Origin of the sequence: Pseudomonas flexibilis (assembly GCF_000806415.1) — a bacterium.
Lineage (GTDB): Bacteria > Pseudomonadota > Gammaproteobacteria > Pseudomonadales > Pseudomonadaceae > Serpens > Serpens flexibilis.
In genome coordinates, this window is sequence record NZ_JTAK01000002.1 from 109,674 (window position 1) to 166,946 (window position 57,273).

Genomic DNA, 57,273 nt, shown 5'->3' on the forward strand with positions numbered 1-57,273 from the left:
CGCCCCCTGGCGCGAGTGGGACCTGACCTCCCGCGAAACCCTGATGGCCTACGCCCAGAAGGCCAACATCCCGGTCGATTTCGCCAAGGCCGGCAAGAAGTCCCCGTACTCCATGGACGCCAACCTGCTGCACATCTCCTATGAGGGCGGTGTGCTGGAAGACACCTGGACCGAGCACGAGGAAGACATGTGGCGCTGGTCCGTCTCCCCGGAGAAGGCTCCCGATGTGCCCACCTACATCGAGCTGACCTACCGCAAGGGCGACATCGTGGCCATCGACGGCGTCGAGATGACCCCGGCCCAGGTGCTGACCAAGCTGAACGCCATCGGCGGCGCCAACGGCATCGGTCGTCTGGACATCGTGGAAAACCGCTACGTGGGCATGAAGTCCCGCGGCTGCTACGAGACCCCCGGCGGCACCATCATGCTCAAGGCTCACCGCGCCATCGAGTCGATCACCCTGGACCGCGAAGTCGCTCACCTGAAGGATGAGCTGATGCCCAAGTACGCCAGCCTGATCTACAACGGCTACTGGTGGAGCCCCGAGCGCCAGATGCTGCAGACCATGATCGACGCCTCCCAGGAACACGTGAACGGCGTGGTGCGCCTGAAGCTGTACAAGGGCAACGTCATCGTCACCGGCCGCAAGTCCGATGACAGTCTGTTCGACACCCGCATCTCCACCTTCGAGGACGATGCCGGCGCCTACGACCAGGCCGATGCCGGTGGCTTCATCAAGCTGAACGCCCTGCGCATGCGTATTGCCGCCAACAAGGGCCGCTCGCCGCTGTAACGCGACGCGTGACCTGACCGCCGCCCCCGTCGCAGCCTGCGCGGGGGCGGTTTCGTTTCGGGACCGCGCACCGGGCGGCTGTTAAACTAGCCGGCATTCCAGAGCCCTTGCGTTTTCACGGGGGCCGATTCACCTGTCAGGAGAACATCCCATGAGACTGCTGCACACCATGCTGCGCGTCGGCGATATGGACAAGTCCATCGTCTTCTACACCGAAGTGCTGGGCATGACCCTGCTGCGCCGCAAGGACTATCCGGAAGGCCAGTTCACCCTGGCGTTCGTCGGCTACGGCAACGAGGCCGAGAACAGCGTCATCGAGCTGACCTACAACTGGGGCGTGGACAAGTACGAGCTGGGCACCGGCTACGGCCACATCGCCCTGGAAGTCGAAGACGTCTACAAGGCCTGCGAGGACATTCGCGCCCGTGGCGGCAAGATCACCCGCGAGCCGGGTCCGATGAAGCACGGCTCCAGCATTCTGGCCTTCGTGGAAGACCCGGACGGCTACAAGATCGAGCTGCTGTCGCCCGAGCGCAAGGACTGAGCCGCCCGCCGGCGCCGTCACCCCATTCGCTGTAAAGAGGAATACCCGTGTTTGCCGATTTCGCCCTGCACGAACGCCTGCTCAAGGCTGTCGCCGAGCTTAACTTCACCGAGCCGACCCCCGTGCAGCGCGAGGCCATCCCGCCGGCGCTGGCTGGCAAGGACCTGCGCGTCATCGCCCAGACCGGCAGCGGCAAGACCGCCGCCTTCGCGCTGCCGCTGCTCAATCGCCTGATCGGCGACGCCGAGCCGCGCGTGCGCGTGCGGGCGCTGATCCTGCTGCCGACCCGCGAGCTGGCCCAGCAGACGCTGAAGGAGATGGAGAAGTTCTCCCGCTACACCTTCATCAAGTCGATGCTGATCACCGGCGGCGAGGGCTTCAAGGAACAGGCGGCGGCGCTGCGCAAGACGCCGGACATCCTGATTGGCACGCCGGGCCGGCTGATCGAGCACCTGGATGCCGGCAACCTGCGCCTGGACGAGGTGGAGGTGCTGGTGCTGGACGAGGCCGACCGCATGCTGGACATGGGTTTCGCCGAAGCCATGGAGCGACTGACCGGCGAGTGCGCCAATCGCCAGCAGACCCTGCTGTTCTCCGCCACCACCGGCGGCGCGGTCATGCGCGAGGTGATCGGCAAGGTGCTCAGGGAGCCTCTGCACCTGATGCTCAACCGGGTCAGCGAGCTGAACGAGAACACCCGCCAGCAGATCATCTGCGCCGACGACGTGGCCCACAAGGAGCGCCTGCTGCACTGGCTGCTGGCCAACGAGACCTACCAGAAGGCGATCATCTTCACCAACACCCGCGCCCAGGCCGACCGCATCTATGGTCGCCTGGTGGCTGAAGGGGTGAAGGCCTTCATCCTGCACGGCGACAAGGAACACGCCGAACGCAAGCAGGCCATCGAGCGCCTCAAGCAGGGCGGCAACAAGGTGCTGGTGGCCACCGACGTGGCGGCCCGCGGCCTGGACGTGGAAGGCCTGGACCTGGTGATCAACTTCGACATGCCGCGCTCCGGTGACGAGTACGTGCACCGCATCGGCCGTACCGGCCGCGCCGGTGCCGAGGGGCTGGCCATCTCGCTGATCTGCCACTTCGACTGGAACCTTATGTCCAGCGTCGAGCGCTACCTTAAGCAGAGCTTCGAGCGCCGCGTGATCAAGGAACTGAAGGGCAGCTACCAGGGCCCGAAGAACGTCAAGGCGTCCGGCAAGGCCGCCGGCACCAAGAAGAAAAAGACCGACAAGGATGGCAAGGGCGCCAAGAAGACGGCGGCGAAGAAACCGGCCAAACCGGCCGCCAAGCGCAAGCCGGCGGCGCCGTCGGGGTTGGTCAGTGCGGACGGCATGGCGCCGTTGAAGCGCCGTACGACCGAGGGCTGAGGGAGGCTCTCCCTCTCCCCTGGCCCCTCTCCCCTCGCGGGGGAGGGCCAGGGGAGAGGGGTGAAAGCGCTCACGCCCAAACAAAAAAAGGGCCGCTTTCGCGACCCTTTTTTCATCTGTCTGGTAGGCACAATTGGACTCGAACCAACGACCCCCACCATGTCAAGGTGGTGCTCTAACCAACTGAGCTATGTGCCTTCGAGGCCGCGCATTCTACGCAAATGGCGCGGCTTGTCAAAGGCAGATTCGCATCAGGCGCTACTCCACCTTGTCGGTGGCTTTTTCCACCTCCTCCATGCGCTGTTCATAGCGGGCGCATTCGTCCTGCAGGCCCTGGTCGGTGCGCGCCAGGCTGTCTTCGCGGCGCTTGAGCTCCATGTCCTTCAGCTCCTCGTGAATCTGCTGCGCCTTTTGCGGATCGCCGCCGGTGGATTCGTGGATTTCCTGCGCCAGCTCGCCGGCCCGTTCGCGGGTGTCCCGCGGGGTACAGTCGCGCTCCTGGGCCCAGGTCGGCCCGCTCAGTCCCAGCAGGATGGCGGCGGCCAGTGCGGTGAGGTGTTTCATGGCAGTTCCTCCGTACTTCGAGATGGTGCCTTCGCAGTGGAGTGCCCCGCAGCCCAGTCGTTCGTGACGGGTGACGGGCGTTTCTAGGCACTGCGCAGGAAGTGCACGCTGAACAGCTGCTCCGCATCCATCCACAACGCCTGCCCCTGGAAGCCGGCGCGCTCGGCCAGGCGCAGGAAGCCCTCGGGGCTGTACTTGTAGGAATTCTCGGTGTGCAGGCTCTCGCCCGGTGCGAAGCTGAAGGTGTGGCCCTCGATGCGCACCTGCTGCGCCAGCGGGCTGACCAGGTGCATCTCGATACGCGATTCGACCGGGTTGAAGAACGCCCGGTGGCGGAAGCGGCGCGGCTGGATATCGCTGTCCAGTTCGCGGCGGATGCGTTCCAGCAGGTTGAGGTTGAACGCGGCGGTGACGCCGGCACGGTCGTTGTAGGCGGCCTCCAGGCGGTCACGGTCCTTGAGCAGGTCCACGCCGATCAGCAAGCCACTGCCGTCCGGCAGCAGCCGGCGCAGGTGACGCAGGAAGTCCAGTGCCTGGGCGGGTTCGAAGTTGCCGATGCTGGAGCCGGGAAAGAACGCCAGCGGCTTCGCCCGCTTGAAGGCCTGGGGCAGGCGCAGCGGGCGGCAGAAATCGGCGCAGGCGGCATGCACTTCCAGCCAGGGGTAGTCGGCAGCCAGCCGGCGGGTGCTGTCGATGAGGAATTCGCGGCTGATATCGATGCCCAGGTAGCGGCTCGGCTGCAGGGTTTCCAGCAGCAGGCGCACCTTGCGGCTGGCGCCGCTGCCCAGCTCCAGCAGCGGCGCTTCCGGACCGGCCAGGCGGGCGATCTCGTCGCAGGCCTCGGCGAGAATGGCCTCCTCGGTGCGGGTCGGGTAGTACTCGGGCTGCTCGCAGATCTGCTCGAACAGCCGCGAGCCCACGGCATCGTAGAAGTGCTTGGGCGAGGTTTGCTTGGGGGTGGCGGCAAAGCCGGCGAGGATTTCATCGCACAGGCTGGCGCTGCGCGGGTGATGGTCGTGGTAACGCACCGTGGCGGTTGCTGTCATGCGGTTTCGTCCCGGGCCAGGCGCAGGCCGCTGAAGGCCCAGCGCATGTGTGGATAGAAGAAGTTGCGGTAGCTGGCGCGCAGGTGATCCGGCGGGGTGACGCAACAGCCGCCGCGCAACACCTGCTGGCCGCACATGAACTTGCCGTTGTATTCGCCGAGGCTGCCGCCCAGGGGCTGGAAGCCGGGGTAGGGCAGGAAGGCGCTGGCCGTCCATTCCCAGACATCGCCGAACAGCTGCGCCGGCTGGGTGCCAGGCACGCCGGGCGAGGGTTGCGGGCGCAGCAGGCCGGCGTCGAGGAAATGCCCGCTCACCGGCAGCGTCTGGGCCACGGCTTCCCACTCCGCCTCGCTGGGCAGGCGCGCGTCGGCCCAGCGTGCGTAGGCATCGGCTTCGAAGAAGCTCAGGTGGCAGACCGGCGCGGACAGGTTCAGTGGCTGCAGGCCAGTCAGGGTGAACTCTCGCCAGCCGCGCTCCTCGTCGTGTCGCCAGTACAGCGGCGCCTGCCAGTTCGCCTGGCGCAGCGTCGCCCAGCCGTCGGAGAGCCACAGCTCGCTGCGGCTGTAGCCACCGTCCAGCAGGAAGGCCAGGTAATCGGCGTTGCTCACCGGGCGGCTGGCCAGGCGAAAGGGTTCCAGCCAGACCTTGTGACGCGGTCGTTCGCAGTCGAAGGCGAAGCCGTCGCCGGCGTGGCCTATCTCCACCAGCCCGCCGGCATGGCTGTGCCAGCGCAGCGGCGCGGGCGGTTGCTCGGAGACGGCCGGCAAGTCATCCCGGTAGGCCGGCGCTAGCGGATTGAGCGAGAAGTTGTAGAGCAGGTCCATCAGCAGCAGTTCCTGGTGCTGCTGCTCGTGCTGCAGGCCCAGCTCCAGCCGCTGACACAGGGTTTCCAGCTTGCCGGGCGGCGGATGGTCGAGCAGGTCCTCCATCGCCAGGTTGACTACCCGGCGCCAGTTGAGCACCTCGGCGACCGTGGGCCTCGACAGCAGCCCGCGCTGCGGGCGCGGGAACGGCTGGCCGTGGGTCAGGTAATAGGAATTGAACAGCAGGTCGTAACGCGGGTCCGGCGTGCGGTAGCCGGGCTGATAGGGCAGCAGCAGGAAGGTTTCGAAGAACCAGGTGGTGTGCGCCAGGTGCCATTTCGGCGGGCTGGCGTCAGGCATGCCCTGGATGCCGTAGTCCTCGATGGCCAGTGGCGCGCACAGCGCCTCGCTGGTGGCGCGCACTTGGCGAAAGCGCTCACGCAGGCGTTGCAGCGCCACGTCGGGATCGTTCTGTGTGTGAAGCGCCTGAGCCGGCATGGTCTCTCCGTTAACCCTGAACCCAGGGAAAACGACCGGGGAATGGCCGGCAAAGTTCGCCCGGGCTGGCTGACCGGGCACGGCTTTGGTGGGAGCGAATTTATTCGCGAGCTTCTGGTATCAGCCACGGAAAGGCTCGCGAATGAATTCGCTCGCGCAGTCGGCGCCCGTCGGCTTGCGTGTTGCCCGGCGCGGGCCCAGCATAGGGCCCCTGTTTTTTCGCTGTTCCCAAGGATTCCTTCCCATGTCCATCGACGCTACGGTCGCGCCCGTCAAGCGCGCCGAGCAGGCGCGCGGCGACGTTGCCGTGATCCGCGACCTGCTGCCCTACCTGAAACCCTACCTCGGCCGCATCCTGCTGGCGCTGGGCCTGGTGTTCGCCGCCAAGCTGCTCAACCTGCTGGTGCCGTTCGTTCTCAAGTACATCGTCGATGACCTCAACGTCGAGCCCAGCTTGCTGCTGCTGCCGGTCGGCCTGCTGCTCGCCTACGGCGCCTCGCGTATCGGCGTCACGCTGTTCACCGAGCTGCGCCAGGTGGTGTTCGCTCGGGTGATGGCACGCACTTCGCGGCAGGTCACCCTGCAAGTGTTCCGTCATCTGCACGCGCTCTCCCTGAAGTTCCACCTGGGCCGGCGCACCGGCGGCGTGGCGCGCGATGTGGAGCGCGGCGGCTCGGCGATCGCCGACCTGCTGGACTGGACGCTGTATTCGATCATCCCGATCCTGCTGGAAGTGCTGCTGGTCACCGTGGTGCTGGTCTGGGTCTACGACTGGCGCTTCGCAGCCATCACCCTGGCCACGCTGGTGGCCTATGCGGTGTGGACCTTCTCGGTGACCGAGTGGCGCACCCGCTACTACCGCGCCTCGGTGGAGGCCGACACCCGGGCCAACGAGCGCGCGGTGGACTCGCTGCTCAACTATGAGACGGTCAAGTACTTCAACAACGAGGCCCACGAGGCGGCGCGCTACGACGAGAACCTGCGCACCCTGGAGGAAACCAAGGTCAAGGCCATCACCAGCCTGGCGGTGCTCAACCTGGGCCAGGCGGCCATTGTCTCCATAGGCGTCACCGCCATGATGTGGCTGGCCGCCGCCGGCGTGGTGGCCGGCAACATGACGGTGGGTGACCTGGTGCTGGTCAACGCCTACCTGCTGCAGCTGTCGGCGCCGCTGTTCCTGCTCGGCATGATGTACCGCGAGGTGAAACAGGCGCTGACCAACATGGAGCGCCTGTTCGGCCTGCTCGACGAGCGCCAGGACGTGCAGGACGCCCCGGATGCAGTCGCCCTGGACAGCCGCCGCCCGACGGTGCGCTTCGAAAGCGTGCGCTTCGGCTACGATCCGCGCCGCGAGATCCTGCATGGCGTGGACTTCGAGATCCCCGCCGGCGGCACCGTGGCGGTGGTTGGTCACTCGGGCTCGGGCAAATCCACCCTGGCGCGCCTGCTGTACCGCTTCTACGACGTGGGCGAGGGGCGCATCACCATCGACGGCCATGACCTGCGCCAGCTGACCCAGGCCTCGCTGCGCGGCGCCATCGGCATCGTTCCCCAGGATACCGTGCTGTTCAACGACAGCATCTACTACAACATCCGCTACGGCCGCCCCGAGGCGACGCGCGAGGAGGTGGAGGCCGCCGCCCGCGCCGCGCACATCCACCGCTTCATTGAAAGCCTGCCGGATGGCTACGACACCCAGGTGGGCGAGCGGGGTCTCAAGCTCTCCGGCGGCGAGAAGCAGCGGGTGGCCATCGCCCGGGCGATCCTCAAGAACCCCAGCATCCTGATCTTCGACGAGGCGACCTCGGCGCTGGATTCCAAGTCAGAGCGCGCCATCCAGGCCGAGCTGGATCGTATCCAGGTGGGGCGCACCACGCTGGTGATCGCCCACCGGCTGTCCACGGTGATGAATGCCGACCAGATCCTGGTGATGGATGCCGGCCAGGTGGTCGAGCGCGGCAGCCACGCCGAACTGCTGGCCCGCGACGGTCACTACGCGCAGATGTGGCGCCTGCAGCAGAGCGAGAAGGCGAAGGAGGCGGGTAATTAACAGGCCGTCGAAAACGTAGGCGAGGCCGGCAAGACGAGGCAGAAACAGCCGAGGACGCGCAGTTTAGGTGTTCTAAATGAGCAGGCCGAGGCTGTTTCTAACGAAGGATTGCCAACGCAGGTAGTCTGCAACCGCTAGAGGCCGGTGCTTACCCAGGACAGGGTCACCGCCAGCGCCAGGCTGAGCGCGCCGAAGCGGGTGAAGAAGCCGTCCACGCGGTGGCGGGCGGCGAGCATCAGGGCTTCCTGGAAATTGCCCTGGACCAGGCGCAACTTGAACTGCGACCGACGCCGCTGGGTCGCCAGCAGCAGCCAGGAACCGGCCAGCGCCATGAGCAGGGCCAGGGCATTGAGAATCTGCGCCGGATAGGTGAGGGGAACGCTCCAAAGAGCCTGCAGCGACATCGTTCACTCCCGCTTCAGGTAAACCCGAAGGTTGTAAAAAGCGGGGGATTTTAATCAGGCGCAGCGGTGGTCGGGGTGTTTTCCGACCGGCGTCGATCCGTGCGACGGTGCATCGGCCCGACTTCCCGGGCCGGGAATCGTAGGGTGGACAACGTCTTTCTTGTCCACCCATGCGCGGCACGGCGCACCTAGCCGGCCGCACCTGGCGGCGCGTTGGTGGATCGGTGAAGCGCGATCCACCTACGTCTACAGGTGCGTCGGTTTTACTCCGCGAGCATCTGCCCGATGGTCGGGTCCTTGAACAGGCGGGTCAGGGCGTCGCTCAGCACATCGCTGACTAGGCGGGTGTTGGTTTCCTGGTTCGGCGCCATGCCGAAGCGCTGGTTCAGGGTGGCGGTGTAGCGACCGGTGTAGCGGCGCCCGCTGTTCTGCACCTCGGCCTGCATAACGGCGGCGATATCCGCCTCGGTGACATACACGCCTTCCTTGGGCGACTGGTATTTGAGTTCGGCCAGGGTCACGGTCAGGCGCGGCACGTCACGGGCGTCCGGCGTCGGCGTAAAGCCCAGCAGGCGCACGGCGGCTTCGGCCTGGGCCTGCAGCTGCGGCAGGACGTTGGCGCTCGGCACGCTGATGGCACTGGTCTCCGCGTACAGACCGCCGCGGGTGCCCAGGTCCGGCGAGGCACGTCCGTCGGCGACATGCACCACCACCGGCTGGCCCTGGCCGACCGCGGCCAGCTCGGTCTTCAGCTTGGGTTGCGGGGTGAGTTGCTGCGGGCTCAGGGCGCAGCCGGTCAGGGCCAGGCTGACAACAGCGCAAAGCACCAGCGGAAAACGCTTCGACATGGTTTGGCTCTCCATAAGAAATGTTCAGGACACGCGATGGCGTCCGCGGCCGGGCAGTATACGCGAGCGGCCGCTGCGCTTCTGCTCACGCGGGCGCGGTGCATGGCCCATGCGCCGATGGTCGGATGCCCGGCGTGACAGGTTCACGGCATACTCGCCGGCGGGGTAAGAAAGTCGCCGCTAAACGGCCCCTCTTTCCGAAAACCATCGGTATAATCCCCGCCCAATTATAAAGGTCGCCTCCTGCGTGACTGCCCACCGGTATGTCCCACGCCAGAGAGACGCCCGCTAGGTGCTGCCCTAATGCCCCGTCACCCGAACGGTTCGTTCAGTGACTGAAACACCTGTCCATGGATAGCAGCGTGTTGCGGTCAGTGACGAGAAGTGTGTGTCTGCGGCAGCCGACCCCTTGAGGTTCACGTCTCCAAAAGAGCGTGAGAAGACGGTTTTTCACTACTTCACGAGAGTGTGGCGAGCAAATGAAGACTCTGGCATTGGTACACCTGCCAAACGACTCGGATATGCACACCTGACGCGCGGCCTGCTGGTCGCCGGGACCCAGGCCTGAGCGCCGGTCCTATCCATTGGGCATCCGCCCCTGTCAGGTTTCGGGACTCCCCTTGCGATTCTCCCCGGCCCTGAACGCGCTTTGCGCCAGGAGCGTCTGCCGTTGAACCTAGGTGTTGCAGATTTGGAGAAGCGTTAATGGCGCACAACGAAAACGAAGCTCTGGATGTGGTGCTGGTTGGCGCCGGCATCATGAGTGCCACCCTGGCGGTCCTGCTCAAGGAGCTGGATCCCGGGCTGAAGCTGGAAATCGTCGAGCAGATGCCCTCCGGCGCAGTGGAAAGTTCCAATCCCTGGAACAACGCTGGTACCGGCCATGCCGGTCTGTGCGAACTGAACTACACCCCGCAGGCCGCCGATGGCTCCGTGGACATCAAGAAGGCCGTGCTGATCAACAGCCAGTTCGAAGTGTCCAAGCAGTTCTGGTCCTACCTGGTGGCCAAGGGCGCCCTGGATGCACCGCGCACCTTCATCAATCCGGTTCCGCACATGAGCTTCGTGCGTGGCGCCAAGGACGTGGCCTTCCTGAAGACCCGCCAGCAGCAGCTCAGCGCCCACCATGCGTTCGAAACCATGGAGTACACCGAGGATCGCGAGCTGATCGCCAAGTGGGCGCCGCTGCTGATCCCCGGCCGCGACGCCGACGAGCAGATCGCCGCCACCCGCGTGGAGCGTGGTACCGACGTCAACTTCGGTGCGCTGACCAATGAGCTGCTCAAGCACCTGCAGAGCCTGGATGGCGCCCATGTCGGCTACAACCAGCGCGTGAAGAGCGTCGAGCGTGACGGCGAGGGCTGGTGTGTCACCGTCAAGAACACCCAGGACGGCAGCCAGCGCGCGCTCAAGGCCCGCTTCGTGTTCCTCGGCGCCGGTGGCGGTGCGCTGCCGCTGCTGCAGATGTCCGGCATTCCGGAAAGCAAGGGCTTCGGCGGCTTCCCGGTCAGCGGCCAGTGGCTGCGCTGCGACAACCCCGAGGTGGTGGCCAAGCATCAGGCCAAGGTCTACAGCCAGGCTGAAGTCGGTGCTCCGCCGATGTCCGTGCCGCACTTGGACACCCGTGTGGTCGACGGCAAGAAATCCCTGCTGTTCGGGCCCTACGCCGGCTTCTCCACCAAGTTCCTGAAGAACGGCTCGTTCCTCGACCTGCCGCTGTCGATTCGTCCGGGCAACATCGGCCCGATGTTGGCCGTGGCTCGCGACAACATGGACCTGACCCGCTACCTGGTGAAGGAAGTGATGCAGTCCATGGAGCAGCGCCTGGATGCCCTGCGCAAGTTCTACCCCGAGCTGGATCCGGCCGACTGGCGTCTGGAAGTGGCTGGTCAGCGCGTGCAGATCATCAAGAAGGACCCGAAGAAGGGCGGCATCCTGCAGTTCGGTACCGAGCTGGTGTCCGCCGAGGACGGCAGCATTGCCGCGCTGCTGGGTGCTTCGCCGGGCGCTTCGGTGACCGTGTCGATCATGCTGCAGCTGATCGAGCGCTGCTTCCCCGAGCAGGCGGCCGCCTGGGCGGGCAAGCTGGAAGAGATCTTCCCGGCACGCGAGAAGGCGCTGCAGGAAAACGCCGCGCTGTACCGCGAAGTCACCGCGCGCTGCGACGAGAACCTGCAGTTGCGTAACGCCTGATTGGCGCCGCGTTGAACGAAACGCCCCGCTTTTAGCGGGGCGTTTTTGTTTGGGCGGCGCAGAGCCGGGAGCGGTCGTAGGGTGGATCGCGCTTCACCGATCCACCATCGCACCGTCAGGCGCGGCCGGCGAGGTGCGCCGTGCCGACGCGACGGCGGACAAGGAAAGCGTTGTCCACCCTACGTCTGGTGGGAGCGAATTCATTCGCGAGCGTCCGGCGTGGGCCTGCACGCCGCCAGGAACTGCTGCGTGCAGGCCTCCCAGCTCATCGCCTCGGCCTGGCGCCGGCAGGCTTCCGCGGACAGGTTCTGCGCGCCCAGGCAGGCCTGCTGCAGGTCCTCGTGCAGGCAACCGGTTTCGCCGTGGCGCACCACGTCCAGCGGCCCGGTCACCGGGAAGGCGGCCACCGGCAGGCCGCAGGCCATGGCTTCCAGCATGACCAGGCCGAAGGTGTCGGTGCGGCTGGGAAAGACGAACACGTCGCCCGCCGAAAGGAAGCCCGCCAGCTCCTCGCCGAAGCGATAGCCAACGAAATGGGCCTCGGCAAAGCGTGCCTGCAAGTCGCGGCGCGCCGGGCCGTCGCCGATGACCAGCTTGCTGCCGGGCAACGACAGTTCCAGGAATGCCGGCAGGTTCTTCTCCACCGCCAGGCGCCCGGCGTACACCCACAGCGGGCGCGGCAGGTCCGTCGGCAGCTCCGCGGGCTGGCGAGCCTGCGGGCGGAACAGCGCGATGTCGACGCCGCGTCCCCAGCGCGCCAGGTGCGTGAAGCCCCGCTCCTGCAACAGCCGCTCCATGTGCTCGGTGGCCACCAGCGTGCGCTGCGCCGGACGATGGAAACGGCGCATCAGCGCATAACCCACGGCCAGCGGCACGAACGGATAGCGGGCATGCACGTATTCCGGAAACTGCGTGTGGTACGAGGTGTTGAAGGGCAGCCCGCGCTGCAGGCAGTAGCGGCGCGCCGCCCAGCCCAGCGGACCTTCCGTGGCGATGTGGATATGGTCGGCCTGCAGCGCGTCGAGCAGGCGCCGCAGCCGGCGATACGGCAGGAGCGCCAGGCGGATTTCCGCGTAGCCGGGCAGCGCCACGCTGCGAAAACGGTCCGGGCCGATGACCGTTACCTCATGTCCCATGGCCCGCAGGGCGTCGCGGGTGCGGCTCAGGGTGGTGACCACGCCATTGACCTGGGGGTGCCAGGCATCGCTGCAGATGACGATCTTCATGGGCGCCATTGGGCGCCACCGCTTTTAAGGTGTGGTGACGGCTGCGTGACGTTTCGATGACGACGGGTCGGTCATCGAACTGCCACGAGAGATTCACGGTGTTGTCGAACGGGCAGCCTAGGCTGCCAGGCATGGACAAGATCGCGCTGAAAACGGAAGACCTGACCCTGCCGGTCCTCGCCCGCCTGGGACGGCTGGAATATCGACTCTGCATCACCATCAATCGCCTCTCGCGGCGGCAGGCCATGCACCGCCTGTTCCGCACGGTCAGCCGGCTGGGTGACGGCGTGTTCTGGTACTGCCTGATGGCGGCACTGGCTTTGCTCGGCGGCGAGGTGGGGCGCGAGGCGGCGCTGCGCATGGGTATCGCCGGGCTGGGCGGCCTGCTCATCTACCGGCAGCTCAAGCATCGCCTGGTGCGCGAACGGCCCTTCATCACCTTCCAGGACATCCGCTGCGGCTGCCCGCCGCTGGACCGTTTCAGCTTCCCGTCCGGGCATACACTGCACGCGGTGTCCTTCACCACCCTGGCGCTGGCCGACTTTCCGCAACTGGCGGTGCTGCTGGTGCCGTTCGCCGCGTTGGTGGCGCTGTCGCGGCCGGTGCTGGGGCTGCACTACCCGAGCGATGTGCTCTGCGGTGCGCTGCTCGGCTACAGCATTGCGCAGCTGGTGCTGATGGTCTGATGGCCGGGGCGCACCGTGCCGGTGCGCATGGTGGACAAGAAAGGCGTTGTCCACCCTACGGTTATTGCGCAGGTGGACAAGGGCTTGCTGTCGTAGGGTGGATCGCGCTTCACCGTATGCGCCGTCAGGCGCGCCGTACCGGCACGACTTTTTCCGGGCATAAAAAAACGGGAAGTCCTATTCGGAACTTCCCGTTTTCTTGGGCTTCGATGAAGCCTTGTATGGTGGGTCGTGTAGGGGTCGAACCTACGACCAATTGGTTAAAAGCCAACTGCTCTACCACTGAGCTAACGACCCAAAAATATGGTCGGGGTAGGGGGATTCGAACTCCCGACATCCTGCTCCCAAAGCAGGCGCGCTACCGGGCTGCGCTATACCCCGGTTGGAAGTTGGCTCCGCGACCTGGACTCGAACCAGGGACCCAATGATTAACAGTCATTTGCTCTACCGACTGAGCTATCGCGGAACTTCGGTCTTCCAAATCCTGCAACTTCCAGCCGAACCGGAAACCCCGTTGCAGTGGCGCGCATTTTACGCAGCGAGATTTCCCTGTCAACACATCCGTGCGATTTTTTTTCTTCGAGGGGCGAGAAAATTCATTTATCCCTCAAAGGCTTAGCGATGACGGGGGGAGAAGGGGGCGCTTCCCCCCGCTGGACGGAGCCTCTTATCTGCCCACCGCAAAGGTCGGATCGAGGCGGCTGTGCCCCAGACCGACCCCCTTGTCGACGCGGATCTGCACCGGGATGCGCTCCTTCAGCGCCTCGACGTGGCTGATCACGCCGATCATCTTGCCGCTGGCGTTGAGCTGGTCGAGCGCATCGAGCGCCACCTCCAGGGTTTCGCCGTCCAGGGTGCCGAAGCCCTCGTCGAGAAACAGCGAGTCGATGCGCGTGTGCTGGCTGACCAGATCCGACAGCGCCAGGGCCAGCGCCAGGCTGACCAGGAAGCTCTCGCCGCCGGACAGCGTGCGTGTGTCGCGGGCGATGTCGCCCTGCCAGGTGTCCAGCACGTCCAGTTCCAGGTCGCCACCCTTGCGCCGGGCCAGCTGATAGCGGGCATGCAGGCGCAGCAGTTGGCGGTTGGCCAGATGCACCAGGTGATCCAGGGTCAGCCCCTGGGCGAACTTGCGGTAGCGGGTGCCGTCGGCGGAACCGATCAGGCTGGCCAGGTGCTGCCAGAGGTCGCTCTGTTCCCGTTGCCGGGCGACCTGCTCATGCAGGGCCTGCTGGCTCTGCCGACGCTGGGCATCACCCTGCAGCACGGCGTGTAGCTCGCCCTGGCGCAGGCCGATGCGGCGCAGCTCGGCGTCCAGTTCCGCCAGGCGCGCAGCCAGGGCGTCGGCATCCTGCCCGGTCTTCGGCTGGGCGAGCAACTGGTCCAGTGTCTGGCGGGCGGACTGGTGCAGCGCGGCCGCTTCGGTCAGCGCGGTGTCCAGCTGCTGCTTGCGGGCCTGCAACGCCTGGCGTTCGGCCAGCGGCAGGCAGGCGGCGAGATAGTCCGCTTCGCTGCCGAACGGGCTGTCGCGCAGCGCGGCCTCCCAGCGCGCCTGCTGCTCCGTCCGTTGCTGGGTCTGCTGTTCACGGCGTTCGCCCAGGCTGCGGCGCTGGCCGGCCAGCTGCAGCAGGGCGCGTTCGGCGGCTTCGAGTTGCTGTTCGGCGGCGGCCAGCAGCGCGGCGCACGCGCCGCTGGGCGTGTCGAAGCGCGGCTGCTCGGCCGCCTGCCAGCGCTCCAGCCAGCGCTGGGCCAGCGCCGTGGCGTCGTCCAGGCGGTGCTCCTGCTCACGCAGTTCATCGCGCAGGGTCTGCTGCTGCGCCTGGGCCTGCTGCCATTGCCGGGCGTCGGCCTCGCGTGCGGCCAGCCAGGCTGCGGTGTCGTCGGGCAGGGCATAGCCGAGAGTGTCCAGTTCGTCGCGCAGCGCCTGCTGCACGTCCTGCCGGCGCGCCAGCAGTCGCTGGCGCTCGCCGTCCAGCTCGCCCAGCGCCTGGGTGTCGGCCTGCTGGTCCTTGTCGATCAGCTGCAGCTGCTGGCGCTGTTCGCCGTCCCGTTGGGTGAGGGCGAAGACCCGTTGCTGCGCCTCGTTCAGGGCTTTCTTCAGCGCCTCCAGTTCGGACTGCCGCTGCTGGGTCTGTGCCTGCTCCGCCAGCAAACGGGTGTGCTCGCCCTGCAGGTCCAGCGGCTCGCTCAGGCCCAGCTGGACGAGCAGCCGGCCGATGCCGGCGTCCAGCTGCGAGTGCTGCGTGCTGGCGGCCTGCAGCTGGTGGTGGATTTCCTCCAGCTCGCCTTCCACCCGGGCCTTTTCGGCGTTCAGGGTCTGGCCTTGCTGGGTCAGCTGTTCCTGTTCGGCCTTCAGCTCCGCCAGCGCCTGCTGGGTGCTGGCGATATCCAGTGGGTCGTGATGCCCGGCGGCGGGGTGCTCGCACGCGCCACACACCGGGCAGGGCGCGCCGGGTACCAGTTGGGCGCGGGCCTGCAGCAGATGCTCCTGTTGCAGCAGGCGCTCCTTGTCGTCGACCTGACTTTTCACACGAACATAGAGCTTGCGCAGGGTGACCAGTTCGCTCTCTCGGGCGGCCTGCACGGCCTGCGCCTTTTCCTGGCGCGCGCCGTGCTTTTTCAGCAGCGCGGCCTGTTGCGCGCGCTGCTCGAGCAGCTGCTGCAGTTGCTCCAGCTGGCCCTTGCGCTGCAGCAGCGCCTGCCAGTGGGCGCGCCAACCGGATTCATCACGTTCGCCAAGCAGGGCCTGATGCTGCTGTTCGCGTTGCGCCAGTTGCGAGCGGGCCGTTTCCAGCTCCGCCTGGTCGGCGTACAACTGCTGCTCGGCTTCCACGTGGCGCTGGGCATGCGTGGCCAGACGCTGCTGGATCGCCTGGTGGCGCTTGTCCAGTTGCGCCAGATCGCTGCCGAGTTGATCGCACTCGGCGAAACGCAGCCTCCAGCCGCCCAGTTGGCCGGCTAGCAGCGCATGGCTGGCGGTTTCCTTTAGGCGCTGCTCCAGGGCGATGCCGCGTTCCTCCAGGGCGGTCAGCGCCGCGTGTTCTTGGCTGCGTTGCTGTTCGCTGGCCCAGTGGCCGTGCCACAGCGCCTGCTGGCGGCTCTGTTCGTGCTGGTGCTGTTCGTCCTGCAGGTGCCGCAGGTTGGTTTCGGTGGCCTGCAGCGCCTGTTCGGCCTGCAGGCGCGCGTCGAAGACCGGGCGCAACTGTTCGGCCGGCTCACTGGCGGCCAGGCGGCGCAGGTCGGCGGCGGCTTGTTCCAGTTGCGCACGGGCGGCCTGTTCGCGGGCCTGGGCGCTGTCCAGCTGGCGCTGGGCCTGGTCGCGCTGCTGCAGCCACTGCTGCTGGGCGCGCAGGGTCTGCTGTTCGTCGCGCCGCACGGTGTCGTCGGCGGCAAGGTTGGTCGCCTCGGCCTCCAGCGCCGCGCGCGCGGCCTCGTCGAGCAGCTCCACCGCCTCGGCGCGCTCCTGCAGCCGTTCCAGGACGTCCTTCTGCTCGCGGGCGCGCTGGAATACCTGCATGGAAATCTGCCCGTAGATCTCGGTGCCGGTCAGTTGCTCGAGCAGCTCGGCGCGCTCGGCGGCCTTGGCGTTGAGGAAGGCAGCGAAGCCGCCCTGGGCCAGCATCATCGAGCGGGTGAAGCGCGCGTAGTCCAGGCCGGTGAGCTGTTCGACCAGGGCCAGCTTGTCGTTGAGCTTCTCGGCCAGCAACGTGCCGTCCGCCTTGGCCAGCTCGCCCTTGGGCTGCTGCAGGGCGCCATCCGCCTTGTCGCGGGCGCGGCGCTGGCTCCAGAAGGCGCGGTAGCGTTCGCCGCGCGCCTCGAATTCCACTTCGGCCAGGCAGTCGGCGGTGTGCCGGGTCATCAGCTCGTTGCCGCCGGCGCTCACCGTGTCCATGCGCGGCGTGCGGTGGTAAAGCGCCAGACAGATCGCGTCCAGCAGGGTGGTCTTGCCCGCGCCGGTGGGACCGGTGATGGCGAACAGGCCGTTGTCCCTGAACGGCTCGGCAGTGAAGTCGATCCTCCACTCGCCCTTCAGCGAGTTCAGGTTCTTCAGGCGCAGGGTGAGGATTCTCATGCCTGCACCTCCCGCAGGTCGGCCAGCACCTGCTGGTGCAACTGGGTCAGGCGCTCGCGCAGGGCGTCGTCGAGGGTTTCCTGCTCCAGGCGGCGCTGGAACACCTGCAGCGGGTCGAGCTCGTCCAGGGTCTCCCGGGCTTCGCTGTGCAGCGCCGCGCTGGCGCCGTTGCGCTCGCGGCGGATGCGCAGCACTTCCACCGGCAGTTCGCGGGTGAGGTCGGCCAGTCGCGTGCCGAGGTCGCTCAGGTAGTCGTCGCTGACCACCTGTACCTCCAGCCAGGCCGGGCGCTCCGGGGTGCCTTGGGCGGCGGCCTCGGGCAGTTGCGCGGCGATCTGCTCCAGCGTGCCGCGCAGGGTCAGCAGCGGCTGGAAGCAGGGCACGGGCAGGGCGGTGATGCCGCACAGGCCGATGCGGTCCAGATCCACCAGCAGCACTGCTTTCTGCTGGCCGGCCTCGTCGAAGGACAGCGGGATCGGCGAGCCGCTGTAGCGGATATGTTCCTGGCCACCGACGTTCTGCGGGCGGTGGATATGCCCCAGGGCGATGTAGTCGGCGTCGGGGAAGTCGCGGGTGGGAAAGGCTTCCAGGCTGCCCACGTAGATCTCGCGCACCGATTCGCTGGCGCTGGCGCCCACGGTGGTCAGGTGGCCGCTGGCGACGATCGGCAGCGGGCCATGCTGGCGGCGCAGGGCCACGGCCTGCTCGTGGCAGCGCCGGTAGTGCGCGGCGATGGCGTCCTGCAGCGAGCGCTGCTTGTCCTCGGCGCTCTGGCCGGCCTCGCTGCGCAGCAGGTCGCGGGCGCGCAGGAAGGGAATCGCGCAGAGCAACGCGCCCGGCTCGCCGTCGCGGTTCGGCAGCAGCAGCACCTGGTCGGCGGGATTCTCCATGGCTGCCGGCACCACCCAGGTGTCCAGACAGGCCAGCAGCTCGCGGGACTCGCCGAGCATGGCCACCGAATCATGGTTGCCGCCCAGCACCACCAGCCGCGCGCCGGTGTCGCGCAGCGCCACCACGAAGCGGTTGTACTGCTCGCGGGCATGGCTGGGCGGCGCGCCGGTGTCGAAGATGTCGCCAGCGATCAGCACCACATCCACCCGATGCAGGCGCACCTGTTCCAGCAGCCAGGCGCAGAATGCCTGATGCTCGGCCTGGCGGCTCTTGCCCATGAAATGCTGGCCGAGATGCCAGTCGGAGGTGTGCAGCAGACGCAGACTCATACGGGTGTCGGGTTCCGGAAACGGGTGGAGATGCGGTCGCGGGCGTATCATGGCGACCCTTTCGAATGGGCGCGAGCATACCCGATGAGTCGTTTGAACAAGGAACTGGGGCTGGGGCAGGGCGTCGCGCTGCTCAGCACCTCGCTGCTGGGCACCGGCATCTTCGTGGTGCCGGCGCTGGCCGCCAGCGCCGCCGGTTCCGCTTCGCTGTGGGCCTGGCTGATCCTCATCGCCCTGGTGCTGCCGGTGGCCTTCACCTTCGCCCAGCTCGGCCGGCGCTTTCCCCATGCCGGCGGCGCGCCGCACCTGATCGGCCTGGCCTTCGGCGCGCGCAGCGAACGGCTGATCGCGCTGCTGTTCCTGGCCGTGCTGCCGGTCGGTTTGCCGGCGGCGCTGAACATCGGCACCGGCTTTTGGCAGGCGGTGCTGCCGCTCAATGCGGGCGAGGTGCTGCTGATCCAGCTGGCCACCCTGGGCGCCATGCTGTTGCTCGGCCAGCGGCCGCCGCGCGCCTCCGGCGCGGTGCAGGCGCTGATTGCCGTGGCCATCATCGGTGCGGTGGCGCTGATCTGGTGGGCCGGCGAGCTGCCGCGCGCCAGCCAGCCGCTGCTGCCGCCGCTCGGCGCGGACTGGGCGCGCCTGCCGGCCGCCCTCGGGGTGATGTTCTGGTGCTTCGTCGGCATCGAGGCGTTCACCCACCTGGGCGAGGAATTCCGCAATCCGCGCCGCGATTTCCCGCTGGCGCTGCTGCTCGGCGTGCTGCTGGCCGGGCTGGTGTACTGGGCCTTCTCCGTGGCGGTGCTGAGCTTCGGCGTGTACGGCGACGCGCAGCGCGACGCCACCGCCCTGCCGCAGCTGATGCAGCAGCTGTTCGGCGAGCGCGGCCGCTGGCTGGTGGCGCTGCTCGGCTACCTGGCCTGCTTCGCCTCCATCAACGTGTATGTGCAGGGTTTTGCCCGGCTGATCTGGAGCCTGGCCGAGGAGGGCAAGTTGCCGGCGCGCCTGGCCGGGCGCAACCGGCATGGCGTGCCGGGTCCGGCGCTGCTGCTGGTGGTGGCGGTCTGCGCGTTGTGCGCCGCGTTGGCCCAGGCGCTGCAGCTGTCGGTGGACGACCTGATCCGCTACGCCAACGGCAACTTCATCATCGTCTACCTGCTCAGCATGGCGGCCGGGGTCCTGCTGCTGCGCGGGCTCTGGCGCGGGGTCGCCGCGCTGGCCACGCTGCTCTGCCTGCTGGTGCTGGCAGCCCTCGGCCGGGATGCGCTGTACGCGCTCGGCCTGCTGGCGGTGCTGACGCTGATCGCCCTCTGGCGCGAGCGGCGCGCCCGGCGGTTCTCGCGCGGCTGAGAGCGCAGCGGCTATCCTCTGCCGCCGAAACCGCTTCGGAAACCTGCCATGCGCCGTGTATTCAACGATCTGAAAATCTTCGTGCTCGCCAACCTGTGGATCGTGCCGGTGGTGGCCGCGCTGGTCTGGGCACTGTTCTCCTTCGTGGCGCCGCCGCCGCCGATGGAAGCGCGCCTGGCCACCGGCGGCCCGAGCGGCGGCTATCACAGCTTCGGCCTGCGCCTGCAGGCCGAGCTGGCCAAGGAAGGTTTCACGCTGGAACTGGTGAACAGCCAGGGTTCGGTGGACAACCTCGCCAGGCTGCGCGCCGGCGAGGTGGAGCTGGCGCTGGTGCAGAGCGGCCAGGAACTGAGCCTGAACAGCGAGCAGCGCGCCGAGCTGTACGGCCTGGGTGTGCTGTTCCAGGAGCCGGTGTGGCTGTTCGCCCGCCAGGATGTGACGATTGCCCGCCTTGGCGAGCTGGCGGCGCTGCGCGTGGCGATCGGCAGCCCGAGCAGCGGCACCCGCTCGGTGACCGATGCCCTGCTCGGCGCCAACGGCATCGACCTGCAGCAACTGCCGGCGGGCTGGCAGGCAGTCGGCGGTGCCCGCGCGGCCCGCGAGCTGCAGGCCGGCAACCTGGATGCGGCTTTCTTCATCGGCCCGGCGGAGAACGGCCTGGTGCAGCGCCTGGCCGGCGATCCGAACCTCAGGCTGCTCAACCTGGGGCGCAGCGCCGCCTACCAGGCGCGCCTGCCGTACCTGAACCGCATCGACGTGGGCGAAGGGCTGGTCAGCCTGGAACGCAACGTGCCCGATCAATCGCTGGAAACCGTCGGCCCGCTGGCCACGCTGGTTGCCAGCGAAGCGTTCCATCCCTCGCTGACCCCCCTGATCCTGGCCGCCGCCCGCGAAGTGCTCAAGGACGGCAACCTGCTGGACGCCGCCGGGCGCTTCCCGGCACCGGCCTCGTCGAACTTCGCCACGCTGGACGAGGCGGAGTACTTCTACAGCAAGGGCCTGCCGATCCTGCAGCGCTACCTGCCGTTCCGCATCGCCTCGCTGGCCGACCGCTACATCATCCTCGCCATTCCGCTGCTGGTGCTGCTGATTCCGCTGATCAAGGTGGTCGGCCCGCTGTACCGCTGGCAGATCCGCTCGCGCATCTATCGCTGGTACAAGCACCTGCGCGAGATCGACCGCCAGCTGTACCTGGGCAAGCTGCAGGACCCGCAGAAGGAGATCGACCACCTGATCGCCCTGGGCCTGGAACTGGCGCGCATCGAGGTGCCGCTGTCCTATTCCGGCGAGCTGTATGACCTGCACGTGCACGTGCGCTACATGATCAAGCGCCTGGAATTCCTGCGCGACCAGCCGAAGAGCGGCAAGGCGCTGGCGCAGCCGGAGCTGATCGACTGAGCCAAGGCCCGTGGGAGCGGACTCGTCCGCGAGCTCTTGGCTCGCGAATGAATTCGCTTCCACAGGTTCGTTTTTTTGTGGGAGGGGCTTCTGCCGCGATGCTTTACACTAGCGCGCCTGTTTCGCCCGCCCCGAGAGTTCCATGCCGATTCGTCACTGCATCGTCCATTTCATCGACAAGAAACCCGACGGCTCGCCCGCCGTGCTGCATGCCCGCGACGCCGAGCTGCCGGTCAATCAGGCCATGGAGAACCTCATGGCCGATCTCAACGACAGCTACAACGCCAAGCAGGGCAAGGCCTGGGGGTTCTTTCATGACGAGTCCGGCGCCTACCCGTTCAGCGGCTGGCTGAAGGGCTACCTGGACAACCAGCAGGACTTCGCCGCCTTCAGCCGCCAGGCGGTCGAGCACCTGCAGAAGCTGATGGAGGAATCCAACCTGTCCACCGGCGGGCACGTGCTGCTGTCCCATTACCAGCAGGGCATGACCGACTACCTGGCCATCGCGCTGCTGCACCACAGCGAGGGCGTGACGGTCACCGAGGCGCTGGAAGTGGCGCCGGCCAAGCACCTGGACCTCGGCCAGCTGCACCTGGCGGCGCGCATCAACCTCTCGGAATGGCAGAACAACCGTCAGTCGAAGCAGTACATCTCGTTCATCAAGGGCAAGAACGGCAAGAAGGTCTCCGACTACTTCCGCGACTTCATCGGCTGCCAGGAAGGCGTCGATGCGCCGAGCGAAACCCGCACGCTGCTCAAGGCCTTCAGCGATTTCGTCGAGCAGGAGGACCTGGCCGAGGAGCAGGCCCGCGAGAAGACCCAGACCCTGGTGGACTACGCCAGCACCCAGGCGCGCCTGGGCGAGCCTATCACCGTGGAGGAACTCTCCGGCCTGCTCGACGAGGACAAGCCACGCGCCTTCTACGACCACATCCGCAACAGCGACTACGGCCTGGCGCCGGAGATTCCGCCGGACAAGCGCACCCTCAACCAGTTCCGCCGCTTCACCGGCCGCGCCGAGGGGCTGTCGATCAGCTTCGAGGCGCACCTGCTGGGCTCGCGGGTCGAGTACGACGAGACGACCGACACCTTGACCATCCGCCAGGTGCCCACTCAGTTGAAGGATCAGCTCAAGCGTCGCTGAGTCCGCCCCGCTCGTTCATGCGCCCCGGCTGCCGGGGCGCTTTCGTTTTCCTTCGCGGCGCGTCGCGCCCCGATTCATGCCGTGTAGCCCATGACCGTAACCCTCGAATTGCTTGCCACCGAGGCGGACCAGGCCCCCCTGATCCGCAACCTCTACCAGTTCTACGCCTACGAAACTTCCGACTGGGAGCACGAGGATGTGGACGCCGACGGGCGCTTCTACGTGCATGACGAGTACCTGGCTCGCTATTGGGAGGAGCCGGACTGGAGCGCGCAACTGGTGATGGTGGAAGGCGCCATTGCCGGCTTCCTGCTGATCGAGCGCAGCGAGGTGCCGGGCCTCGACGCGCTGGAGCTGGCCGACCTGTTCATTCTCAAGAAGTACCGGCGCCAGGGCATCGGCCTGGCCGTGGCGCTGCATGCGCTGAGCGACACCCGCCTCCCCTGGCTGGTGCGTTTCCACCAGCAGGACGAGGTGGCGCAGGCGTTCTGGCAGGCGGTGGTCGAGGAGCTGCCGCGCCCGTCCCGCGAGATCGAGTTGCCCGACGACCCGACGCTGGTAAATTTCCTGGTGACTTCGGCGCTGCATTGAGGACGTAGGCGGTCAGCTCGAAACCTGTAGGAGCGACTTCAGTCGCGAGCTTCTGGCTACGGCCTGCACAAAGCATCGCGGCTGAAGCGGCTCCCACGAAAGCGGCGCCGCGCGGATCTCTGGCCGTTACAGCGCCTCGATCCGGAACCCCAGCCGTGGAAAGTGCACATGCACCAGGCCGGCGCGCTCGTCCTCGCGGCGCAGGATCAGTTCCTCCGCGCCGGCGTACAGCAGCTCGCCCTGCACCGGATCGACGCCGTAGTCCTCGGCGCGAATGCTCACCCGCTGGCCGGCCTGGAAGCCGTTGGGGTCGGCGAACGCCTCGGCGGGCAGCGGTGCCGGTTCGGCCTGGCGGGCGATCTCCAGCGCCTGCTGCGCGTCCATGCGCTGGGCGGAGCCATGGCCAACGTCCAGCACACGTGCCAGCCAGGCGCGGATCGACGGGGAAGCATCCACCAGCGGTGCGGTCACCGGGTTGCTCTTGAGGAACCACAGCGGGTGGGCAAGGGCGAAATCGGCCAGCGACGGCGCCCCGAACAGGAAATCGCCGTCCTCGCCCGCCAGTTGCCGCTCCAGTCGCGCCATCAGCACGGCCCAGGTGCTGCGGGCCTGTTCGACCGAAACGCGGGGCGCCGTACCGCCCTTGAACAGCGCGGCGCGGTCGGCGACGAAGGCCTGCACGGCGGCTTCCGGCAGGCTGCCCAGGCGGGCGCTCAGTGCCTGCGGCTGGAAGCCCAGGGTGATGGCGGTCTGGAACACCAGCGAATCGGCCCACTGCGCGAAGGCGCTGACCACCAGTTCCTTGCCTTCCGGAAACAGCGTCGGCGCGGCCTTCTCGGCCTCCAGGCGGCGGGCGATCAGCGCGGTGTCGCAGTAGATATCGGCGCCGACCTGCAGCACCGGGGTCTTGCGGTAGCCGCCGGTCAGTGCGGTGAGGTCAGGCTTGGGCATGATGCGCGGGATGTACACCGAACCCCAGGACAACTGCTTGAAACCGAGCATCAGCCGGGCCTTCTCGGCAAAGGGCGACTCGGGGTAGTGGTGCAGGATCAGGGTGTTGTGCATGGTCAGGCTCCGCTGGAAAGGTGCGGGGCGAAACTAGCAGTCCCTGACGGCCGCCGACATTGCCGAGCTGCCAGCCGCCAGCATCTCCTTGGCCGGTTTGCGCAGCGCCTTGATGGCCCGCTCGCGCTTGAGGGCCGCACTCTTGTCCGCGCAGGCTTCCACGTACACCAGCGCCTGCGCCGGGCTGGAATGGAAGAAGCGCGCGCCCTTGCCGCTCTGGTGCTGGGCGAAGCGCCGTTGCGGGTCGTCGCTGACGCCGCAATAGAGCGCGCCGTTGGCGGCGCGCACCAGGTAGACGAACCAGGGCTTGGCGGGGGCGTCGGTCATGGAAGGGCAGGGCCGCGAAGGGGAGGCACAGTGTAATGGCCGGCTGGGTGAGTTCAAGCCGGCACCCCAGGGGTGGTGCCGGAGGGAGTGCCCGCACCCAACCGGTCCGGCTTCGGATATGCTCGCTGGGCCATTGTTGTCGGAGGTGTCGTGTTCTCATTGAAGCGCCAGGGCGATTTTCGCCTGCAACTGACCCGCACGCTGAAGACGCCGGGCCGCCATCAGCTTGACCTGTATCTGTTCACGCCGCACGAAAGCACGCTTTCCCCCCGCACCCTGGCCGAGGAGCAGTTCTTCTTCTCGGCCCTGAGCCACCGCTTCGGCCTGCTCGGGCTGCCGGCCCAGGACCGCGCCAGCAAGCTGGACACCTCCTATTCGCTGCTTTCGCCGCACTACGAAATCATGCATGGCGCCTGGTTCTACCAGTACCTGGCGTCGCTGGACCGGCTGCGCCAGCAGTTGCAGGGCAAGGCGCTGGCCGAGCCGCTGGCGCGCGCCCTGCGCCTGAGCCAGAACTTCGCCCAGCGCCTGCGCAAGGCGGAGCCGAAGCAGAGCAAGCAGTTGCGCTATTTCCGCCAGCTCGACGTGTACTTTTCCTGGCTGGCCGAGCAGTTCCTGCTGGAATGCATGACCCTGGAAGGCTTCGCTGAGCTCGACGAGGAGCTGCGGCAATCCGTGGAGGACTTCCTTGCCCAGGAACGCCGTTATCGCCGGGAGCGCGATTACCTGGGCGATTTCCAGGGCACGCCGACCCGCGTGTGGAACCGCATGAGCCTGTACCAGCGGTTGCTGGAATACCCGGTGGTGCTGCGTCAGAAGATCACCGAACTGGGCGCCGGCACGCGCAAGCTGGTGAAGGCAGCTTCCACGGTGCTGATCATGTCGCTGTTCACCTATTTCCTGTTCAACGTGCGCGACGCCAGCCAGCAGCTGTCGCTGGCCCTGCTGCTGGGCATCGCGCTCATCTACGCGGTCCGCGACCTGCTGCGCGACGACCTGATCGACGCCGTCACGCGCTGGCTGCGCAAGGGCAAGCCGCGCTGGAGGATCCGCCAGCAGATGCCGTTCACCCAGCGCTTGCTGGCCCAGCAACTGGTCTGGCTGGATTACCGGCGGCTGCCCGAGCTGGACGTGACGGTGCGCGAGCATGCCGGCAAATGGGCCACCAACGAGGAGCGGCAGATCATCTGCTACCGCTCACGGCTGCATCTGGACAAGGCAACGCTGACCCAGGACGAAATCCAGGAGCGCCTGACCCTGGACTGCGAACCGCTCTGCGCGATGATCCAGGCCAGCCACCAGCAACTGTTCGAGTGGAAGGAAGGCGATGGCGTGCAGGTGCACGCCATCGAGAAGCAGCATGACTACAACCTGCTGCTGGTGCACCGCGAGCCGGGGCAGGCCGCCGGCGTGGCGCAGCGCTGGACCCTGCGCCTGGGCGCGGGCGGCATCGTGTACTGCGAGAGCAAGACGGTGAACTGGCCCGAGCCGCCGCCCCGCTGGCGGCCGTGGCGGCGGGCCTGAGACGGCCGGCCGCCGCCCTCAGGCCTTCAGCGCCAGGATGCGCCGCGCGCCGTTGAGCACCAGCAGCGCCACGGCGGTGCCGATCAGCAGGTCCGGCCAGGCCGAACCGGTCCAGGCCACCAGGGCGCCGGCGAGAATCACACCGAGGTTGGCCAGCACGTCGTTGGCGGAGAAGATCCAGCTGGCGCGCATGTGCACGCCGCCGTCGCGCTGGCCGTGAATCAGCAGCAGGCAGGCGACGTTCGCCGCCAGCGCCAGCAGGCCGATGCCCATCATCGACAATGCCTGCGGCTCGCTGCCGAGCAGGAAGCGCCGCGCCACTTCCGCCAGCGCGGTCAGCGCCAGCAGCACCTGCATGACACCGGCCAGCCGGGCGGCGCCGAGCTGCAGGTGTGCCGCGCGCCCGACCGCGTACAGCGCCACGCCGTACACGGCGGCGTCGGCGAACATGTCCAGCGAGTCGGCCAGCAGCCCGGTGGACTGGGCCAGCCAGCCACTGGTCAGCTCGACGACGAACATCAGCGCATTGATGCCCAGCAACCAGCGCAACACCCAGGCCTGGCGGTCGGCATCCGGTGCGGCGGGCGCCGCTTCGCTGGCTGCCGTGGTGCCGTCCAGGCGCGCGCCCAGGCCAAGCGATTCCAGCGTGCGGGCCACCGGCGCGATATCGGCGTCGTGCCACACCCGCAGCCGGCGATTGCCCAGGTCGAAGTGCAGGCCGCGCACCTCGTCCAGCGGTTCCAGGGCCATGCGGATCAGGCGTTCCTCGGCTGCGCAATCCATCTTGGCCACGCTGAACTGGCTGACCAGGCCGGCCCGCGCCTCGGCCGGCGGCGGGCTGGGCGTTTCCTCCGCGGTGCAACCACAAGTCTTGCAGCAATCGCTCATGGGCGTGTCTCGCATGTGCGTCCGGGGCGTTTTTCGTCAGGGGCGCGGCAGCGCGCGTTCATACCAGCTGCGGCTGTTGTTGATCAACCGGACCAGCCAGAGCATCACCGGCACCTCGATCAGCACGCCGACCACGGTGGCCAGCGCGGCGCCGGAGTTGAAGCCGTAGAGCACGATGGCCACCGCCACTGCCAGCTCGAAGAAGTTGGAGGCGCCGATCATTGTCGAGGGGCCGGCGACCTCGTGCCGGACCTTGAGGGCGCGGTTCAGGGCGTAGCCGAGGGCGGCGATGAACAGCGTCTGCAGCAGGATCGGCACCGCCAGCAGTCCGATGACCAGCGGCTGGGCGACGATGGCTTCACCCTGGAAGGAGAACAGCAGCACCAGGGTGGCGAGCAGGGCGACGATGGAGAACGGCGAGATCTTCGCCAGCGCCGCCTGGAAGGCCGCCTCGCCACGCGTCATCAGCCGGGCGCGCAGGAACTGGGCAATCGCCAGCGGGATGACGATGTACATCACCACCGACAGCAGCAGGGTGTCCCAGGGCACCGGAATCGACGACACGCCGAGCAGCAGGGCGACGATGGGGGCGAAGGCGAACACCATCACCAGGTCGTTGAGCGCCACCTGGGTCAGGGTGAAGTTGGCGTTGCCGTTGCACAGGTTGCTCCACACGAACACCATCGCCGTGCAAGGCGCGGCGCCGAGCAGGATCAGCCCGGCCATGTAGCTGTCCAGCTCGCCGGCCGGCAGCCAGTCGGCGAACAGCACCTTGATGAACAGCCAGCCGATCAGCGCCATGGAGAACGGCTTGACCGCCCAGTTGACGAACAGGGTGACACCCATGCCGGCCTTCTGCTGGCGCACCTCGTGCAGCGCGCCGAAGTCGATCTTCATCAGCATCGGGATAATCATCACCCAGATCAGCACGCCCACCGGCAGGTTGACCTTGGCCACCTCCAGCGCGCCGATGGCCTGGGCGGCGGAGGGTGCGTACAGGCCGAGCAGGGTGCCGGCGACGATGCACAGGGCCACCCAGAGGGTCAGATAGCGCTCGAACACACCGAGCGGGGCGCCGGCGGCCTGCTTGGCCGCCACTTCACAGGGACTGGACATACAAGGGTTTTCCTACGGAACACGGGGCGGGCGCCACCTTAACATGCGCCCTGGCGAATATGCAGCAGGCCGCATGAGCGCAGCAGGCCTCGAGAGGGTTCATCGCGCTGACACGCAGCCGTCACACGGGCGTCCTACAGTCTGGGCTCCAACCTGGAAGGATCTCCCCATGAGTCGAGAAACCGGCGATAACCTGCAGCGCAATCACAGCCACAACGAGCCCATGGACCGGGTCGTGGATCGCTACCTCAGCCGCCGTAGCGTGCTGCGTGGCAGCCTGGGCGCTGCGATTGCCATGATGGCCGGCGTCGGCCTGAGCGGTTGTCTCGACAAGGACGGCCGCCCGCGTCCGCCGCAGCCGCAACTCACCCAGCCCGACCCCGTGCGGCTCGGCTTCGATTCCATTCCCGGCTCGCGCACCGATGCCTGCGTGGTGCCGCCCGGTTACAGCGCCTACGTGCTGGCGCCCTGGGGCACGCCGCTGAACAGCGCCGCGCGTGCCTGGCAGGCCGATGGCGGCAACAGCGCCGACGACCAGGCCAACGCCGTGGGCATGCACCACGACGGCATGCACTTCTTCCCCCTCAACGGCAGCGCTGAAGACGGTCTGCTGGTGGTGAACTACGAGTACATCGACCAGAAGGCCCTGCATCCCAGCGGCCCGACCCGCGATGCCGAGGGCCGGCGGCCCGCCGAGGAAGTGCGCAAGGAGATCAACGCCCACGGCGTCGGCGTGCTGCGCATCCGCAAGGTCGGCGGCCGCTGGCAGGTGATGGACAACGACCCGCTCAACCGCCGCTTCACCACCGCCAGCGTGATGGAGCTGTCCGGCCCGCTGCGCGGCAGCACCCATGTGCAGACGCGCTTCTCGCCCGATGGCACCGTAACGCGCGGCACCAACAACAACTGCGGCAACGGCTTCACCCCGTGGGGCACCTACCTGGCCTGCGAGGAAAACTGGCCAAACGTGTTCATCAACCGTGACGCCAGCTTGCCGGAGGATCAGCGCCGCATCGGCATTTCCACCGCCAGGACCAGTTACGCCTGGGAAACCGCCGCGGGCGACGCCAGCGAGGTGGACGAGGAATTCGCCCGCTTCGACATCACCCCGCGCGGCGCCAGCGCGCGGGACGACTACCGCAACGAGGCCAGCACCTACGGCTACATCGTCGAGATCGACCCGCACGATCCGACCACTCGCGCGGTGAAACGCACCGCCCTGGGCCGCTTCCGTCACGAAGGCTGCTGGCCGGGCCTGACCGAGGCCAGCAAGCCGGTGGTGTTCTACAGCGGCGACGACGCGCAGAACGAATACCTCTACAAGTTCGTTTCCGCCGCCCCGTGGGACCCGGCCGACGCGAACCCCCTCGACCGTCTGGCCACCGGCGCCAAGTACATGGATCGCGGCACCCTCTACGTGGCGCGCTTCAATGACGACGGCAGCGGTGTCTGGCTGTCGCTGACCCCGGACAGCCTGACGCCGGAGGGTATCCCGCTCAGCGCCCTGTTCGACGACCTGGCCGGCATCCTGCTCAACACCCGTGGCGCCGCCGACGCCCTGGGCGCCACGCCCATGGATCGCCCGGAATGGACGGCGGTGAACCCGCTCAACGGCGATGTGTACCTGACGCTGACCAACAACAGCAGCCGTACCGAGGCCAATGCCGCCAACCCCCGCACCCAGAACCGCCACGGCCACATCATCCGCTGGCACGACAGCGCCGATCAGCGCAGCTTCACCTGGGACATTTTCGTGTTCGGCGCCAACGCCGGTGCCGACCCGGCCCTGAACCGTTCCAGCCTTACCGACCTGAACCAGTTCGCCAGCCCGGATGGCATGGCCTTCGACAGTCGCGGCGTGCTGTGGATCCAGACCGACAACGGCGAGAAGACCCTCACCGACTACACCAACGACCAGATGCTGGCGGTGATCCCCGCCAACCTGACCGACCCGCAGGGTCGCGAGGTGCCGGTTAACGTGCAGAACCAGGGGGAACTGCGGCGTTTCTTCGTCGGTCCCAATGGCTGCGAAGTGACCGGCCTGGCCTTCACCCCGGATAACCGCACGATGTTCGTCAACATCCAGCACCCGGGGAACTGGCCCTACGCCGACGACGCCACGATAGCCGCACCGGCCGGCACCCAGGTGCGCCCGCGGGCCGCCACTGTGGTGATCCAGCGCACCGACGGTGGCGAGCTGGCGGTCTGAGCCCCGCCGGCGCGCCTCGACCTTCCGGCAGGATGCCAGAGGGTCGAGGCGCGCCGCTTTACTTCATATCTGGGCATGAATATATTCGCCGAGCCATATCTTCTGACGGCGAATGCCCATGACCCCCACCACCGTTTTCAAATGTCTGGCCGACGAGACCCGGGCGCGCATCAGCCTGCTGGTGCTGCGCGAAGGCGAGCTGTGCGTCTGCGAGCTGACCGCCGCGCTGGAGCAGAGCCAGCCGAAGGTCTCCCGCCACCTGGCCCAGCTGCGCAGTTGCGGCATTCTCGAAGACCGCCGCCAGGGCCAGTGGGTCTATTACCGCGTGCATCCGCAGTTGCCCGCCTGGGTGCGGGAACTGCTGAACGGCGTGCTGGACGCCAACCGTCCCTGGCTGGAGGCCGATATGCAGCGACTGGAAGGCATGCGCAACCGCCCCGAGCGGGCCACGGTCTGCTCCTGAACGAACCGCCCTGTACTGCGGGCCTCACATGCTGAAATCCCATGACCCGTGCCGGCATGGCAATCGTCACGCTGGCGCCCAGACACTGAATCTTTTCCGGAGAGCACACCCATGACCATCAAAGTAGGCATCAACGGTTTCGGTCGCATCGGACGTCTGGCGCTGCGCGCCGCCTGGGACTGGCCGGAGCTGGAATTCGTGCAGATCAACGACCCGGCCGCCGATGCGGCGACCCACGCCCACCTGCTGAACTTCGACTCGGTGCACGGCCGCTGGCAGCACGAGGCGGGCAGCGACGGCGACGCCATCGTCATCGACGGCAAGCGCATCCCCGTGACCCACAACAAGGCGATCGCCGACACCGACTGGTCGGGCTGCGACCTGGTGATCGAGGCCAGCGGCAAGATGAAGACCGTGGCCGTGCTGCAGGGCTACCTGGACCAAGGCGTCAAGCGCGTGGTGGTCAGCGCGCCAGTCAAGGAACCGGGCGTGCTCAACGTGGTGATGGGCGTCAACGACCGGCTGTTCGACCCGGCACAGCACCGCATCGTCACCGCCGCCTCCTGCACCACCAACTGCCTGGCGCCGGTGGTCAAGGTGATCCACGAGCACCTGGGCATCCGCCACGGCTCGATCACCACCATCCACGACCTGACCAACACCCAGAGCCTGCTCGACCAGCCCCACAAGGACCTGCGCCGCGCCCGCGCCTCGCTGATGAGCCTGATCCCGACCACCACCGGCTCGGCCACCGCCATCGCCGAGATCCTCCCGGAACTGCGCGGCAAGCTGAACGGCCACGCGGTGCGCGTGCCGCTGGCCAACGCCTCGCTGACCGACTGCGTGTTCGAGGTGGAGCGCGCCACCACGGTCGAGGAGGTGAACCGGCTGCTCAAGGCCGCCGCTGACGGCGAGCTGAAGGGCATCCTCGGCTACGAGGAGCGCCCGCTGGTATCCATCGACTACCGCACCGACCCGCGCTCGTCGATCCTCGACGCGCTGTCGACGATGGTGGTCAACGGCACCCAGGTGAAGATCTACGCCTGGTACGACAACGAATGGGGCTATGCCAACCGCACCGTGGAACTGGCCCGGCTGGTGGGCGGCGCATAGGGCCCGCAAAGCTTGCGTAGGGTGGGTCAGGCCACAGGCCGTAACCCACCAACTGGCCACGAGGCCGATCATCGGGATGCCGCCGGCATCCCCGGTGGGTTACGCCGCTATGCGGCTAACCCACCCTACGATTTCCCACCCAGGTCTTCCATGCACGCCCTGACCCGCCTTCCCCCCGAAATCCGCCAGTACCTGGTCGTCACCGGCAACTACTGGGCCTTCACCCTCACCGACGGCGCGCTGCGCATGCTGGTGGTGCTGCACTTCCACGGCCTGGGCTACAGCCCGCTGCAGATTGCCGCGCTGTTCCTGTTCTACGAGATCTTCGGCGTGGTCACCAACCTGGTCGGCGGCTGGCTGGGCGCGCGCCTGGGGCTGAACCGCACCATGAACATCGGTCTGGGGATGCAGGTCGCGGCGCTGCTGATGCTCACCGTGCCGGCCAGCATGCTCACCGTGCCCTGGGTGATGGCGGCGCAGGCGCTGTCCGGCATCGCCAAGGACCTCAACAAGATGAGCGCCAAGAGCTCCATCAAGCTGCTGGTCCCGGACAGCCAGCAGGGCACCCTGTACCAGTGGGTGGCGGTGCTCACCGGCTCGAAGAACGCCCTCAAGGGCGTCGGCTTCTTCCTCGGCGGCCTGCTGCTCACCGGGCTGGGTTTCACCGGCGCGGTGCTGGCCATGGCCGCGGTGCTGGCGCTGGTCTGGCTGGCCAGCCTGGTGCTGCTGAAGAAGGACCTCGGCAAGGCGAAGAGCAAACCCAAGTTCCGCGACCTGCTGTCCAAGAGCCGGGCGATCAACATTCTTTCCGCCGCGCGGCTGTTCCTGTTCGGCGCCCGCGACGTGTGGTTCGTGGTGGCCCTGCCGGTGTTCCTGGCCAGCCGCTTCGGCTGGGACTTCTGGCAGGTCGGCGGCTTCCTGGCCAGCTGGGTGATCGGCTACGGCATCGTGCAATCCGTTGCCCCGTACTTCACCGGCAAACGCAGCGGCCGGGTTCCCGACGGCCGCGCCGCCTTCGTCTGGGCGCTGTTGTTGGCCGGCCTGCCGGCCGCCATCGCCCTGGGCCTGCACAGCGCGCTGCCGGCGCAGGCGGTACTGATCGGCGGCCTGCTGCTGTTCGGCGCGCTGTTCGCCATCAATTCCTCGCTGCACAGCTACCTGATCGTCAGCTATGCCAAGGAGGACGGCGTGTCGCTGGACGTGGGCTTCTACTACATGTCCAACGCGCTGGGCCGGCTGATCGGCACGCTGCTCTCCGGCGGGGTGTTCCAGGCCTACGGCCTGGAGGCCTGCCTGTGGGTGTCCAGCGCGTTCGTGCTGCTGGCGGCGCTGGTGTCGCTGGGCTTGCCCAGGCATGACACCGCGCGGGAATCGTAGTCTTCGGCTGCGTGCCTCCGCCCGTTACGGCAGCCGTAGGATGGTCAACGCAACGCGTTGGCCACCGTGGCGGCACGGAACCGTGCCCTACGCCCGTCAACGGCCGGTGGGTTGATCATCCTCCCTGTCTGAGCCACCCTCTGCGCCGTGCCATTTCCGTCCAGAGCGTTCCGATGACCCAGCCCGCACTCATCCGCGAAACCTTCCCCGTCGGCCCCCTGCAGTGCAACTGCACGCTGATCGGCGACCCCGTCTCGAAGAAGGCGCTGGTGGTCGATCCGGGCGGCGAGCCGGAGATGATCCTCGCGCGGCTGAACGCCCACGGGCTGACGCTGGTCGCGATCATCCATACCCATGCGCACCTGGATCACTTCCTCGCTTCCGGCCGGCTCAAGGAGCTGACCGGCGCCACGCTGCACCTGCACAAGGACGACAAGTTTCTCTGGGACAACCTGGAGATGCAGTGCCGGCTGTTCGGCGTGCCCTACCAGCCGGTGCCGGACCCGGACCAGTGGCTGGCCGACGACGAGGAACTGGCCTGCGGCTGCGGTGCGGCCTTGCACACGCCGGGGCATACGCCCGGCTCGATGAGTTTCTGGTTCCCCCAGGACAAGCTGCTGATCGCCGGTGACACCCTGTTCCGTCGCGGCATCGGGCGGACCGACCTGTGGGGCGGCGACTTCGCCGCCATCCAGCGTTCGATCCGCGAGCGCCTGTACGTGCTCGATGAGGAGGCCACGGTGGTCACCGGGCACGGCCCGGATACGCAACTGGGCGAAGAGATGCGCGCCAACCCGTTCGTGACGGCGTGAATCGCGCCTCAGGCGCGCGAGGGAGCAAGCGCACCGGCTGTCTTTCGCTGGCCAGGCTGATAATCTGGCGCGGAACTTCTGGCGGCGCCCGTTCTCGAAGGGCGATGCCAAAATCCAACCACACGAATCCGAAGGAAGTCGTTATGAAGAACTGGCGTACCCTGACCGCCGTTGCTGCCAGCGTGGCACTGCTGGCCGGTTGTACCACCAACCCCTATACCGGCGAACAGCAGGCGGGCAAGGTGGGTGTCTATGGCGGCCTTGGCGCCGTGGCCGGCGCAGCAGTCGGCGCTGCCACCTCCAGCAAGAAGGATCGCAAGAAGGGCGCACTGATCGGCGCAGCCGTGGGCGGCCTGGCCGCCGGCGGCTACGGTGCCTATGTCGACCAGCAGGAAGCCAAGCTGCGCCAGACCCTGGTCAACAGCGGTGTGCAGGTGCAGCGCCAGGGCGACAACCTGATCCTGATCATGCCGGGCAACATTACCTTCGCCTCCAGCTCCGCCGACATCTCCGCCAGCTTCTACGACACCCTGAACTCGCTGGTTCTGGTGTTCAAGGAGTTCAACAAGAACGGCATCCAGATCGTCGGCCACACCGACAGCACCGGTTCGCTGCAGCTGAACCAGACCCTGTCCAACAACCGCGCCAGGAGCGTGGCCAACTACCTGACCACCAACGGCATCGCCGCCAACCGTATCTCCGCCTACGGTGCCGGCCCGAACCAGCCGATCGCCAGCAACGACAGCGCTGCCGGCCGTCAGCAGAACCGCCGCGTGGAAATCACCCTGCTGCCGCCGCAGCAGTAAGCGATTCCCGGACACAAAAAAGCCCGCCATTTGGCGGGCTTTTTTGTGCCTGTACCGCGTGCGGAGGCCTCAACGCCGCTCGAGCAGCACCCCGGCTTCCATGTGATGCGTCCAGGGGAACTGGTCGAACAGCGCGCAGCGGCTGACGCGGTGGGTGTCGTGTAGCTGGGCGATGTTGGCCGCCAGGGTCTCCGGGTTGCAGGAGATGTACAGGATGCGCTCGAAGCGGCGGGTCAGCTCGCAGGTGTCCGGGTCCATGCCGGCGCGTGGCGGGTCGACGAACACGGTGCCGAAGCGGTAGCTGTCCAGGTCCACCTCGGCCAGGCGGCGGAACGGACGGACCTTGTTGAGCGCCTGGGTCAGCTCCTCGGCGGACAGGCGCACCAGGGTGACGTTGTCGATGCCGTTGTCGGCCAGGTTGGCCAGCGCGGCATTCACCGAACTCTTGCTGATCTCGGTGGCCAGCACCTTGTTCACGCGGGTGGCCAGCGGCAGGGTGAAATTGCCGTTGCCGCAGTACAGCTCCAGCAGATCGTCGTCGCGCTCGCCCAGGACGTCGTAGGCCCAGCCGAGCATCTTCTGGCAGACCGCGCCGTTGGGCTGGCTGAAGGCGCCTTCCGGCTGCCGGTAACGGAACTCGCGGCCCGCCACGCGGAGGGATTCGCTGACGTAGTCGCGACCGACCACCCGGCGCTGGCCCCGCGAGCGGCCGACGATGCTGGCGCCGAGGATCGCCGCCAGCGGCTCGGCCGCCTGCTCCCAGGCGTCGTCCAGTGGGCGGTGATAGGCGAGGGTGATCAGCGCGTCGCCCGACAGGGTGGTGAGGAATTCCACCTGGAACAGCTTGTGGCCCAGGGTCTCGCTGGCCTGCCAGGCGGCCTTCAGGCGTGGCATCAGTTCGTTGATGCGCGGGCTGGCGATGGGGAAGTCGTCGAGCAGGATCGGTGCGCGCTTGTCGCCCGGCTCGAACATCGCGTAGTGGCGCTGCTCGCCGTCGCGCCACAGGCGGAACTCCGCGCGCAGCCGGTAATGGCTCAGGGGCGAATCGAACACCTCGGGGGCCGGGGCAGCGAAGGGTGCCAGCAGCTCGCGCAGGCGGGCCTGCTTGTCGGCAAGCTGGGCGGAATAGGCGGCGGCGTCTTGCGGACGGATCATGGGCAACTCGTGTGGGTAAGGACGGCAGGGCCGCAGGATGGAAAATTCGCGCGGCGATTTTCCACCGATCCGGAGCCGAATGCACGGCCGGGGGGACCGGCCGTCGGTAGCTGAACAATCGCGGCTGAAGCCAGGGGGGCTTCAGCCGCGATGGGCAGGGATCAGAACAGCGCCAGCTTGACCACGAACAGTGCCGACAGCACCCACATGGCCGGGCTCAGTTCGCGCCAGCGGCCGGCCAGCAGGTGAATGGCCGTCCAGGCAATGAAGCCGAAGGCGATGCCGTTGGCGATGGAGAAGGTCAGCGGCATGGCCAGTGCGGCGATGGACACCGGAGCGGCCACGGCCAGGTCGTTCCAGTCGATGCTGGCCAGGCTGCTGAGCATCAGGACGGCGACGAACATCAGTGCCGGCGCAGTGGCGTAGGCGGGCACCGAACTGGCCAGCGGCGAGAAGAACAGGCTGAGCAGGAACAGCAGGGCGACCACGCAGGCCGTCAGGCCGGTACGGCCACCGGCACCAATGCCGGCGGCGGATTCCACGTAACTGGTGGTGGTCGAGGTGCCCAGCGCGGCACCGGCCATGGTGGCGGTGCTGTCGGCCAGCAGGGCGCGGCCCAGGCGCGGCATGTGGCCGTTCTTGTCGACCAGGCCGGCGCGCTGCGACACGCCGATCAGGGTGCCGGAGGTGTCGAACAGGTCGACGAACAGGAAGGCGAAGATCACGCTGACCAGGCCAATGTCCAGCGCGCCCATGATGTCCAGTTCCAGCAGGGTGGGCATCAGCGACGGCGGCGCGGAGACCACGCCCTGCAGCTCGGACAGGCCGAGCAGGATGGACAGGGCGGTGACCGCCAGGATGCCGATCATCACCGCGCCGGTGATCCTGCGGTAGGCCAGCGCGGCGATCAGGAAGAAGCCCAGGCAGGCCAGCAGCGGACCGCCGGCGCCCAGATCGCCCAGGCCCACCAGGGTAGCCGGGTGGTCGACCACGATGCCGGCGTTCTTCAGCGCGATGATCGCCAGGAACAGGCCGATACCGGCGCCGATGCCGGCGCGCAGCGGCAGCGGCACGCTGTTGATGATCCATTCGCGGACCTTGAAGGCCGACAGAAGGAAGAACAGCACACCGGACAGGAATACCGCGCCCAGACCGACCTGCCAGGTGTAGCCCATGGTCAGCACGACGGTGTAGGTGAAGAAGGCGTTCAGGCCCATGCCCGGCGCCAGGGCGATCGGGTAGTTGGCCAGCAGACCCATCAGGGAAGAGCCGATGGCGGCGGCCAGGCAGGTGGCGACGAACACCGCGCCCTGGTCCATGCCAGTGGCGGCCAGCATCGACGGGTTGACGAACAGGATGTAGGCCATGGTCAGGAAGGTCGTCAGACCGGCCAGGATCTCGGTTCGCACGGTGGTGTTGTGCGCACGGAGTTGGAACAGCTTTTCCAGCATGGGTATCTCCCAGGAGCAATTGCGGCTGTGCAGGGCGGGGGCAAAAAAGCGCTGCATCATACCAGTTCGTGGTTCGGCGCAGAGGGTCCGGGCCGGCAAAGCCAGTGAAATGCAATCGGCGGGCCAGGGCTTTGACCGGAAGCGTCCTGGAATGATCAAATCGCTCTGGAACGGGCCTTTCAGGCCATATTGCGTACCGGGTGGTGGTGGAGTTGCCAATGGTGGTGGGAATCGATCTGGGGACAACCCATAGCCTGGTGGCCTTCTGGCGTGACGGAGTGGCGCATGTGGTACCCAATGCCCTGGGTGAAACCCTGACCCCGAGCGTGGTCGGCCTGGACGATCAGGGCCTGGTGCTGGTGGGCGATGTGGCGCGCCAGCGCCTGCAGACCCACCCGCATCTCAGCTGCGAGCTGTTCAAGCGCTACATGGGCAGCCAGCGGGAGGTCCGCCTGGGCGCGCGCATGTTCCGTCCCGAGGAGCTGTCGGCGCTGGTGTTGCGCAGCCTCAAGGAAGATGTCGAACGCTTCTGCGGCGAGCCGGTCACCGAGGCAATCATCAGCGTGCCGGCCTATTTCAGTGATGCCCAGCGCAAAGCCACGCGGGTGGCGGGGCAACTGGCGGGGCTACGCGTCGAGCGGCTAGTCAACGAACCGACGGCGGCCGCCCTGGCCTATGGCCTGCAGCAACGAAAGGAGTCCACCTTTCTGGTCTTCGACCTGGGCGGCGGCACCTTCGACGTGTCGATCCTGGAAATGTTCGACGGGGTGATGGAGGTGCGCGCCACGGCCGGGGACAACTTCCTGGGCGGCGAGGATTTCGACGAGGCGATCGTCGCCCATGTGCTGGCCAGGCAGCCTGGGCTGCGGACAGCGCTGGACGGTGACTGCTCGCACCTGCCTGCCCGCTTGCGTGGCGAGGCGCGCCGCGTGCGCCATGGCCTGGGTGAACACGAGCGGATGACGTTCCTGTTGCAGCAGGACGGGCGGCGCTGGGAGGAAACCATTACCCGCGAGCAGTTCCAGCATCTTGCCGAACCGTTGCTGGAACGCTTGCGTCGACCGGTGGAACGCGCGTTGCGCGATGCCCGAATCAAGGCCGCGGATCTGGACGAGGTGGTGCTGGTGGGCGGCGCCACGCGCATGCCACTGGTGCGACGCCTGGTAGCGGGTCTGTTCGGGCGCATTCCGGCCATGCACCTGCAGCCGGACCAGGTGGTGGCGCAGGGCGCGGCGGTGCAGGCAGCACTCAAGCAACGCGACGCGGCCCTGGAAGATGTGGTGCTCACCGACGTATGCCCCTACACCCTGGGTATCGAAACGTCCGTCGAGCTGGGCCGGCAGCTGGAAAGTGGCCACTACCTGCCGATCATCGAGCGCAACTGCACGGTGCCGGTCAGCCGGGAAAAGAGCATCGTCACGGTGCACGATGGCCAGACCGAGGTGGTGGTGCGCATCTTCCAGGGCGAGAACCGCCTGGTGAAGGACAATATCTTCCTGGGCGAGCTGGCCATCGCCGTGCCCCCTCGCAAGGCCGAGGAGGTGGAGCTGCGGGTGCGCTTCACCTATGACATCAATGGTCTGCTGGAGGCGGATGTGCATATTCCCCTGACCGGCGAGCACCACCGGCTGGTCATTGAACACAATCCCGGCGTGCTCGCTCCGGACGAGATCGCCGCGCGTTTACTGGCGCTGGCGGCGCTCAAGGTGCATCCCCGCGAACAGCAGGTCAATACACGGGTCCTGGCCCGGGTCGATCGCCTGTACGAGGAAAGCCTGGGTGAGGCCCGCGCGCACGTGGCCGAGCTGGGACGCGCCTTCCAGCAGGCCCTGGAAAGCCAGGACACTGCGCGCATCGATACGCTGCGCGCCGAGATCGAGCGGCAGCTGGACGCCTTTGAGGGTGTGCTGTGAGTGGGGCGATGAGCTGCTGGGAGGTGCTGGGGCTGGAGCCGCAGGCTGATTCCCGAACTGTCAAGCGCCGTTACGCCCAGTTGCTGAAGGTCCATCGGCCCGATACCGATCCGCAGGGCTTTCAGCGGCTGCGAGAGGCCTACGAACACGCCCTGCGCGAGGAAGCGCCGCCGTCCGGGTCGCCGGCGCCTAGCGCGGAGGCGCCCGTCACGCCGCCAGCCGTGCCGATGCCGGCTGAACCGGGCCCGGTGCAGCGCTTGGTCGGGCAGCCGGCGGAGCGCCTGGATCAATGGCTCAGCGAGGCGGAGTATCGCCAGCAACGGTCTGCATTCGAACAGGCGGTCCTGGCCCAGTGCCTGGCGGCTGGCGACGATGGGCGCGAGCTGCTGCTTTGGGCGATCCGGCGCCTGGGCTGGTTCGTGTCGGTAGATGTACGGTTGTCGGCCGGCGAGCTGGAACACCTGGCCCGCCGTCTGGCAGAGCAGGATGCGCGCAGGTTGTGCGCGCGCCTGCAGCGCAAAGGCGCCAGGGCATTCCTGAAACGGCTCGACCGGGTGCTCGGCCAGCCCTGGCTACAGGCGTTCGATCAGCGCGAGTTCTTCCAGCGCGACCTGTTTACACGCGTGCTGGCCATGCCGGAAGGTGCCGCCCTGTTCAAGCCGCTATGCAGGCGCTTCGGCTGGTCGAAGGCGGATTTTCCGGAGGGTCCCCAGGCTTGGGAAACCCTGTGGCGGCAGAGTCGAGAGCAGGCCTTCGCTGCCCGCCTGCAGGACTGGCTGCGGACCACCGGCGTACCACGCAAGGCTGGCGCGCGTGCGGCCCGCCTGTTGCTGTCGCCCATGCACGAAGGTGAACGGTTGCGCTTCACCCGCCACTTTCGCGGGAAGGATTGGAAGGCATGCGCGCGCCTGGCTGACCAATTGACCCAGCATTACCCGCACGTCTGGGCCCGCTATGGCTCGCCCGATGTGCAGGCCTGGCAGGTCCTGATGCCGCCCCGCGAAGGCTGGAAACACACCACCCTGTTGCTCTGGCTGCTGGCCTTGACCCTGCTGTTGCCTTCGGGCGAGTACGGCGCCGGCGGGCTGGATGCGTTGCTGGAGTTGTTGGTGCTGGCCTTCCAGGGAGGGATCGTGGCGCTGATCGTGCGGGGGCTGATGGCGGCCTGGTCGTTTCTGCTGCGTCCCCTTGAGCTGTACGACCTGCGGCTGAGCCGCCGTGTACTGGGCGGCGCGCGGCCGGGACGCAGGGGGCTGCGCCTGTTGCGCCATGGCCTGGGCAGCGCCCTGCTGGCGCTGTTGTTCGTACTTGGCAGCGAGCTGCCCGACGGCAGGTCGGGTCTGTTCGGCCTGGCGCTATTCGGGCTGTTCCTGATCTATGCCGCTGTGGCTTCCCGGGACCCTTTCTTCCGGGGGCGCCAGCGGTCGCGCACAGGCGCAAGTCGCTGACTGGCTAGCGAATTGCCCGCAGCACCACGAACTTGGGCGTTGCCGCTACCTGCTCCACGCGCTCGAACAGCCGCTTGAGCTTCACGTGGTAGCCCAGGTGGCGATTGCCGACGATCCACAGCTCGCCCCGCGGCGTCAGGGCGCGCTTGGCCTGCTGGAACATGCGCCAGGCGAGGAAGTCGCCGACCACCTGCTGCTGGTGGAAGGGCGGGTTGCACAGCACCAGGTCCAGCGAGCCAGCCGGCTGTTCGGCCAGCCCGTCGCCGGGGCGGATCTCCACCGGGCGCTCGCCGAGGATCGCCCGCCAGTTCTCGGCGGTCGACTGCACGGCCATGTAGGACTCGTCCACCAGGGTCAGGTGTGCCTCGGGATTGGCCAGCGCGCAAGCGATGCCCAGGATGCCGTTGCCGCAGCCAAGGTCCGCGACCCGTGCCGTGCCCAGTCCGCTCGGCAGATGCGGCAGGAAGGCCCGGGTGCCGATGTCCAGCCCTTCGCGGCAGAACAGGTTGGCGTGGTTGAGCAGCTCGATGGCTGGCTGATCCAGCCGGTAGCGGGTCGGGTAGGGCGATCTCGGCGCCGGGCGCGTCTCGGGTTTGGCGAACAGCAGGCGCGCCTTCTTCACCGCCAACGAGGCCTGTACCGGACCGATGTACTGCTCCAGCAGGTCACCAGCGGCGCGCGGCAGGTGCTTGATCATGGCTGCGGCGATCACCCGCGCATTCGGCGCCAGGCGGCCGTGCAGGCGGATCAGTTGCTCCTCCAGCAAGGCCAGGGTCTTCGGGATGCGGATCAGCACCACATCGAACGACCCCTCGGGGGTGGTGCTGGCCGGCACGAACAGCGGCGCGGCGCTGAGGCCGTTGCGTTCCAGGTTCTTTTGCAGGGCCAGATGGCCCAGGTGCGAGTCGCCGCTGCTGGTCACCCGGGCATGGGGCGCCAGGCTGCAGGCCAGCGCGCCGAAGCTGTCGTTTAGGACCAGCACCCGCTCATCGGCAGCGAGCCCCTGTTCATGAAGATGGGTGAGCAGGTACTCGTCGGCGGCGTCGAACGCCTGCAGGGGGTCGTTCGGTTGCTCGGGCTGGCGGATCAGGTCGAGGCGGGCGAAGGGCGTGTCGAGAATAGGCATGAAAACTGGCGGGTTTCCCGAAAGCGGATTAGGCGTAGTCTGGCGGCGAACCGGAGCCACGTGGAGGTGCGAAGTATGACGGCCAGCGAAGAGAAGTTCACCCGCCAGCGGCTGCTGGCCGTGGAGACCCTGACGCCCAGCCTGTTCACGCTGCGCACCACCCGCGATGCCGGCTTCCGCTTCCAGGCCGGGCAGTTCGCCCGTCTGGGGGTGCGCAAGCCGAGCGGCAGCCTGGTGTGGCGCGCTTACTCGATGGTCTCCGCGCCCCACGACGAGTTCCTGGACTTCTTCTCCGTGGTGGTTCCGGACGGCGAGTTCACCAGCGAGCTGCGCCGCCTCGGCCCGGGCGACGAGCTGCTGGTGGAACGCCAGCCCTATGGGTATCTGACCCTGGACCGCTTTGCGGACGGTCGTGACCTCTGGCTGCTGGCCACCGGCACCGGGGTGGCGCCGTTCCTGTCGATCCTGCAGGACTTCGAGGTTTGGCAGCGCTTCGAGCGCATTGTGCTGGTGTACAGCGTGCGCGAGGCCCGGGAGCTGGCCTATCAGGACCTGATCAACGGGTTCGCACGGCGCGACTACCTGGCCGAACACGCCCACAAGCTCACCTACCTGCCGACCATCACCCGCGAGCAGCGGCCCGGCGCGTTGCACGGGCGCATCACCACGCTGCTGGAAACCGGGGAACTGGAACGCGCTGCCGGTCTGCCGCTCAGCCCCGAGCACTCGCGCATCATGCTCTGCGGCAACCCGCAGATGATCGAGGACACCCGTCTGCTGCTCAAGGCGCGTGACCTGCAATTGAGCCTCACCCGCCGCCCCGGCCAGGTGGCGGTGGAGAACTACTGGTAAGAACTGGTTACGAATGGCTGTTTGCACGGTGCCGCGCTTGCCGTAAATTCCGCCGTTCGTTTCCCAACCCTCGGGTTATATGGACACCGACTCTCGACCTCCCCCGGCCTCGCCGGGGGATCAGCCTCCCCGCGCAGCGCACCTGACGCTGCCGTGCCGCCCGTTCGGCAATCTTCCCGTATACCGTGTCTTTCGCGCGCCGGCTGCCGCCGGCGTGCGTCTGCGCGTTCCCGTTTCCTGTCACATGAGCGTTAACCCCTGATGGAACTGTTCCTCGACCCCACCGTCTGGCTCGGTCTGTTGACCCTGATCGTCCTCGAGATCGTGCTGGGTATCGACAACCTGGTCTTCATTGCCATCCTGGCCGACAAGCTGCCGCCGCATCAGCGCGACCGCGCGCGCCTGATCGGCCTCAGCCTGGCGCTGCTGATGCGCCTGGGCCTGCTGGCCAGCATCGCCTGGCTGGTGACCCTCACCGAGCCGCTGGTGGACATCCTCGGCAAGAGCTTCTCCGGGCGTGATCTGATCATGCTGGGCGGCGGCGTGTTCCTGCTGTTCAAGGCCACCATGGAGCTGCACGAGCGCCTCGAAGGCCGCATGCACCAGGCGGGCGGCAGCAAGGGTTACGCGCGCTTCTGGCCGGTGGTGGCGCAGATCATCGTGCTGGACGCGGTGTTCTCCCTGGATGCGGTGATCACCGCCGTGGGCATGGTCGAGCAGCTGCCGGTGATGATGGCGGCGGTGATCATCTCCATGGGCCTGATGATGGTGGCGAGCAAGCCGCTGACGGCATTCGTCAACGCCCGCCCCACGGTGATCATGCTGTGTCTGGGCTTTTTGATGATGATCGGCTTCAGCCTGACCGCCGAAGGCCTGGGCTTCCACATTCCCAAGGGCTACCTGTACGCGGCCATCGGCTTCTCGATTCTCATCGAGGTGTTCAACCAACTGGCCCGTTCGCGCCGCCAGCGCAACCTGCAGAGCGAGCGCCCGCTGCGCGAGCGCACCGCCGATGCGGTGCTCAGCCTGCTGGGCGGGCGTGTCGAGGCTGATCAGGTGGGCGAGGCTATCGTCGACCTGGTGGGTGACGGCTCGTCGGAAACCCAGCCGTTCCAGCGCCGCGAGCGTCTGATGATCCGTGGCGTGCTCAACCTCGCCGAGCAGTCGGTGCGCACGGCGATGACCGATCGCATGCAGGTGGACCGTATCAACCTGGACCAGGATCGCGAGACCATCCGCCAGGTGTTGCTGGAATCGCCGCATTCGCGCCTGCCGGTGATTCGCGGCAACGCCGTGGACGAGCCGCTGGGCTACCTGCACAAGAAGGAGCTGCTCAATGCGCTGCTGGCCGGCCAGGAGCCGGATATCGAGGCCCTGCTGCGCACGCCGCTGAGCCTGCCGGAAAGCGTCTCGGTGCTCAGCGCCCTGGAGCAGATGCGCCAGGCCTCGACCCACGTGGCGTTCGTGATCAACGAGCTGGGGGCCTTCGAAGGCATGGTCACGCTGACCGACATCCTCGAAGCCATCGCCGGCGAGCTGCCCGACGCCAGTGAAATGGACAGTCCGGACATTGAAACGCTGGAAGGCGGCTACCGGGTCAGCGGCTCGATGAACCTGGCGGTGCTGTGCCAGACGGTTGGTTTCCCCATCGATCCCACCGAGGAGTATCAGACCCTGGCCGGACTGGTGATGAGCTTGCTGAACCGCCTGCCGGTAGTGGGTGATCGGGTGGAAGCCGAGGGCTGGGAGGTGTCGGTAGGCGAGGTACGCGATCGCCGGGTCAGCAAGGTGGAGTTGCGGCCGCTGGCGGCAGAAGCCGGTTGATGGCGGAATCGCCCGGCGACGGTGCAGGGCGGCCACAGCTTCGTAGGGTGGACAACGTTTTCCTTGCATCGCGCCGGCACGGCGCGCCGCTTGGCGGCGCCTTGGTGGATCGGTGAAGCGCGATCCGCCCTACGGGCTCCTCAGAGCCGGTCTTGCCGGCTCTTCAGCAGGTCGCGGATCTCGGTGAGCAGCGTTTCTTCCTTGGTCGGCGCCGGCGGGGCCTCGGGCTTGGCCTCTTCCTGGCGGCGCAGGCGGTTGATGAACTTGATGGCCAGGAAGATCGCGAAGGCGATGATCAGGAAGTCGATGATGCTCTGGATGAACTTGCCGTAGGCGAGCACCACCGCCGGGGTGTCGCCGACCGCTTCCTTGAGCACGATGGCCAGGTCACTGAAGTCCACGCCACCGATCAGCACGCCGAGCGGCGGCATGATCACGTCGCCCACCAGCGAGGAGACGATCTTGCCGAACGCGGCACCGATGATGATGCCCACGGCCATGTCCACCATGTTGCCGCGAACGGCGAACGCCTTGAATTCACTGATGAAGCTCATGCGGGCATCTCCTCGAAGTAACGTGGAATGTGTTGGTTATAGCCGTTGCGTTGCGCCGTTGCCGACCGTTGCGGTGCATACGATGTGACTATTGGGCACTTTGGGAATTCTTAATGGCATCGAGATATTACGCGGCATAGGCTGCGTTCCGTTGATCCATCCCGAGGAGAATCGCCATGCGTAACTACCTTTCCCTGGCCGGTCTGGTCGTGCTGTTTGTCGCCAGTGCGCATTTTCAGGTCCTTTGACCGCTGTAAATATATCCAGTCTTTTCGTATGATCCCCCGTCATCGCTGACGAGGGAGATCGGTCTCATGGCCAAGGCCAAACGCATGTACGGCTGCACCGAGTGCGGCGCCACCTTCCCCAAGTGGGCCGGGCAGTGCGGCGAATGCGGCGCCTGGAACACCTTGGTCGAGACCCTGGTGGAAAGCGCGCCGAGCGGCGCCAGCGGGCGCAGCGGCTGGGCTGGCGACCAGGCGCAGCTCAAGACCCTGGCCGAAGTCAGCGTCGAGGAAGTACCGCGCTTCTCCACCGCCTCCGGCGAGCTGGACCGCGTGCTCGGCGGCGGCCTGGTCGACGGCTCTGTGGTGCTGATCGGCGGCGATCCCGGCATCGGCAAGTCCACCATCCTGCTGCAGACCCTGTGCAACATCGCCCAGCGGCTGCCCGCCCTCTACGTAACCGGCGAGGAATCCCAGCAGCAGGTGGCCATGCGCGCCCGGCGCCTGGAGCTGCCGCAGGACAGGCTCAAGGTGATGACCGAGACCTGCATCGAAACCATCATCGCCACCGCCCGCCAGGAAAAGCCGCGGGTGATGGTGATCGACTCCATCCAGACCATCTTCACCGAGCAGTTGCAGTCCGCCCCCGGCGGCGTGGCCCAGGTGCGCGAGAGCGCGGCGCTGCTGGTGCGCTTCGCCAAGCAGAGCGGCACGGCAATCTTCCTGGTCGGTCACGTCACCAAGGAAGGCGCGCTGGCCGGCCCGCGCGTGCTGGAGCACATGGTCGACACGGTGCTGTATTTCGAGGGCGAGTCCGACGGCCGCCTGCGCCTGCTGCGCGCGGTGAAGAACCGTTTCGGCGCGGTCAACGAGCTGGGCGTGTTCGGCATGACCGACCGCGGACTGAAGGAAGTCTCCAACCCCTCGGCGATCTTCCTGACCCGTGCCCAGGAATCCGTGCCCGGCAGCGTGGTGATGGCCACCTGGGAAGGCTCGCGACCGATGCTGGTGGAGGTGCAGGCACTGGTCGATACCAGCCACCTGGCCAACCCGCGCCGCGTCACTCTGGGCCTGGACCAGAACCGCCTGGCCATGCTGCTGGCGGTGCTGCACCGCCATGGCGGCATTCCCACCCACGATCAGGACGTGTTTCTCAATGTGGTGGGTGGCGTGAAGGTGCTGGAGACGGCCTCCGACCTGGCGCTGATGGCGGCGGTGATGTCCAGCCTGCGCAACCGCCCGCTGCCCCACGACCTGCTGGTGTTCGGCGAGATCGGCCTGTCCGGCGAGGTGCGCCCGGTGCCCAGCGGCCAGGAGCGTCTGAAGGAAGCCGCCAAGCACGGCTTCAAGCGTGCCATCGTGCCCAAGGGCAATGCACCGAAGGAAGCGCCGGCAGGGTTGCAGGTGATCGCCGTGACGCGTCTGGAGCAGGCGCTGGATGCGTTGTTCGAGTAATGCCAAGCAGGGCGGGCCGCATCATCCGGTAGGGCGGACATCGCTTCACCTGTCCGCCGGGCGGTCCGCACGGCGTCGTGCTTGGTGCTTCGGAGTTGCCTGTTTGGCGGACCAATAAAGCTTTGTCCGCCCTGCGCCTGGTGGGTGCGTTGTCCGCCCTGCGTCTGTGGCCTGGCGAATGGCGCTGGCTGTCTCGGGTGCAGCGTCGAACTGGCGTAATGCCGCCTCCATGCAAACCGCAAACAAAAAGCCCGGCATTTGCCGGGCTTTTTGCATTGCGTGGATGCTTAGTTGCCGTACACCGGGAACTTGGCGCAGATGGCCTTGACCTTCTCGCGCACGGCGTCGATCACCGCTTCGTTGTTCAGGTCGGCCAGGATGTCGCAGATCCAGCCGGCCAGCTCGCGGCACTCGGCTTCCTTGAAGCCGCGGGTGGTCACCGCAGGGGTGCCGATGCGCAGGCCGGAGGTGACGAACGGGGAGCGCGGGTCGTTCGGCACGCTGTTCTTGTTCACGGTGATGAAGGCGCGGCCCAGGGCGGCGTCCGCGTCCTTGCCGGTGATGTCCTGCTTGATCAGCGACAGCAGGAACAGGTGGTTCTGGGTGCCGCCGGACACCACGTCGAAGCCGCGCTGGATGAACACCTCGGCCATGGCCTGGGCGTTCTTCACGACCTGCTGCTGGTAGGCCTTGAACTCGGGCTGCAGGGCTTCCTTGAAGCACACAGCCTTGGCGGCGATCACGTGCTCCAGCGGGCCACCCTGGGCGCCCGGGAACACGGCGGAGTTCAGCTTCTTCTCGATCTCTTCGTTGGCCTTGGCCAGGATCAGGCCGCCACGCGGACCGCGCAGGGTCTTGTGGGTGGTGGTGGTGACCACGTCGGCGAACGGCACCGGGTTCGGATACACGCCAGCGGCGACCAGACCGGCCACGTGGGCCATGTCGACGAACAGGTAGGCACCGACCTTGTCGGCGATTTCACGGAAGCGGGCGAAGTCCAGCACCTGGGAGTAGGCGGAGAAGCCGGCGACGATCATGCGCGGCTTGTGCTCGACGGCCAGGCGCTCGACTTCGTCGTAATCGATGAAGCCTTCGTCGGTGATGCCGTACTGGATGGCGTTGTACAGCTTGCCGGAGGAGGAGACCTTGGCGCCGTGGGTCAGGTGACCACCGTGAGCCAGGCTCATGCCCAGGATGGTGTCACCGGCGTTCAGCAGGGCCAGGTAGACGGCGGCGTTGGCCTGTGAACCGGCATGCGGCTGGACGTTGGCGTAGTCGGCGCCGAACAGCTGCTTGGCGCGGTCGATGGCCAGTTGCTCGACCACGTCGACGTATTCGCAACCGCCGTAGTAGCGCTTGCCCGGGTAGCCTTCGGCGTACTTGTTGGTCAGCACGCTGCCCTGGGCTTCCATGACCGCCGGGCTGGTGTAGTTTTCCGAGGCGATCAGCTCGATGTGTTCTTCCTGACGCTTGGCTTCCTGCTCCATGGCGGCAAACAGATCGGCGTCGAAACGGGCGAGGGTCAAATCACGGCTGAACATGGCGGTCCCCTGGGAATCAGCTGGGCGGTGTAAGGAAGGCGCGGATTCTAACCCATCCGCGCGCCCTCGGGTATGCGCCGGCGGAGCATCGTGAGCGGGGCTCACGTTGCGTATCAATTCCGTCCGGGTTGGCTCAGAGCGCCGGTTCGGCGTGCTGTTCCAGGCGGGTGACCACGCCGTTGCGCAGCTTGTCCTCCAGTGCCTGCGCGCTCAGCGGCCGGGCCAGCAGGAAGCCCTGGATCTCGTCGCAGCCGTGCTCGCGCAGGAACTCCAGCTGTTCGCGGGTTTCCACGCCCTCGGCGATCACCGAGAGGTTCAGGCTGTGGGCCATGGCGATGATGGCGCGGGCGATCTGCGCGTCCTGTTCGCCGTCCGGCAGGCCGTCGACGAAGCTGCGGTCGATCTTCAGCACGTTGATCGGGAACTGCTTGAGGTAGTTGAGCGAGGAATAGCCGGTGCCGAAGTCGTCCACGGCGATCGACAGGCCCATCTGTTTGAGCACGGTGAGCACCTGCATGGCGGCGCCGACGTCGCGCATCAGGATGCTTTCGGTGAGCTCCAGCTCCAGGGACGAGGGCGCCAGGCCGCTGCTGGCGAGGATGTCGGCGATGCGCGCGCCGAGCATGCCGTCGGCGAACTGCCGGGCGGACAGGTTGACCGACACCTTGGGCACCGGCAGGCCCTGCAGCTGCCAGGCACGGATCTGCCGGCAGGCTTCGGCCAGCACCCATTCGCCCACCTGCACCACCAGGCCAAGTTCTTCCAGTACCGGGATGAACTCGCCGGGCGAGACCAGGCCGCGGCGCGGGTGCTGCCAGCGCAGCAGCGCCTCGACGCCGGTCAGCCGGTGCGCCCGGGCATCGAGCTGCGGCTGGTAGTAGAGCAGGAACTGGCCTTCCTCCATGGCGTGGCGCAGGTCGCTCTCCAGCTCCAGGCGCTGCAGCGTCGTGGCGTTCATGTTGGCCTGGTAGAACTGGTAGTTGTCCTTGCCCTGGTCCTTGGCGTGGTACATCGCGGTGTCGGCGTTCTTCATCAGCTGGCTGGACAGGCTGCCGTCCTGCGGGCTCAGGGCGATGCCGATGCTGGCGCTGATGAAGAACTCGCGGCCGTGGATGAGGAACGGGTGGGACAGGCTGGCGAGGATACGTTGCGCCACCGCGATGGCTCGTCGGCGCGCCTCGGTCTCGTCGTCCAGCGGGCTGAGCAGCAGGGTGAACTCGTCGCCGCCCATGCGCGCCACGGTGTCGTCGTGGCGCACGCAGGCCGACAGGCGCAGGGCGACATCCTTGAGCAGCAGGTCGCCGGCGGCGTGGCCGAGGGAGTCGTTGATCGGCTTGAAGCGGTCCAGGTCGAGGAACATCAGCACCACCCAGTGGCGCTGCCGGGCGGCGGCCTGCAGGGCCTGCTGCAGGCGCTCCTGGAACAGCGTACGGTTGGGCAGCAGGGTTAGGGCGTCGTAGTAGGCCAGGCGGTGGATATGCTGTTCGCTGGCCTTGCGCTCGCTCATGTCGTTGAAGAAGCACACGTAGTTGGCCAGCGCGCCCGCGCCGTCGGGCACCGCGGCGATGCCTAGCCAGGCGGAATAGCTTTCTCCCGAGCGGCGCTGCAGGGTCAGCTCGCCCTCCCAGCGACCGTCCTGGTCGAGGCGTTCGAGCAGTTCGGCCAGGTGTTCGGCTTCGTGGCGGTTGGCGGTCAGCAGGGTAGCGTGGCGGCGCAGCACCTCGTCGCTGGTGTAGCCGCTGATGCGACTGAAGGCTTCGTTGACCTGCACGATGTTGCCCTGGCGGTCGGCGACCAGGATCGCCGCCGTGGAGTTGGCGAACACCGTCGCGGCCATGCGCAGTTCCTGCTCGGTCTGGCGCTGCTGGCTGACATCCCGGCAGACGCCCAGCACGCCCTCGAAGCGCCCCGCGGCGCTCCACATCAGGCTGGTGCGCAGCTCGATGGGCAGGATGCGTCCGTCCTGGCACTGACAATCGAACAGATAGCGCTGCTGCGGGTTTTCCTGGCGCAATGCGGCCTGCTCGTGCGGGTTGGCCAGTTGGCGGCGCAGCTCCGCCAGGCGCTGGCGAAGTTCCGCCAGTTGCTCGGGGTGGGCCATCAGGCGCTGTACGCCGTTGCGCAACAGCCAGTCGGCGCTGTAACCGCTGAGCTGTTGCACCGACGGGCTGATGTAGCTGGTCTGCATCTCGTCATCAAGGATGAACAGCACGTCGCGCATGTTCTCCGCCAGCAGCCGGTAGCGGCGTTCACTGTCGCGCAGCGACTCGCTGAACTCCAGCTGGCCAGTCACGTCCTTGGCGATGCACAGCAGCTGTTCGGTACGGCCTTCCTCCTGGGTGAGGGGTTGCATGCGCAGTTCCAGCCAGCGCCAGGAGCCGTCCCGGTGGCGCGCACGCAATTGGGCGGAAAGCAGCCGTCCCGGCCTCAGCACCTGACGCAGGCCGCCCAGGCGCTGGTACAGCTCGGTATCGTCCGGGTGAACCAGCGCCTGCAGATCCGCCCGCTTGCCGCCGAGCAGCTCCTTGTCCGTGTAGCCCAGCAACTGGCTGAAGCGTTCGTTGCTGAACAGCAGCTGCCGCGTACTGGCCGACAGCACGTAGATGGCGTCGGGAATGGCGCGCAACATCTGCGCCCAGTAGCGCTCGCGTTCGGCGAGCGACAGTTCCGAGCGCTTGCGCGTGGTCATGTCGCCGATGCTCAGCGGAATGGCGTCCAGTGGCGCGCCGCTGGCTGGCAGGCTGGCGACCATCCACAGATGGCGCTCGACGCCCTGGCCGTTGATCAGGTGGGCGTCCAGCTCCAGGTAGGCCCGGCCTTCCAGCAGCGCAGCGATGAACCTGAAGCGGTTGCCTGAGCGCTGGATCGGATGATTGCCCACCAGGCACTCCCAGGCGCGCTCGACATCGTCGACGCCCAGCAGGTCCAGGGCGATGCGATTGACCTCGGTGAGCTGCAACCGCCGGCTGAGGGCCTGGTGGCGCTCGCCGGGGTCGGCGTCCAGCCAGGCGGCCAGGTCGTCGGCATTGTGCACCCGGTGCGCGCGCAGGTAATCACGCAGGGACCGCAGGTCGAATACGCACAGCGCGACCCCGGTGCTGGCGAAGATGCCCTGGTAACGCTGGCGGGTTTCGGTGAGCAGGCGCAGGTCGCGCTGCTCGGTGGTAACGTCGCGCAGGACCCACACGTAGCCGCTCTGGCCGTTATCGTTGGGTAGCCGGCTGCGGCTGGCGGCAAAGCGGCGTGATTCGCCGTCCAGGTTGAACTGCAGCAGCTGCGAGGCACACAGATGCTGTTCCTCGGGGTTCTTCAGCAGGTCGTGCAGTTGGGGGATCAGCTCGGCCAACTGGCGCCCGCTGATCTCCCGGGGTGACAGGCCGAACAACGCGGCAGCCGGTCGGTTGGCATAACCCAGGCGGCCGTTCAGATCGCTGACCAGCAGCCGTTCCTCGACTGCACCCAGCACCCCGTCCAGTTGCTGCCAGGTGGGCGCCGGCCGGCGCAGCAGCAGGGCCAGCCCGGTCAGACCCAGAATCCCGCCGCTGAGCAGCGCCGCCGCCTCGGGAAGAAACGCGGCGGGCAGGGCGATCAGCAGTAGAAACCAGCCGAGGCGACGGAAGGGGTCGCGGAACAGGTGAGCGGCGAGGCGAGGGAACGGGCGATCGTCGGGCACGGCGCAGACTGTATGGCGGATGCGAAGGGGTTAGAATGCACTGACTACCGGCTAACTGCCAGTATCCCGGCTGGTTTGCTCTGGCCGCCGCATTCCGGTAGCTTTGCCGCCACGCGCATAGCCCCTGCCGGCGCCACGAGCCGGCCAGCAGATGCGGTGGCAAGCGCCGTATCCGGGCGGAGGGCCGAAGCCAGGTCCCAACCGCCGCCTAACCTCCCTGAACATCTCCTCTTTCATTCAAGGTCAGTCATGGCTCAGTACGTTTACAGCATGCATCGGGTCAGCAAGGTTGTCCCCCCGAAGCGTGAAATCCTCAAGGACATTTCCCTGTCGTTCTTCCCCGGCGCCAAGATCGGCGTGCTGGGCCTGAACGGCGCGGGCAAGTCGACCCTGCTGCGCATCATGGCCGGGGTGGACACCGAGATCGACGGCGAAGCCCGTCCGATGCCGGGCATCAAGGTCGGCTACCTGCCCCAGGAGCCGCAGCTCGACCCGCAGAAGACCGTGCGCGAGATCGTCGAGGAAGCGGTAGGCGAGATCAAGGACGCCCAGGCGCGCCTCGACGCGGTGTATGCCGCCTACGCGGAGCCGGACGCCGACTTCGACGCCCTGGCTGCCGAGCAGGCCAAGCTGGAAGCCATCCTGCAGGCCGCCGACGGCCACAACCTGGAGCGCCAGCTGGAAGTCGCCGCCGACGCGCTGCGCCTGCCGGCCTGGGACGCCAAGATCGAACACCTGTCCGGTGGCGAGAAGCGTCGCGTGGCGCTGTGCCGCCTGCTGTTGTCGGCGCCCGACATGCTGCTGCTGGACGAACCGACCAACCACCTGGACGCCGACTCGGTGGCCTGGCTGGAGCACTTCCTGCACGATTTCCCCGGCACCGTGGTGGCCATCACCCACGACCGCTACTTCCTGGACAACGTGGCCGGCTGGATCCTCGAGCTCGACCGTGGCCATGGCATTCCGTTCGAGGGCAACTACTCCGGCTGGCTGGAATCCAAGGCTGCGCGCCTGGCTCAGGAAGCCAAGCAGGAAGCCTCCCACGCCAAGGCCATGAAGGCCGAGCTGGAGTGGGTGCGCCAGGGCGCCAAGGGCCGTCAGGCCAAGTCCAAGGCCCGCCTGCAGCGCTTCGAGGAAATGCAGTCGCAGGAATTCCAGAAGCGCAGCGAGACCAACGAGATCTACATCCCGGCCGGTCCGCGCCTGGGCGACAAGGTCATCGAGGTCAAGAACCTGTGCAAGAGCTACGGTGACCGCGTGCTGATCGACGACCTGTCGTTCAGCATCCCGAAGGGCGCCATCGTCGGCGTGATCGGCGGCAACGGCGCGGGCAAGTCCACCCTGTTCCGCATGCTCACCGGCAAGGAACAGCCGGACAGCGGCAGCATCGAGATCGGCGAAACCGTGCAGATCGCCAGCGTCGAGCAGAGCCGCGAGCACCTGAGCGGCAACAAGACCGTCTGGGAGCAGGTTTCCGACGGCCTCGACATGATCAAGGTGGGCAACTACGAAGTGCCGTCGCGCGGCTACGTGGGGCGCTTCAACTTCAAGGGCGCCGACCAGCAGAAGTTCGTCAAGGACCTTTCCGGCGGTGAGCGCGGTCGCCTGCACCTGGCGCTGACCCTCAAGCAGGGCGGCAACGTGCTGCTGCTCGACGAACCGTCCAACGACCTGGACGTGGAAACCCTGCGCGCGCTGGAAGAGGCGCTGTTGGACTTCCCCGGCTCGGCCATCGTGATCTCCCACGACCGCTGGTTCCTCGACCGCATCGCCACCCACATCCTCTCCTACGAGGACGACGGCAAGGTGTTCTTCTTCGAAGGCAACTACACCGAGTTCGAAGCCGACCGCAAGAAGCGCCTTGGCGAAGCGGCCGCCCAGCCGCACCGCGTGCGCTACAAGAAACTTGCCTGACGCCCGTCAGGGGTGCACGGAAATGGGGCCGATAAGGCCCCATTTTGGTGTGTTCACCGCTGATGTGCGCTTTTGTCGCACCCTCGCTACACTTCCTCGTCACGGCGCATGTGGCGTTGCTCCGCAAGGCAGGCGCTGGCGGCGATTTATAAGTTCGCACCAAAAAGTTTCATAAAAACGACATTTCGCACTTCCGTGGTGCTGATGCGCTTGATAAAGTCACGCCCCTCGAATTTTCACGCCTTGCCTTTCCATCGGACGTCGCATTATGAGCATCACTGTAGATTCCTTCCTTGAGCGTCTTAAGCGCCGCGATCCTGACCAGCCCGAATTCCACCAGGCGGTCGAGGAAGTCCTGCGCAGCCTGTGGCCTTTCCTGGAGGCCAACCCGCATTACCTCGAAGCCGGCATCATCGAACGCATCGTCGAGCCGGAACGCGCCATCCTGTTCCGAGTGCCGTGGGTCGACGACCAGGGTCGCACCCGCGTCAACCGTGGTTTCCGCGTCCAGATGAGCAGTGCTATCGGCCCGTACAAGGGCGGCCTGCGCTTCCACCCCTCGGTGAACTTGGGCGTGCTGAAGTTCCTGGCCTTCGAGCAGGTGTTCAAGAATTCCCTGACCACCCTGCCCATGGGCGGCGGCAAGGGCGGTTCGGACTTCGACCCGAAGGGCAAGAGCAACAATGAAGTGATGCGCTTCTGCCAGTCCTTCATGACCGAACTGTACCGCCACATCGGCGCCGACACCGACGTGCCGGCCGGCGACATCGGCGTGGGTGCGCGTGAAATCGGCTACCTGTACGGCCAGTACAAGCGCCTGGCCAACGAGGCGACCTCCGTGTTCACCGGCAAGGGCATCAGCTACGGCGGCTCCCTGATCCGTCCGGAAGCCACCGGCTTCGGCTGCGTGTACTTCGCCGAGGAAATGCTCAAGGACCAGGACAAGGGCGGCATGGACGGCAAGCGCGTGGCCATCTCCGGCTCCGGCAACGTTGCCCAGTACGCGGCGCGCAAGGTCATGGACCTGGGCGGCAGCGTGATCTCGCTGTCCGACTCCGAAGGCACCCTGTATGCCGAGGCCGGCCTGACCGACGAGCAGTGGGACTACCTGATGGACCTGAAGAACGTCCGTCGTGGTCGCATTCGTGAAATGGCCGAACACTTCGGTCTGCAGTTCCTGGCCGACCAGCGCCCGTGGAACCTGCCGTGCGACATCGCCCTGCCGTGCGCCACCCAGAACGAACTGGACGCCAACGACGCCCGCACCCTGCTGAAGAATGGCTGCTTCTGCGTCGCCGAAGGCGCCAACATGCCTTCGACCCTGGAAGCCGTGGACCTGTTCATCGAGGCCGGCATCCTCTACGCGCCGGGCAAGGCTTCCAACGCCGGCGGCGTGGCCACCTCGGGCCTGGAAATGACCCAGAACGCCATGCGTCTGTCCTGGACCGCCGGTGAAGTGGACGAGCGCCTGCATGCCATCATGCAGTCCATCCACCACGCCTGCGTGAGCTACGGCCGCGAAGAGAACGGCTTCGTCAACTACGTGAAGGGCGCCAACATCGCCGGCTTCGTGAAGGTTGCCGACGCCATGCTGGCCCAGGGCGTGGTCTGATCGCCACTCCCCGCCGGTAAGCGAAAAGGCCCGTGCAGCGATGCACGGGCCTTTTTTCATGCTCAGCGCACGAGGCGGGCGTGCGGGGAGGACATCAGTCGCACCAGCGGGTTGTGCTCGATGACCCAGCGGTGCAGCAGCAGCGCGATGATCATGCCGACAGCGAAGCCGCCAATGTGGCCCCAGTAATCGACACCGTCTTCACCGATCAGCATGCCGAGGAAGTTCAGGCTCAGCCAGATGAGCATGTAGTACATCGGCGCCAGTTTGACCTGGTAGATGATCACCATGAACGTCAGGCTGGCATGGCGGAACCACAGGCCATACATGGCGAACAGGCCGGCAATGGCGCCGCTGGCACCCAGGCTGGGAATGTCGCTGCCCCAGTTGAAGAACAGCGACACCGCGGAGGCACCGATTCCACACAGCAGGTACAGGGCCAGGAAACGCCAGTGACCCAGGGCTTCCTCGAGGTTGTCGCCGGTCAGCCAGAGAAAGTACATGTTGCCGGCCAGGTGGATCAGGTTGCCGTGCAGGAAAGTCGAGGTCAGCAAGCCCCACAGGTGGTCGCCCCGGCTGATCAGGTCGGGGCGGCTGGCGAACTGGGCGATGGTGTTTTCGGCCAGCGCCGGATAGGCGGCGTAGCTGGCGAAGATGAGGATGTTGAGCAGCATCAATGCCCAGGTCACCCAGGGGGTGCGGTGCGGCGGGATGTTGTATTCCACGGGCAGGTGTGAAAAGAACTGGAACAGCCAGGTGCCGGCGTGGGTTTTCTTGTTGACCCGCGCAAGCGCGCCCTGAAGGCGCGGGGAATGTTGTACGGCTTCGACCTCGTCATGCTCCACCCAGACGCCTTCGCACTTCGCGCAGACATCCACTTCCAGCGTGAAATCCTGCAGCAGATGGTAGTGCTTGAGAGCGCCGCGGCAGTCCGGGCACTTGAGATCGGTCGGTCCCACCTTGTTGCCCAGGCGTTGGGTGTAGTCCATTCCGGCGTCCGCTGTCTGTTCGGCAAGCAGCTCGTTAAGTGCCTGTTTTTCGAACCACAGACCGCCGCAGGTCTGGCACAGCTCGATATCGGTGTCCTGATACCGCGTCGGGGTGAGAAAGGCTGTCGTGCAGTGCGGGCAAACCTTACGGCGCATGCCGAATCTCCTCGGCAACCTGAACGTCGAGTGCTTCCAGGGCCTGGCGGAGACGCGCGATGTTGTTGCGCAGGCGGGGCAAGACCTGATGCTCGAGGTAATCCAACTGCTCGGTCAGTAGCTGACTGGCCTGCAGGGCGCTGTACTGGTGTCGCTCGCGCGCGGTGATGATGCGCTGGGAGGCACGGTAGAAGCGCTGGATTTCGTTGAGAAAGTAGCCAGGGGTTTCCAGGGACTGGGGTGAGGACTTCATGGTGTCCCAGACGAAATGGCTGATGCCGGGGTTGTTGCGCAGCAGCTCCTCTTGCGGCAGCGCTCGGGACAGGTAGCTGCTGTTGTATTGGCGCAGCACCGCCGCATTCTCGGCCAGTTCGTCCGCCAGGGCGGTTTGCAGGTTGTAGCTGTACTTCAGGTCGCTGATCTCGTCGAAGGTGATTGCCTGCTGCAGGCCCACCTTCGCGGCCAGATAAACGCCCAGCACAGTGGAAATTACCATCAGGAAATTGGTCAGCCAGTAGCCCGAGCTGCGAAGTTCGCCGTGGTCAAGCTGGCGCAAGCGTTCCCTAAGGGCGACTTGGCTCAGTAATGCGCGTGATGTCATAGTGCCTCCATTTTGCAGGGAGGCGATTATAGAGAGGCTGACGCAACAGTCATTCTGTTCTGCATCAATGCACGGAGGGGGCGGCGTCGCAGTGCGTCCGGGCGGCTCGCACCGGACATGGGTTCGCTCGGCGCAGGCTGGAAGTTATCCGCTTGCCCGCCATTGACGGCACACGGTGATTCACAAGCTCCCGCGCAGCGCCCGCTCGAACAGCTGCCGATATTCCGCGCGGGTGAAGGCGATGGGGTTGGTGGCTGCCGACGGGTCGAGTTCGGCCAT

General features: G+C 66.9%; 45 protein-coding genes and 4 tRNA genes (2 of these 49 running past the window's edge). 24 read left to right on the top strand and 25 right to left on the bottom strand.

The features are described from left to right. From PT85_RS04275 to PT85_RS04285, 3 genes are all read left to right on the top strand, one after another. Window positions 1-793 carry the 3' portion of an argininosuccinate synthase gene (locus PT85_RS04275; protein WP_027591070.1) on the top strand. It extends 428 nt beyond the left edge of the window, so only the last 793 of its 1,221 coding nucleotides appear in the window; the start codon falls outside the window, past its left edge; its stop codon occupies window positions 791-793. A gap of 151 nt (window positions 794-944) precedes the next feature. Then, window positions 945-1,337, top strand: coding sequence for a lactoylglutathione lyase (gene gloA / locus PT85_RS04280; RefSeq protein WP_039606043.1), 393 nt, complete (start codon window positions 945-947; stop codon window positions 1,335-1,337). A gap of 47 nt (window positions 1,338-1,384) precedes the next feature. Continuing rightward, window positions 1,385-2,719: a DEAD/DEAH box helicase gene (locus PT85_RS04285; protein WP_027591068.1), complete on the top strand. Its 1,335-nt coding sequence runs from the start codon at window positions 1,385-1,387 to the stop codon at window positions 2,717-2,719. 121 nt (window positions 2,720-2,840) lie between these two features. Here PT85_RS04285 and PT85_RS04290 read toward each other — a convergent pair. From PT85_RS04290 to egtB, 4 genes are all read right to left on the bottom strand, one after another. Next, window positions 2,841-2,917 (bottom strand) — tRNA-Val (locus tag PT85_RS04290). Window positions 2,918-2,977: 60 nt separating this feature from the next. Next, complete coding sequence (locus tag PT85_RS04295; protein WP_039559661.1) at window positions 2,978-3,283, bottom strand: hypothetical protein; 306 nt, start codon at window positions 3,281-3,283, stop codon at window positions 2,978-2,980. 83 nt (window positions 3,284-3,366) lie between these two features. Further along, a complete protein-coding gene (gene egtD / locus PT85_RS04300) occupies window positions 3,367-4,329 on the bottom strand; it encodes an L-histidine N(alpha)-methyltransferase (protein ID WP_039559662.1) in 963 nt (320 codons plus the stop codon). Then, on the bottom strand, window positions 4,326-5,630 hold the full coding sequence (gene egtB, locus PT85_RS04305) for an ergothioneine biosynthesis protein EgtB (protein ID WP_027591642.1): 1,305 nt from the start codon (window positions 5,628-5,630) through the stop codon (window positions 4,326-4,328). The genes egtD and egtB overlap by 4 nt, the downstream gene beginning before the upstream one ends. Before the next feature lie 244 nt (window positions 5,631-5,874). Here egtB and PT85_RS04310 point away from each other — a divergent pair, with 244 nt between their 5' ends. Beyond that, window positions 5,875-7,680, top strand: a complete 1,806-nt coding sequence (locus tag PT85_RS04310; RefSeq protein ID WP_052237607.1) for an ABCB family ABC transporter ATP-binding protein/permease — start codon at window positions 5,875-5,877, stop codon at window positions 7,678-7,680. Window positions 7,681-7,814: 134 nt separating this feature from the next. Here the strand turns inward: PT85_RS04310 and PT85_RS04315 are convergent, their stop codons facing one another. After that, a complete protein-coding gene (locus PT85_RS04315; RefSeq protein ID WP_039559663.1) occupies window positions 7,815-8,084 on the bottom strand; it encodes a hypothetical protein in 270 nt (89 codons plus the stop codon). 263 nt (window positions 8,085-8,347) lie between these two features. Then, window positions 8,348-8,932, bottom strand: coding sequence for a YajG family lipoprotein (locus PT85_RS04320; protein WP_027591639.1), 585 nt, complete (start codon window positions 8,930-8,932; stop codon window positions 8,348-8,350). A gap of 705 nt (window positions 8,933-9,637) precedes the next feature. On the opposite strand from PT85_RS04320, the gene mqo reads away from it, so the two are divergent. Continuing rightward, complete coding sequence (gene mqo / locus PT85_RS04325; RefSeq protein WP_039559666.1) at window positions 9,638-11,125, top strand: malate dehydrogenase (quinone); 1,488 nt, start codon at window positions 9,638-9,640, stop codon at window positions 11,123-11,125. A gap of 200 nt (window positions 11,126-11,325) precedes the next feature. Here mqo and PT85_RS04330 read toward each other — a convergent pair whose 3' ends face one another. Then, window positions 11,326-12,351: a glycosyltransferase family 4 protein gene (locus PT85_RS04330; RefSeq protein ID WP_039606354.1), complete on the bottom strand. Its 1,026-nt coding sequence runs from the start codon at window positions 12,349-12,351 to the stop codon at window positions 11,326-11,328. 131 nt (window positions 12,352-12,482) lie between these two features. Here PT85_RS04330 and PT85_RS04335 point away from each other — a divergent pair, with 131 nt between their 5' ends. Beyond that, entirely contained in the window at window positions 12,483-13,037 is a 555-nt protein-coding gene (locus PT85_RS04335) for a phosphatase PAP2 family protein (RefSeq protein ID WP_039606044.1), read from the top strand. A gap of 222 nt (window positions 13,038-13,259) precedes the next feature. Here PT85_RS04335 and PT85_RS04340 read toward each other — a convergent pair. From PT85_RS04340 to sbcD, 5 genes are all read right to left on the bottom strand, one after another. Then, a tRNA-Lys gene (locus PT85_RS04340) sits at window positions 13,260-13,334 on the bottom strand. Window positions 13,335-13,341: 7 nt separating this feature from the next. Then, window positions 13,342-13,418, bottom strand: a tRNA-Pro gene (locus PT85_RS04345). 9 nt (window positions 13,419-13,427) lie between these two features. After that, window positions 13,428-13,503, bottom strand: a tRNA-Asn gene (locus tag PT85_RS04350). 201 nt (window positions 13,504-13,704) lie between these two features. Continuing rightward, a complete protein-coding gene (sbcC, locus tag PT85_RS04355) occupies window positions 13,705-17,106 on the bottom strand; it encodes an exonuclease subunit SbcC (protein ID WP_039606045.1) in 3,402 nt (1,133 codons plus the stop codon). Further along, window positions 17,103-18,320 (bottom strand): exonuclease subunit SbcD, encoded by a 1,218-nt coding sequence (gene sbcD, locus PT85_RS04360; protein WP_027591049.1) that lies wholly within the window; start codon window positions 18,318-18,320, stop codon window positions 17,103-17,105. The genes sbcC and sbcD overlap by 4 nt, the downstream gene beginning before the upstream one ends. Before the next feature lie 90 nt (window positions 18,321-18,410). On the opposite strand from sbcD, the gene yjeH reads away from it, so the two are divergent. The 4 genes from yjeH (at window position 18,411) to PT85_RS04380 (ending at window position 22,806) form a co-directional block, all read left to right on the top strand. Next, entirely contained in the window at window positions 18,411-19,673 is a 1,263-nt protein-coding gene (gene yjeH, locus PT85_RS04365) for an L-methionine/branched-chain amino acid transporter (RefSeq protein ID WP_027591048.1), read from the top strand. A gap of 48 nt (window positions 19,674-19,721) precedes the next feature. Next, complete coding sequence (locus PT85_RS04370; RefSeq protein ID WP_027591047.1) at window positions 19,722-21,071, top strand: TAXI family TRAP transporter solute-binding subunit; 1,350 nt, start codon at window positions 19,722-19,724, stop codon at window positions 21,069-21,071. 142 nt (window positions 21,072-21,213) lie between these two features. Continuing rightward, window positions 21,214-22,215: a nucleoid-associated protein YejK gene (gene yejK / locus PT85_RS04375; protein WP_027591046.1), complete on the top strand. Its 1,002-nt coding sequence runs from the start codon at window positions 21,214-21,216 to the stop codon at window positions 22,213-22,215. Window positions 22,216-22,305: 90 nt separating this feature from the next. Further along, window positions 22,306-22,806, top strand: coding sequence for a GNAT family N-acetyltransferase (locus tag PT85_RS04380; RefSeq protein WP_039559675.1), 501 nt, complete (start codon window positions 22,306-22,308; stop codon window positions 22,804-22,806). Window positions 22,807-22,932: 126 nt separating this feature from the next. Here PT85_RS04380 and PT85_RS04385 read toward each other — a convergent pair whose 3' ends face one another. Both PT85_RS04385 and PT85_RS04390 read right to left on the bottom strand, forming a co-directional pair. Next, the gene (locus tag PT85_RS04385) at window positions 22,933-23,871 is read right to left on the bottom strand and encodes a glutathione S-transferase family protein (protein WP_039606046.1); all 939 of its coding nucleotides are present in this window, start codon (window positions 23,869-23,871) and stop codon (window positions 22,933-22,935) included. A gap of 33 nt (window positions 23,872-23,904) precedes the next feature. Next, window positions 23,905-24,198, bottom strand: coding sequence for a GIY-YIG nuclease family protein (locus tag PT85_RS04390; RefSeq protein WP_039559677.1), 294 nt, complete (start codon window positions 24,196-24,198; stop codon window positions 23,905-23,907). Window positions 24,199-24,348: 150 nt separating this feature from the next. Here PT85_RS04390 and PT85_RS04395 point away from each other — a divergent pair, with 150 nt between their 5' ends. Next, a complete protein-coding gene (locus PT85_RS04395; protein WP_039606047.1) occupies window positions 24,349-25,722 on the top strand; it encodes a hypothetical protein in 1,374 nt (457 codons plus the stop codon). Between the two features lie 18 nt (window positions 25,723-25,740). Here the strand turns inward: PT85_RS04395 and PT85_RS04400 are convergent, their stop codons facing one another. Both PT85_RS04400 and arsB read right to left on the bottom strand, forming a co-directional pair. Continuing rightward, window positions 25,741-26,610: a cation transporter gene (locus tag PT85_RS04400; protein ID WP_039606048.1), complete on the bottom strand. Its 870-nt coding sequence runs from the start codon at window positions 26,608-26,610 to the stop codon at window positions 25,741-25,743. A gap of 36 nt (window positions 26,611-26,646) precedes the next feature. Then, entirely contained in the window at window positions 26,647-27,726 is a 1,080-nt protein-coding gene (arsB, locus tag PT85_RS04405) for an ACR3 family arsenite efflux transporter (RefSeq protein WP_027591892.1), read from the bottom strand. A 169-nt stretch (window positions 27,727-27,895) separates the two neighbouring features. Here arsB and PT85_RS04410 point away from each other — a divergent pair, with 169 nt between their 5' ends. The 6 genes from PT85_RS04410 to PT85_RS04435 all read left to right on the top strand — a co-directional run bounded on the left by PT85_RS04410 (window position 27,896) and on the right by PT85_RS04435 (window position 34,506). Beyond that, window positions 27,896-29,935 carry a PhoX family protein gene (locus PT85_RS04410; protein ID WP_039606049.1) on the top strand — a complete coding sequence of 680 codons (2,040 nt, stop codon included), beginning with the start codon at window positions 27,896-27,898 and terminating at the stop codon, window positions 29,933-29,935. Between the two features lie 112 nt (window positions 29,936-30,047). Next, a complete protein-coding gene (locus tag PT85_RS04415) occupies window positions 30,048-30,398 on the top strand; it encodes a metalloregulator ArsR/SmtB family transcription factor (RefSeq protein WP_039606050.1) in 351 nt (116 codons plus the stop codon). A 111-nt stretch (window positions 30,399-30,509) separates the two neighbouring features. Then, on the top strand, window positions 30,510-31,511 hold the full coding sequence (locus PT85_RS04420) for an ArsJ-associated glyceraldehyde-3-phosphate dehydrogenase (protein ID WP_039606051.1): 1,002 nt from the start codon (window positions 30,510-30,512) through the stop codon (window positions 31,509-31,511). A gap of 150 nt (window positions 31,512-31,661) precedes the next feature. Continuing rightward, window positions 31,662-32,888 carry an organoarsenical effux MFS transporter ArsJ gene (gene arsJ / locus PT85_RS04425; RefSeq protein ID WP_039559686.1) on the top strand — a complete coding sequence of 409 codons (1,227 nt, stop codon included), beginning with the start codon at window positions 31,662-31,664 and terminating at the stop codon, window positions 32,886-32,888. A 173-nt stretch (window positions 32,889-33,061) separates the two neighbouring features. Then, entirely contained in the window at window positions 33,062-33,700 is a 639-nt protein-coding gene (locus PT85_RS04430) for an MBL fold metallo-hydrolase (RefSeq protein WP_039606052.1), read from the top strand. Between the two features lie 143 nt (window positions 33,701-33,843). Next, window positions 33,844-34,506, top strand: coding sequence for an OmpA family protein (locus PT85_RS04435; protein WP_039606053.1), 663 nt, complete (start codon window positions 33,844-33,846; stop codon window positions 34,504-34,506). A 69-nt stretch (window positions 34,507-34,575) separates the two neighbouring features. Here PT85_RS04435 and trmA read toward each other — a convergent pair whose 3' ends face one another. Together trmA and PT85_RS04445 are read right to left on the bottom strand one after the other, a co-directional pair. After that, a complete protein-coding gene (gene trmA / locus PT85_RS04440) occupies window positions 34,576-35,661 on the bottom strand; it encodes a tRNA (uridine(54)-C5)-methyltransferase TrmA (protein ID WP_039606054.1) in 1,086 nt (361 codons plus the stop codon). A 161-nt stretch (window positions 35,662-35,822) separates the two neighbouring features. Continuing rightward, window positions 35,823-37,112 carry an NCS2 family permease gene (locus tag PT85_RS04445; protein WP_027589594.1) on the bottom strand — a complete coding sequence of 430 codons (1,290 nt, stop codon included), beginning with the start codon at window positions 37,110-37,112 and terminating at the stop codon, window positions 35,823-35,825. Window positions 37,113-37,330: 218 nt separating this feature from the next. Here PT85_RS04445 and PT85_RS04450 point away from each other — a divergent pair, with 218 nt between their 5' ends. Then, complete coding sequence (locus PT85_RS04450; RefSeq protein ID WP_039606055.1) at window positions 37,331-39,025, top strand: molecular chaperone HscC; 1,695 nt, start codon at window positions 37,331-37,333, stop codon at window positions 39,023-39,025. An 8-nt stretch (window positions 39,026-39,033) separates the two neighbouring features. Then, window positions 39,034-40,473: a J domain-containing protein gene (locus tag PT85_RS04455; RefSeq protein WP_039606056.1), complete on the top strand. Its 1,440-nt coding sequence runs from the start codon at window positions 39,034-39,036 to the stop codon at window positions 40,471-40,473. Window positions 40,474-40,477: 4 nt separating this feature from the next. Here the strand turns inward: PT85_RS04455 and PT85_RS04460 are convergent, their stop codons facing one another. Then, window positions 40,478-41,599: a methyltransferase gene (locus PT85_RS04460; protein ID WP_039606057.1), complete on the bottom strand. Its 1,122-nt coding sequence runs from the start codon at window positions 41,597-41,599 to the stop codon at window positions 40,478-40,480. A 75-nt stretch (window positions 41,600-41,674) separates the two neighbouring features. On the opposite strand from PT85_RS04460, the gene PT85_RS04465 reads away from it, so the two are divergent. Then, window positions 41,675-42,451, top strand: coding sequence for a ferredoxin--NADP reductase (locus PT85_RS04465; RefSeq protein WP_039606058.1), 777 nt, complete (start codon window positions 41,675-41,677; stop codon window positions 42,449-42,451). Between the two features lie 261 nt (window positions 42,452-42,712). After that, window positions 42,713-44,275, top strand: coding sequence for a TerC family protein (locus PT85_RS04470; RefSeq protein ID WP_027589589.1), 1,563 nt, complete (start codon window positions 42,713-42,715; stop codon window positions 44,273-44,275). A 140-nt stretch (window positions 44,276-44,415) separates the two neighbouring features. On the opposite strand, the gene mscL is transcribed toward PT85_RS04470, so the two are convergent. Then, window positions 44,416-44,829: a large-conductance mechanosensitive channel protein MscL gene (gene mscL, locus PT85_RS04475; protein WP_027589588.1), complete on the bottom strand. Its 414-nt coding sequence runs from the start codon at window positions 44,827-44,829 to the stop codon at window positions 44,416-44,418. A gap of 314 nt (window positions 44,830-45,143) precedes the next feature. On the opposite strand from mscL, the gene radA reads away from it, so the two are divergent. Beyond that, window positions 45,144-46,508: a DNA repair protein RadA gene (gene radA / locus PT85_RS04480; RefSeq protein ID WP_027589587.1), complete on the top strand. Its 1,365-nt coding sequence runs from the start codon at window positions 45,144-45,146 to the stop codon at window positions 46,506-46,508. A gap of 287 nt (window positions 46,509-46,795) precedes the next feature. On the opposite strand, the gene glyA is transcribed toward radA, so the two are convergent. Together glyA and PT85_RS04490 are read right to left on the bottom strand one after the other, a co-directional pair. After that, on the bottom strand, window positions 46,796-48,049 hold the full coding sequence (glyA, locus tag PT85_RS04485) for a serine hydroxymethyltransferase (RefSeq protein WP_039606059.1): 1,254 nt from the start codon (window positions 48,047-48,049) through the stop codon (window positions 46,796-46,798). A 133-nt stretch (window positions 48,050-48,182) separates the two neighbouring features. Beyond that, the gene (locus PT85_RS04490) at window positions 48,183-51,722 is read right to left on the bottom strand and encodes an EAL domain-containing protein (RefSeq protein WP_052237608.1); all 3,540 of its coding nucleotides are present in this window, start codon (window positions 51,720-51,722) and stop codon (window positions 48,183-48,185) included. A 249-nt stretch (window positions 51,723-51,971) separates the two neighbouring features. On the opposite strand from PT85_RS04490, the gene ettA reads away from it, so the two are divergent. Further along, window positions 51,972-53,636, top strand: a complete 1,665-nt coding sequence (ettA, locus tag PT85_RS04495) for an energy-dependent translational throttle protein EttA (protein ID WP_027589585.1) — start codon at window positions 51,972-51,974, stop codon at window positions 53,634-53,636. Window positions 53,637-53,904: 268 nt separating this feature from the next. Further along, entirely contained in the window at window positions 53,905-55,248 is a 1,344-nt protein-coding gene (gene gdhA / locus PT85_RS04500; RefSeq protein WP_027589584.1) for an NADP-specific glutamate dehydrogenase, read from the top strand. Window positions 55,249-55,310: 62 nt separating this feature from the next. Here the strand turns inward: gdhA and PT85_RS04505 are convergent, their stop codons facing one another. From PT85_RS04505 to PT85_RS04515, 3 genes are all read right to left on the bottom strand, one after another. Beyond that, window positions 55,311-56,393 (bottom strand): rhomboid family intramembrane serine protease, encoded by a 1,083-nt coding sequence (locus tag PT85_RS04505; protein WP_039606060.1) that lies wholly within the window; start codon window positions 56,391-56,393, stop codon window positions 55,311-55,313. After that, window positions 56,383-56,949 carry a hypothetical protein gene (locus PT85_RS04510; protein WP_052237609.1) on the bottom strand — a complete coding sequence of 189 codons (567 nt, stop codon included), beginning with the start codon at window positions 56,947-56,949 and terminating at the stop codon, window positions 56,383-56,385. The genes PT85_RS04505 and PT85_RS04510 overlap by 11 nt, the downstream gene beginning before the upstream one ends. Before the next feature lie 225 nt (window positions 56,950-57,174). Then, window positions 57,175-57,273, bottom strand: partial view of an iron-containing alcohol dehydrogenase gene (locus tag PT85_RS04515; protein ID WP_039606061.1) — the final stretch only. The gene runs 1,071 nt beyond the window's last position; the window shows 99 of its 1,170 coding nt (coding positions 1,072-1,170); its start codon lies beyond the right edge, outside the window; its stop codon occupies window positions 57,175-57,177.

What these genes read in the sequence shown, in the direction of transcription:
- gloA (WP_039606043.1), top strand. Translation starts at nt 945, where the DNA reads ATGAGACTGCTGCACACCATGCTGCGCGTCGGCGATATGGACAAGTCC.
- PT85_RS04295 (WP_039559661.1), bottom strand. Translation starts at nt 3,283, where the DNA reads ATGAAACACCTCACCGCACTGGCCGCCGCCATCCTGCTGGGACTGAGC.
- egtD (WP_039559662.1), bottom strand. Translation starts at nt 4,329, where the DNA reads ATGACAGCAACCGCCACGGTGCGTTACCACGACCATCACCCGCGCAGC.
- egtB (WP_027591642.1), bottom strand. Translation starts at nt 5,630, where the DNA reads ATGCCGGCTCAGGCGCTTCACACACAGAACGATCCCGACGTGGCGCTG.
- PT85_RS04310 (WP_052237607.1), top strand. Translation starts at nt 5,875, where the DNA reads ATGTCCATCGACGCTACGGTCGCGCCCGTCAAGCGCGCCGAGCAGGCG.
- PT85_RS04315 (WP_039559663.1), bottom strand. Translation starts at nt 8,084, where the DNA reads ATGTCGCTGCAGGCTCTTTGGAGCGTTCCCCTCACCTATCCGGCGCAG.
- PT85_RS04320 (WP_027591639.1), bottom strand. Translation starts at nt 8,932, where the DNA reads ATGTCGAAGCGTTTTCCGCTGGTGCTTTGCGCTGTTGTCAGCCTGGCC.
- mqo (WP_039559666.1), top strand. Translation starts at nt 9,638, where the DNA reads ATGGCGCACAACGAAAACGAAGCTCTGGATGTGGTGCTGGTTGGCGCC.
- PT85_RS04330 (WP_039606354.1), bottom strand. Translation starts at nt 12,351, where the DNA reads ATGAAGATCGTCATCTGCAGCGATGCCTGGCACCCCCAGGTCAATGGC.
- PT85_RS04335 (WP_039606044.1), top strand. Translation starts at nt 12,483, where the DNA reads ATGGACAAGATCGCGCTGAAAACGGAAGACCTGACCCTGCCGGTCCTC.
- sbcC (WP_039606045.1), bottom strand. Translation starts at nt 17,106, where the DNA reads ATGAGAATCCTCACCCTGCGCCTGAAGAACCTGAACTCGCTGAAGGGC.
- yjeH (WP_027591048.1), top strand. Translation starts at nt 18,411, where the DNA reads ATGAGTCGTTTGAACAAGGAACTGGGGCTGGGGCAGGGCGTCGCGCTG.
- PT85_RS04370 (WP_027591047.1), top strand. Translation starts at nt 19,722, where the DNA reads ATGCGCCGTGTATTCAACGATCTGAAAATCTTCGTGCTCGCCAACCTG.
- yejK (WP_027591046.1), top strand. Translation starts at nt 21,214, where the DNA reads ATGCCGATTCGTCACTGCATCGTCCATTTCATCGACAAGAAACCCGAC.
- PT85_RS04380 (WP_039559675.1), top strand. Translation starts at nt 22,306, where the DNA reads ATGACCGTAACCCTCGAATTGCTTGCCACCGAGGCGGACCAGGCCCCC.
- PT85_RS04385 (WP_039606046.1), bottom strand. Translation starts at nt 23,871, where the DNA reads ATGCACAACACCCTGATCCTGCACCACTACCCCGAGTCGCCCTTTGCC.
- PT85_RS04390 (WP_039559677.1), bottom strand. Translation starts at nt 24,198, where the DNA reads ATGACCGACGCCCCCGCCAAGCCCTGGTTCGTCTACCTGGTGCGCGCC.
- PT85_RS04400 (WP_039606048.1), bottom strand. Translation starts at nt 26,610, where the DNA reads ATGAGCGATTGCTGCAAGACTTGTGGTTGCACCGCGGAGGAAACGCCC.
- arsB (WP_027591892.1), bottom strand. Translation starts at nt 27,726, where the DNA reads ATGTCCAGTCCCTGTGAAGTGGCGGCCAAGCAGGCCGCCGGCGCCCCG.
- PT85_RS04410 (WP_039606049.1), top strand. Translation starts at nt 27,896, where the DNA reads ATGAGTCGAGAAACCGGCGATAACCTGCAGCGCAATCACAGCCACAAC.
- PT85_RS04415 (WP_039606050.1), top strand. Translation starts at nt 30,048, where the DNA reads ATGCCCATGACCCCCACCACCGTTTTCAAATGTCTGGCCGACGAGACC.
- PT85_RS04420 (WP_039606051.1), top strand. Translation starts at nt 30,510, where the DNA reads ATGACCATCAAAGTAGGCATCAACGGTTTCGGTCGCATCGGACGTCTG.
- arsJ (WP_039559686.1), top strand. Translation starts at nt 31,662, where the DNA reads ATGCACGCCCTGACCCGCCTTCCCCCCGAAATCCGCCAGTACCTGGTC.
- PT85_RS04430 (WP_039606052.1), top strand. Translation starts at nt 33,062, where the DNA reads ATGACCCAGCCCGCACTCATCCGCGAAACCTTCCCCGTCGGCCCCCTG.
- PT85_RS04435 (WP_039606053.1), top strand. Translation starts at nt 33,844, where the DNA reads ATGAAGAACTGGCGTACCCTGACCGCCGTTGCTGCCAGCGTGGCACTG.
- trmA (WP_039606054.1), bottom strand. Translation starts at nt 35,661, where the DNA reads ATGATCCGTCCGCAAGACGCCGCCGCCTATTCCGCCCAGCTTGCCGAC.
- PT85_RS04445 (WP_027589594.1), bottom strand. Translation starts at nt 37,112, where the DNA reads ATGCTGGAAAAGCTGTTCCAACTCCGTGCGCACAACACCACCGTGCGA.
- PT85_RS04450 (WP_039606055.1), top strand. Translation starts at nt 37,331, where the DNA reads ATGGTGGTGGGAATCGATCTGGGGACAACCCATAGCCTGGTGGCCTTC.
- PT85_RS04455 (WP_039606056.1), top strand. Translation starts at nt 39,034, where the DNA reads ATGAGCTGCTGGGAGGTGCTGGGGCTGGAGCCGCAGGCTGATTCCCGA.
- PT85_RS04460 (WP_039606057.1), bottom strand. Translation starts at nt 41,599, where the DNA reads ATGCCTATTCTCGACACGCCCTTCGCCCGCCTCGACCTGATCCGCCAG.
- PT85_RS04465 (WP_039606058.1), top strand. Translation starts at nt 41,675, where the DNA reads ATGACGGCCAGCGAAGAGAAGTTCACCCGCCAGCGGCTGCTGGCCGTG.
- PT85_RS04470 (WP_027589589.1), top strand. Translation starts at nt 42,713, where the DNA reads ATGGAACTGTTCCTCGACCCCACCGTCTGGCTCGGTCTGTTGACCCTG.
- mscL (WP_027589588.1), bottom strand. Translation starts at nt 44,829, where the DNA reads ATGAGCTTCATCAGTGAATTCAAGGCGTTCGCCGTTCGCGGCAACATG.
- radA (WP_027589587.1), top strand. Translation starts at nt 45,144, where the DNA reads ATGGCCAAGGCCAAACGCATGTACGGCTGCACCGAGTGCGGCGCCACC.
- glyA (WP_039606059.1), bottom strand. Translation starts at nt 48,049, where the DNA reads ATGTTCAGCCGTGATTTGACCCTCGCCCGTTTCGACGCCGATCTGTTT.
- ettA (WP_027589585.1), top strand. Translation starts at nt 51,972, where the DNA reads ATGGCTCAGTACGTTTACAGCATGCATCGGGTCAGCAAGGTTGTCCCC.
- gdhA (WP_027589584.1), top strand. Translation starts at nt 53,905, where the DNA reads ATGAGCATCACTGTAGATTCCTTCCTTGAGCGTCTTAAGCGCCGCGAT.
- PT85_RS04505 (WP_039606060.1), bottom strand. Translation starts at nt 56,393, where the DNA reads ATGCGCCGTAAGGTTTGCCCGCACTGCACGACAGCCTTTCTCACCCCG.